Here is a 57,286-nt window from a genome sequence, read left to right on the forward strand (position 1 = left end):
TGCTCGGTGAGCGCGGCGACGAAGTCGTCGTGGATCCCCGGGCCGGCCAGCACGCGGGAGGCGGCGGTGCAGTCCTGCCCGGCGTTGAAGTAGCCGGCGGTGGCGATGGCCTCGGCCGCGGCCTCGAGGTCGGCGTCGTCGAAGACGACGACCGGCGCCTTGCCGCCGAGCTCGAGGTGGACGCGCTTGACGTCCCTGGCCGCGGCGCCGGCGACCTCCATGCCGGCCCGCACCGACCCGGTGATGGCCACCAGCTGCGGCGTCGGGTGGTCCACCAGCGCGCGGCCGGTGTCGCGGTCGCCGCAGACCACGTTCAGCACGCCGGCGGGCAGCACCTCCGCGGCCAGCTCGGCCAGCCGCAGCGTGGTCACCGGGGTGGTGTCCGACGGCTTGAGGACGACGGTGTTGCCGGCCGCCAGGGCCGGGGCGATCTTCCAGACCGCCATCATCATCGGGTAGTTCCACGGCGTGACCTGCCCGACGACGCCGATCGGCTCGCGGCGGACCCAGGACGTGTGCCCGGCCATGTACTCGGCGGCGGCCTTGCCCTCCAGGGTGCGGGCCGCGCCGGCGAAGAACCGGATCTGGTCGACCATCGGGGGGATCTCCTCCGAGGCGGTCAGGCCGATCGGCTTGCCGGTGTTGCGGCTCTCCAGGGCCACCAGCTCGTCCCCGTGCTCCTCGACCAGGTCGGCCAGGCGCAGCAGCGCCCGCTGCCGCTCCGACGGGGTGGTGTCCCGCCACGTCTCGAAGGCGTCGGCGGCCACGCGGTAGGCGCGGTCGACGTCCTCGGCACCCGACACCGGCGCGGAGGCGAACACCTCTCCGGTGGAGGGGTCCACCAGGTCCATCCGGCGGCCGTCGGTGACGTCGACGTGCTCGCCGCCGACGAAGTTGCGCAGCTCGAGCTTCTCGCTCACCGCAGGTCCCTCTCGTTCGACAGTGGTGCTGATCCGGTCGTCATCGTGCCCCGAGACCGTCGGTCGATCCAGTGCCAGGCGCCGATCCGTGCGGATTCCGCACTTCGCTCGGCGCCTGGGTCTCCGCCTCGACCTCCGCCAGCAGCTCCGACCCGGTCACGACCCTCTCCGCGAAGTGCCGGTGCATCCAGGCGAGGTGGTCGTGCCGGCTGCGCATGATGCGCAGGGTGTCCCAGTTGGGGAACACCTGCTGCAGCACGTGGGTCTGCATCAGCCGGGGGTCGACCTCGTAGACGTGCTCGAAGGTCGTCTGTGCCACCTCGCTGACCCGCTGCGCCGCCGGCGGGGTGTGCTGCTCGGCGAAGCGGTACGGCGCGGTGGCCGCCGGGCCGGTGGGCTGGTCATCGGTTCTCATCGGTCGTGTCCCTCCCGTAGGCCCGGTCCAGCAGGTACTTGCCCGGGTTCATGACGTTGTTCGGGTCCAGCGCGCGCTTGACCTCGAGCATCACGTCGAACCCCTTGCCGAGCTCCTGCGGCAGCAGGTCGACCTCGCCCTCCCGGCAGGACCCGTGGCAGGCGCTCATCGAGCCGCCGTGCGCGATGGCGACCGCGGCGATGTCCCGCTTGGCCTGCACCCACGCCGCCCACGCGGCGTCGTCCAGGCGCTGCTCCCAGATGCCGACGTCGATCTCGGTCAGGTAGTCGACCCCGGTGCTGGCCGAGGTGTAGGCGAACATGCCCCAGTCGTCGAACACGTCCGTCTTCCGGCGCAGGTCGGCCAGGATCTCGTGCCACGCCCGGCTGACCGCGGGCACGTCGGAGAAGTTGACCGCGGCGTCCTCGCAGTGCCAGGACATCGGGATGACCTGGCCGTCCTTGGTGCGGCCGTGCAGGGGGGTGGCGTACCGGTCGTGCCGGGCGGCCCAGTCGCCCTCGGAGATCTCGTCGCCGAGGTAGCGGGCGCCGTGCTCCTTCGCGATGCGGAACAGCCGCCTGCCGCCGGCCCGCACCTCGTCCTCGTAGCCGTACATGACCGCGCAGACCAGCGCCCGGACGTCGGAGGGCTGCGGGATGTACGCCTCGTCGTCGCGGCGCAGGTAGGCGACCTTGTGCTCGTCGAAGAGCACCGCGCCGGCGAAGGTGGCCACCCCCGCCCGGGCCAGCGCGCCGGTGCAGGCGTGCGCGGCGTCGTAGTCGTCGAACGCCCAGAACGGCGAGAGCTCCGCCTCCGGCTTGGGGAACAGCTTCAGCGTCGCCTTCGTCGCGATGCCGAGGGTGCCCTGGTGCCCCATGAACAGGTGCTTGAGCTGGTAGCCGCTCGAGCTCTTGCTGATCTTCTGGCCGATGCCGTCGCCGACGTGCAGGACCTCGCCGGTGGGCAGCACGTGGTCGAAGCTCAGCACCAGGTCGCGGGTGTGCCCGTAGCGCGAGCCGATCAGCGACCAGCCGCTGGTGCCGATCCGGCCGCCCACCAGCGAGCACGGGTAGGACGCCGGGTCGTCCGGGTAGAACAGCCCGTGCTGGGCCAGCCGCTCGTTGAGCTTGAGCATGCTGATGCCCGTGCCGACGGTGACGGTCCGGTTGACCAGGTCCAGCTCGTGGACCTGGTTCATCCGCTTGACGTCGACGACGATGCCGCGGCGCATGGGCACCGCGCCGTCGGTGAGGCCGGTGCCGCCGTCGCGCGGCACGACCGGGACGCGCAGGTCGTTGGCGATCTTCACGACCGCCGCCACCTGCTCGGTCGACGTCGGCAGGACGACGACGTCGGGCACGCGCTCGGACCACCGGTGCACCGGGAACGGCGCGGGCACGCGGGCGCGGTTGTAGCGGTCGGTCTTGGCCAGCAGGACCTGGTCGTCGGCGAGCACCCGGCGCAGCGCGGTCACCAGGGTGGCGAGCTCGGCGTCACCCAGTGGCTCCCGGCTGAAGGGCGCGGTCCCGATCACGGGTTCGGTCGTCGTCATGGTCAGTGCCCCCCGCACCCGCAGCCGCCGGAACCGTTGCCGCACCCGCCGCCACAGCCGCCGCCACCGCATCCGCCGCGCGAGCTCCCGTGCGCCCGCCGGGCCCGGCCCGGGACGCCGGTGCGCTCCTGCGCCAGCCGGCGGTCGCCGACGTCGCCGCGGGACCCGCCCACGGTGATGCCGAGCGACTGGGCGAACAGCTCGTGCAGGTCGACGACGTCGATGTCCTGCGCGTCGCCGGCCTCCGACAGCGGCCGCTCCGACCACGGGCAGGCGCTGACCAGGGTGTCGACGTCGAGCTCCGCGGCCCGCTCCAGCCGCATCGCGCTGATCTTCGCGGTGAGCTCGGGCTTCTCGATCGGCAGCCCGCCGCCGCCGCCCGAGCAGTAGGACCACTGGGTCACCCGGTCCACGTCCTCGAAGCGCAGCCCGGGGATGGCCCGCAGCAGCTCGCGCGGTTCCTGCCAGATGCCCTTGCGCTTGTTCAGCCGGCACGGGTCGTGGTACGTGATCGCCCGGTCCACCGGCACCGACGGGGTCAGCCGGCCCTCGCGCAGCAGCTGGGCCAGCACCTCGATGACGAGGACGACCTCGATGTCGAACTCCTCGCCGAAGTACTTCGGGTAGTCCTCGGTGAAGCTGATGTAGTCGTGCGGGTCGAGCACGAGCACCCGCCGGGTGCCGGTGGCCCGCCAGTTGTCCAGGTTGTGCCGGGCGAAGCGCTGGGCCTGCTCGGCGTAGCCCATCTCGGCGGCCGGGCCGCCGCAGCACCACTGCTCGCCCATGAGGCCGAACTCGTAGCCGGCCATCTGGAGCATCTGCGCCACCGCGCGCGGCACCGACGTCCGGTAGAAGGCGGCCTCGCAGTCGACGAACAGGACCGTCTCGCCGCCGATGGGGATGTCCAGGCCCTCGGCCCAGTCCCGCACCTTCTCCTGGCTGACCGGCGTCTCGCCGAGCACCGGCTCGTGGGTGCGCAGGTCGGTGCGCTCGTTCCAGATCTGCCAGTTCGGCTGGTGGACGCCGCTCTCGACCGCCAGGGAGCGCACCGCCTTGACGACGTCGACCGTGCGCGTGCGGAACCGGTAGAAGTCGCCGGTGAACAGGGTGTTCGGGCACCGCAGCTCGCAGGCGCCGCACTGCGTGCAGTTGACGTAGTCGGCGGCGATGTCGGCGATGTCGAGCTCGCCGCGCTCCATGGCCACGACGTTGGCGTGGAAGGCCGTCGGGGTCCACGACTCGTTGCGCTCGACCTGGGTGACCGGGCAGACCTCGCGGCAGAACTTGTGACCGGAGGAGAAGCAGTTGTACGAGGTGTTGCGCCACTGCTCGACGAACGCCGCGGTCCTCGGGTCCTGGCGGGGCGGCGGGACCGGGCCGGCGAGCGTCTCCGGGTAGTCCGCGAGCTCCGGCGGGTTCGACGGTGCGCCGGGGGTGAACGGCTGGGAGAGGGCGTCGGCTCCGGGTGGCCGCTCGGGCTGGACCTGTGTCACTGGGTGCTCCTCGTCACAGGGCGGCTGGGTCTGCGTCACGCTAACGAGCAAAACCTATGGAATCAACGGTTAAGGCTCGGGTTCGTCGGTGTAACACTTCTGCTCATGCAAGTCTCAGGAGGCGAGCGTGCAGCTGCTCAGCGGTGACGCCCGGCGCGCCGTCTTCGCGCCCCTCGACGACGGCGCGCTGCGCAGCGAGGCCGTCGTCCGCCGCGTGGGCAGCGCCATCGCCCTCGGCCTGCTGGCCGACGGCGAGCAGCTGCCCACGGAGACCGACCTCGCGACCATGCTCAAGGTCTCGACGGTGACCCTGCGCGAGGCGCTGGCCGAGCTGCGCAAGCTCGGGCTGGTCGAGACCCGGCGGGGTCGTGGCGGCGGCAGCTTCGTCGTCTCCCGGGACGACGTCCTCTCCGAGCTCGCCGACGCCCGCCTGGCCGAGCTGGGGACCACCGACCTGCGCGAGCTCGGCGACGTCCACAGCGCGGCGGCGGCGGCCGCGGCCCGGCTGGCGGCCTCCCGCGCCTCCCGGACGGAGATCGCCCGCCTGCGCGACATCGTCGACCGCCTGGCCTCGGCCGGGACGATCACCGGCCAGCGGCGCACCGACGGCCGGTACTACATCGAGCTGGCCGCCTCCGCCCAGTCGGTCCGGCTCACCATGCAGGAGATGGACCTGCACCTGGAACTCGGTCAGCTGCCGTGGCCCCCGGCGCACGCCCCGGGACTGCTCGACGTCATCGTCGCCGGGCACCGGGCGGTCGTCGACGCGATCGCGGACCGCGACGGCGCACGGGCCCGGGCGCTCACCGAGGCGCACATCGAGACGCGCACGACCTGGGCGATCGAGCTGCGGCTGCAGCGGCTCGGTGCCGGGGATCCCTCCGGCGCCGAGCGCGAGGTCTCGTGAAGGCCGGGACCGCGGCGGAGGCCGCGCGGGTCGCCGAGCGGGTGTCCGACCTGGTCGAGCGGGTGTTCGTCACCGTCGGACGGGTGCGCGAGGCGGTGCTGCGCTCGGTCGAGCGCGAGGGGGTGCCGGCCACGAGGTGGGTCCTGCGCGACGGCGTGCAGGAGCTGCTCCGGGAGTCCGGGCAGCTCGCCGTCGGGCTGGGGCTGGTGGTCGCACCCCGGCCCGAGCAGGGCCTGCGCCAGCGGCTGGAGTGGTGGCAGGTCGACCCGGACGGCGGCCGGGTGCACACCCTCGAACCGGACCTGCGGCCGACGAGCCTGGGCTTCTACGACTACACGACCACCGAGTGGTACGACGTCCCGCGGCGGACCGGGCACCGGCACGCCTTCGGCCCGCACGTCGACGTCCACGGCACCGGCCGCTACGTGCTGACGCTGACCGAGCCGGTCGTGGCCGCGAGCGGCTTCGTCGGGGTGGCCGGCGCCGACGTCCCGGTGCGCCGCTTCGAGACCCACCTGCTGCGGGCCCTCGGCCGGCTCCCCGCGCCGTTCGTCGTGGTCAACGACGAGGACCGGGTGGTCCTCTCCACGGTGCCGCGGCTGCTGGTCGGCAGCCTCCTGCCGGGGCCGGCCGCGCCGGCGGGGCGGGGGACGCCCGTGCCCGGCGTCCCCTGGCGGCTGCTGGCCGACGACGGCACCGGTCCGCTCGGGGGCTGACCCCCGCCGCGGCGGGGAACAGGAACGTTACGCGGCCGTCTTGTCCTGTGAACTCTGGCTCTATAGGTTTTCGCCCGACCTTGTGGCCTGGGGCACAACGACGACCGTCGACGGCCCCCTCCCGAGCCGAGGAGGACCCGGTGACACCACCCGGAGAACAGACCGTCGGCACCTCCGACGACGCCCAGCTCGCCGCGCTGGGCTACACCGGCCAGTTCGAACGCAGCATGGGCCTGTGGGCGAACATGGCCCTGGGTTTCACGTACCTCTCCCCGCTGGTGGGCGTGTACTCGCTGTTCGCCTACAGCCTGTCCATCGGCGGCCCGCCGGCGATCTGGTGGATCGTCATCGTCGGCGTCGGCCAGTTCCTGGTCTCGCTGGTGTTCGGTGAGGTCGTCTCGCAGTACCCGCTGGCCGGCGGCATCTACCCGTGGACCCGGCGGCTGGGGAACCGGCGCTTCGCCTGGATCGTCTCCTGGGTCTACATCTGGGCGATCATCGTCACGGTCACGTCGGTGGCCGAGTTCGGGGGCGGGTTCGTCGCCGCGCTGTTCAGCATCGACGCGACCCCGGGCGTGGCGCTGGCGACCGCGGTGGGGCTGCTGGTCCTGGCCTTCGCCGTCAACTACAGCGGCACCCGCACCCTGGCCCGCATCGCCCGCATCGGCCTGGCCGCCGAGCTGGTCGGCGTCATCGCGCTGGGCCTGTTCCTGCTGCTGTTCCGCCGCGAGCAGCCCTTCTCGATCTTCTTCGACACCCTGGGCGCCGGCGGTGGCGAGGGCTACCTCGGCACCTTCCTCGCCGCCGCGCTGTCCGGCCTGTTCCTCTTCTACGGCTTCGAGGCCTGCGGCGACGTCGCCGAGGAGGTCGCCGACCCGACCCGGCGGATCCCCCGGGCGATGATGCTGACGATCCTCGTCGGCGGCGTCTCGGGTCTGCTGTCCTACGCGGGCTACGTGCTGGCCGCCCCGGACGCGCAGCTGCAGGCGATCATGGCCGGGGAGGACGTCGACCCGATCCCGACCATCCTCGAGGCCGCGCTCGGCACCGCGGGGTCGAAGGTCTTCCTGGTCGTCACCGTCGTCGCGTTCGTCTCCTGCGTGCTCTCGCTGCAGGCGGCGGGCAGCCGGCTGCTGTACGCCTTCGCCCGCGACCGCATGCTCCCGGCCAGCGGCTGGCTGGCGCACGTGTCGGCGCGGCACGCCGTCCCGACCAACGCGCTGCTGGTGGTCTGCGTCGTCCCGGTGCTCATCTGCCTGTTCGTCTTCTGGCAGCCGGACTCCCTGGCCCGGGTCACCGCGTTCGCGGTGCTCGGCATCTACATCGCCTTCCAGGCGGTCGTCCTGGCCGCGCTGCGGCAGCGGCTGCGCGGCTGGCGGCCGGCGGGGCTGTGGAACCTCGGCTCGGCCGGGTTCGTGGTCAACGTCCTCGCGCTGGCCTACGGCGTCTTCGCCATCGTGCTGCTCGTCAAGCCCGCGCCGGGCACCGAGACGTTCCTGGACCGCTGGATCGTCGCCATCGGCCTGGCGATCGTCGCGGCCACCGGGCTGCTCTACCTGTTCCTCGCCCGCCCGGACCGGCACTCTGCCCACATCCCCGAGGGCGACGCCCGCGAGGTGGCCGCACAGCTCCACCAGATCCGGCGCGACGCCTCGACGGACGGGGCGCGCAACCAGGTGAGTGAGGAGATCCGATGAAGTTCAGCTACGCGATGCTGCCCGACTACTCCCTCGAGGAGTCGCTGAGGGCGATCGAGCTGGCCGACGAGCTCGGCTTCTACGCCGTCTACGCCGCCGACGAGACCTGGCACAAGGACCTCTGGCTGCTGTTCGCCGCCGCCGCGGCGCGGACGTCGCGGGTGCGGATGGGGCCGAGCGTGTCGTCGGTGACCCTGCGCGAGCCGTCGCTGATCGCGCAGGCCGCGGCGACGCTGGACGAGCTGAGCGGCGGCCGGGCCGAGGTCGTGCTGTCCAGCGGGAACTTCGGGCTGCTCGCGCAGTACAAGCTGGACTGGAAGGGGATGAAGCCGCTCTCGCGCACCATCGAGGGGGTGCACGTCGTCCGGACGCTGCTCGACGAGGGCACGATCACCTTCGACGGCGAGTTCTTCCGCTACGACGGGCTGTTCACGTTCGCCCGGCCGGTGCAGGAGCGGGTGCCGGTGAAGATGGGCGCGATGCGGGGCCCGCGGTCGTTCGAGGCGGCGGCGCAGTACTCCGACGGGTGCCACCAGGCGCTCAGCTACAGCCGGCAGGCCTACGAGTACGCGGCCGAGCACTTCCGGGCAGGCGCCGAGAAGGCCGGCAAGGACTGGACGACGATGGACTTCGGCGCCTGGGTCGTCCTCGCCGTCGGCCGGGACTCGGCGGCGGCCAAGGAGGCGGCCCGCAGCATGGTGGGCATCTACGCCTCCTCCATGCCGGCCGAGCAGCTCGCCCGGCACGGTGTGGACCCCGACCAGCTCACCCCCATCATCGAGGCGATCGCCGGCGGCGACCTCGCCCGGGGCATCGAGCTGACCACGCCGGAGCTGACCGACAAGCTGTCCTTCTCCGGCACGCCGGAGGAGGTGACGGCGAAGATCAAGGAGATCGAGCCGGCCGGCGTCAACCACGTCATCGCCGCGATCAACGACGCGTCGATCGTCAAGGCCTTCACCGGCCGGGAGCTGCCCGGCGTCGCCACCGTGGAGGAGCAGCTGCGGCTGCTGCACGACGAGGTGATGCCCGCATTCGCCTAGCGGAGGTCGGCCCCCTTGCAGGGCCCGCCGCGAGCGTGCGAGCGGTGGGGGGCAAGGGGGTCCTTCCTCAGCCGGTGGGCGGGTGCAGGGCCAGCCAGAGCTCGGCGCGGACGCCGGGGGAGTCCAGGTCGCGCCCGAGCAGCTCCCCGGCCCGCCGGATCCGCTTGCGCAGCGTGTGCCGGTGCACGCCCAGGCGGGCCGCGGCCGGCTCCCACTGCCCGTGCGCGGCCAGCCACACGCGCAGCGACTCGACCAGGTCGCCGGGACCGGCCCGGTCGGCGGCGACCAGCGGCGCGAGGGCGGCCTCGGCGAAGGCCCCCGTGGCCACCGGGTCCAGCAGCGCGGTCAGGCCCTGCCCGGCCAGGTCGGTGAAGGCGGTCACCGGCCGGCCCGACGCGCGGCCGTGCCCCGCCGCCTGGCGGGCCTGCCGCACGCCGTCGGCCAGCCGCGCCCACGGCACCGGTGGCGCGGTGCCCACCACGGCGCCGGGCACCCGGCCGGGGAGGTCGGCGAGCCGGCCGGCCAGCGGGCCGTCGGCCGGCACCAGGACGACGAGGGCGTCGTCGACCTCCGCGGAGAGCACCGGCTCGCGGGTGGAGGAGGCGGCGTCGGCCGCGACGTCGACGGCGGCGGCCCGCTGCTCCGCGCTGCCCAGCACGGCCAGGGCCACCACCGGCTCGACCGGCAGCCGCTCGCCGAGCGCCTCGACCACCGGCACGGCCGCGGCGGTCTGCCCGGTGAGCAGGAGCTGCAGGATCGCCGCCCGCAGCGCCGCGGTGCCGCTGTCGAGCGCCCGGGACTGCTCCAGCCGCAGCGTCAGCAGCAGCGCGGCCGCGTTCACCACGTGCCGGTCGCCCGGCGAGAAGGGCTCCGCCCGCCCCACGGCGAGCAGGCCGCGCACCCGCGTGCCCGTGCCCAGCGACTGCAGCAGCACCGTCTCCCCGGGCTGGGTGAGCGCGGCGCCGGCCGGGGGGCGGGCGGTGCGCAGCCGGTCGACGGCGCCGGTCAGGGCACCCGCGCGCGACCGGGCGCCGGCGGGAGCGGCCTCCAGGGGTGTCCCGGCGGCGTCGAGCAGCAGCGCCCACCCGCCGAGGTGCCGGGCCAGTCGGTCGACGACGGTGCCCGGGGCGCCCGGCCCGACCGCGGCGCGGGTGAGCTCCCGCTGGACGGTCGAGGTCCGGGTCACCGCCGCGTACTCCTCGGCGGCGAGCGCGCTCGAGACGGCCCGCGACAGCGCGATGAACGGCGTCTGCCGGGGCACCTCGAGCACGGCCAGCCCGTGCTCGTCGGCCGCGGCCAGCAGCTCCGGCGGCACCCGCGCGTGGGTCAGCCCGGTGCCCAGGCCCAGCCCCACGACCCCGGCGCCGGCCAGCCGGCGCACGTACCCCGCGGCCATGTCCGGGGTCAGCGCCAGCCCGGTGGTGAGCAGCAGCTCGCCGCCCTCCAGGAACGGTGTCGGGTCGGCCAGCTCGCTCACGTGCACCCAGGAGACCGCCCGGTCGACCGGCGCGGCGCGGGTGTGCAGCGTCAGCTCCAGCGACGCGGTCCCCAGCAGGGTCGCGACGGTCACCGGCACGGGCCGACCCCCTCGACGAAGTGGACACCCGGACGTCCCCGGGGTGCCGGTCCGGACGGTACCGGGAGAGACGTGCGCCACCCACCCTGGACGTGAGGGCCTCCCCGGACCGGGGGAGGCCGGCACCCGCGAGGAGACAGCGATGACCGACCTGCTCACCGACCCCGGCACCGTCGTCCAGGAGCGGCGGCTGGTCACCGAGATCCCCGGGCCCCGCTCCCGCGAGCTCGCCGCCCGCCGCTCCGCCGCGGTGACCGCGGCCGTGGGCAGCGTCCTGCCGGTCTACGTCCAGCGTGCCGCCGGTGCGGTGGTGGTCGACGTCGACGGCAACTCCTTCATCGACCTGGGCTCGGGCATCGCCGTCACCAACGTCGGCCACGCCGCGCCGGAGGTGGTGGCCGCCGTGCAGGCGCAGGTCGCGGCGTTCACCCACACCTGCTTCATGGTGGGGCCGTACGAGGGCTACGTCGCCGTCGCGGAGGAGCTCGACCGGCTCACCCCCGGCGACCACGAGAAGCGCTCGGCGCTGTTCAACTCCGGCGCCGAGGCCGTGGAGAACGCGGTCAAGGTGGCGCGGGTGGCCACCGGCCGCTCCGCGGTCGTGGTGTTCGACCACGCCTACCACGGCCGCACCAACCTCACGATGGCGCTGACGGCGAAGAACATGCCCTACAAGCACGGCTTCGGGCCCTTCGCCGGCGAGGTGTACCGGGTGCCGATGTCCTACCCGTTCCGCGACGAGCCGGGGATGACCGGCGAGCAGGCCGCCGCGCGGGCGCTCGGCCTGATCGAGTCGCAGATCGGCGCGTCCAACGTGGCCGCCGTGCTCATCGAGCCGATCCAGGGCGAGGGCGGCTTCGTCGTCCCGGCGCCGGGCTTCCTGCCGGCCCTGGCCGAGTGGTGCACGCGCTCGGGCGCGGTCTTCATCGCCGACGAGGTGCAGACCGGCTTCTGCCGCACCGGTGCCTGGTTCGCCGCCGAGCACGAGGGCGTCGTCCCCGACCTGGTCACCACCGCCAAGGGCATCGCCGGCGGGCTGCCGCTGGCCGGCCTGACCGGCCGCGCCGAGCTGATGGACGCCGTGCACACCGGCGGGCTCGGCGGCACGTACGGGGGCAACCCGGTGGCCTGCGCCGCCGCGCTGGCCAGCATCCACACCATGCGGGAGCTCGACCTGGACGCCGCCGCCCGCCGCATCGAGGCCACCATGCTGCCGCGGCTGCGCGCCCTGCAGGAGCGCACCGGCGTCATCGGCGACGTGCGCGGACGCGGCGCGATGCTCGCCGTCGAGATCGTGGCGCCCGGCACGAAGGAGCCCGACGCCGCGCTGACCACCGCGGTCTCGAAGGCCTGCCACGCCGCCGGGGTCATCACGCTGACCGCCGGCACGTTCGGCAACGTGCTGCGCTTCCTGCCTCCGCTGGTCATCGGGGAGGACCTGCTCGGCGAGGCGCTCGACGTCCTCGACGCGGCCTTCGACGAGCACGCGCCGGGCCGGTGAGCGCCTCGGCCGCCGCCGGCGCCCGCCGGCTGACCCTGCGTCCCGAGGGCCCGGCCGGCGGCGGCCGGGTGGCCGGCCTGGTCACCTGGCCGGCGGACCGCCCGCTGCTGGCCGACGTCGTCCCGGTCTTCGACCGGCTCGGCGTGCGGGTGGCCGACGCCGTGGCCGTGGCCGGTGACGGCGCCCCGGCCACCCGCGTCGAGCTGCTCCTGCCGCCGGGGACGGCGCCCGACGCCGCGCTGCCCCGGCTGGAGCAGGCGCTGGCCGCCGCCTGGGCGGAGGAGACCGAGCTCGACGGCCTCTCCCGGCTCACCGTCGGCGCCGGGCTGGCGGTGCCCGACGTCGCGGTGCTGCGCGCCGCCTGCCGCTACCTCGCCCAGGTCGGCCTGGGCCTGTCGCGCAGCTACGTCGAGGAGACGGTCCTGGCCGCTCCGGACTTCGCCCGCGCGCTGCTGGCGCACTTCGCCGCCCGGCACGACCCCGACGCCGCCGACCCGGCGGCCGCGGCGTCGGCGGCCGGGCACCTGGCCGAGCTGCTCACCCGGACCACGAGCCTGGACGCCGACCGCATCCTGCGCGGCCTGCGCGACGTCCTGGCCGCCGTCGTGCGCACCAACCGCTACCAGGTCGACGAGGCCGGGGCGCCGCGGCCGGCGCTGGCCCTCAAGATCGCCTCCGCGGGGCTCGGCCTGCTGCCCGCGCCGCGGCCGGAGGTGGAGACCTTCGTCTGCTCGCCCCGCGTGGAGGGGCTGCACCTGCGCGGCGCCCGGGTCGCGCGCGGCGGGCTGCGCTGGTCCGAGCGTCCCGAGGACTTCCGCACCGAGGTGCTCGGCCTGGTCAAGGCGCAGATGGTGAAGAACGCCGTCATCGTGCCGGCCGGCGCCAAGGGCGCGTTCGTCGTCCGGGAGGACCTGCGCGGCCTGGACCGGGCGGCGGTGCAGGAGCGGGTGGCCGCCGCCTACCGCACCTTCGTCGGTGCGCTCCTCGACGTCACCGACGACCGGGACGGCGACCGCGTCGTCCACCCGCCCCGCACGGTGGTGCACGACGGCGCGGACCCCTACCTGGTGGTCGCGGCCGACAAGGGGACGGCGACCTTCTCCGACCTGGCCAACGAGGTGGCCGAGCGCCGCGGGTTCTGGCTGGGCGACGCGTTCGCCTCCGGCGGCTCGGTCGGCTACGACCACAAGGCCATGGGCATCACCGCCCGCGGCGCCTGGGTGTCGGTGCGCCGGCACCTGCGCGAGCTCGGCGTCGACCCCGACGGTGAGCTGACGGTGGCCGGCATCGGCGACATGTCCGGCGACGTCTTCGGCAACGGGATGCTGCTGTCGGACCGGCTGCGGCTGGTCGCCGCCTTCGACCACCGGCACGTGTTCCTCGACCCCGACCCCGACCCGGCGCGGTCGGCGGCGGAGCGCCGACGGCTGGCCGCGCTGCCCGGCTCGTCGTGGGACGACTACGACCGGTCGGCGCTGTCCGAGGGCGGCGGCGTGCACCGCCGCGACGCCAAGTCCGTGCCGCTCCCGCCGCAGGTGCGCGCCCGGCTGGGCGTGGACGCCGAGGAGCTCCCGCCGGCCGAGCTGGTGCGGGCGGTGCTGCGGGCGCCGGTCGACCTGCTGTGGAACGGCGGCATCGGCACCTACGTCCGCGCCGCGGACGAGACCGACGCGCAGGTGGGCGACCGCGCCAACGACGCGGTCCGCATCACCGCCGGCGAGCTGCGCTGCCGCGTGGTGGGGGAGGGCGGCAACCTGGGCCTGACCCAGCGTGCCCGGGTCGAGGCGGCCCGGGCCGGGGTGGCGCTCAACACCGACTTCATCGACAACTCCGCCGGCGTGGACACCTCCGACCGCGAGGTCAACCTCAAGATCGCGCTGTCCGGGGTGCCGCGGGCCGAGCGGGACGCGGTGCTGCGCGCGGTCGAGGACGAGGTGGCCGCGGCGGTGCTCGCCGACAACGCGCTGCAGGCGCGGGCGCTGTCGGTGTGCGCGGCCCAGGCGCCGTTCCTGCTCGACCGGCACGCCCAGCTGATCGGCGACCTCGAGCGGCACGGGCTCGACCGCGACCTGGAGGGACTGCCCTCGGAGGCCGGCATCGAGCGGCTGCGCCAGGCGGGTGCCGGACTGACCCGGCCGGAGGCCGCGGTGCTGCTCGCGCACTCGAAGAACCTGGTGCGCGAGGAGCTGCTCGCGAGCGACCTGCCCGACGACCCGTCGGTGGCCGGCGTGCTCGCGGCCTACTTCCCGGCGGCGGTGCGCGAGCGCTGGCCCGACCGCGTCGCCGCCCACCCGCTGGCCCGCGAGATCACCGCCACCCAGCTGGCCAACGACCTGGTCAACCGGGTCGGCCCGGGCCTCCTGCTGCGGCTGGAGGAGCGGCACGGCGTCCCGACGGCGGCGGCGGCCCGCGCCGCCGTCGCCGCCACCCGGGTGCTCGGCCTGGACCCGCTGTGGGCGCTGGTGGACGGCCTCGCCGGGGAGGAGGTCCCGCTGGCCGTGGAGCGGCCGGTGCTGGCCGAGCTGCAGGCGGCCACCGAGCGGGCCGCCGACCGGCTGCTGGCCGCCCACCGGGACCCGGCGGAGCTCACCGCGGCGGTGCCGGCGCTGGCCGCCGCGGTCGCGCGGGTCCCGGCCGGGACCTGGCTGGATCGGCCGGGCGCCGCCGGCGACCGCGCCCGGGAGCTGCGCGCCGGGCTGGCCGCGGCCGGCGCGACGCCGGACCTCGCCGAGCGGGTCGCCGTCCTCGCCTGCCGGGCCGACCTCGTCGACCTGGCCGGGGTGGCGGCCGCGACCGGGGTGGACCTGGAGCGCGCGGCCGCGGCCGACGCCGCCGTCGAGCGGCTGCTGGACCTGCCGCGCGTCCACGGCTGGACCACCGAGGAGGCCGGCGACTCGCACTGGGTGGTCGCCGCCCGCGCGGCCCTGCGCGAGGAGGTGGACCGGCTGCGGTGGGCGCTGGTGGCCGCGCTGCTGCCGGACGCCGACGCCGGGGCCCTCACCGCCCGACACCGGGCACCGCTGGCCCGCTTCGCCGCCGTCCGGGACCGGGCCGGGTCCGCCCGGGACGACGTGCTGGGCCGGGCCTGCGTGGTGGTGGCCGAGCTGCGCCGGCTGGTCGACGCCGTCGGGTGAGCTCCCCCGGAGGGAGGGCGCCGGGCTCCCGGGTGGTCGTTACGATCCGGGAGCCCGGGGTCACCGGGCCCACGCGACCGAGGCGGGAGGCCGGGTGAGCATCCGTCGGGAGCTCGTGCTCGACGACGTGTCGCGGGCCATCATCGAGCAGCTCCAGGAGGACGGCCGCCGTCCCTACGCCCGCATCGCCGCGGCGGTGGGGCTGTCGGAGGCCGCCGTCCGCCAGCGGGTGCAGCGGCTGCTCGACGCCGGGGTGATGCAGATCGTCGCGGTCACCGACCCGCTGCAGGTCGGGTTCTCCCGCCAGGCGATGGTGACCGTCCGGACGCAGGGCGACCCGCGCACGGTCGGCGACTCGATCGCCGCCCTGCCGGAGGTGATCTACGTGGTGGTCACCGCGGGCCCGGCGGACCTGCTGGTGGAGGTGGTCGCCGAGGACGACGACCAGCTGCTGGGGACCGTGGCCCGGATCCGGGCCCTCGAGGGCGTCACGTCCACCGAGACCCACCTCTACCTGGGGCTGCGCAAGCAGACCTACGCCTGGGGGACCCGCCGTCCCGAGCTCCCGCCCGCCGCCGGCATCTGACCCGGCCGGCAGCGCACCGGGACGTCGGTCCCCAGGGCCCAGCGCAGCAGGCCCAGCAGGACGCCGAGCCCGGCGAGGAGCAGCAGCACCCCGGGCGCCCAGGCGCCCGCGCCGTGCACGTGCCCCGCGGGCGCGAGCAGCGGGTGGGCGAGCATGAGCGCGGCCACCCCGACGTGCCCCGCCCACGCCGCCACCGACGGCCGGCGCCACAGGTGCACGGCGCAGCCCAGGCAGGCGGCCGTCAGCGCCAGGGGGACGACGGCGCCCCAGCCGGGCGCGGGCGGGACGAGCGGCGGCAGGTGCAGCAGCGCCGACGTCGTCGCCACCCCCGCCGCGGTGGCGGCCAGCAGCTGCGGCCCGCCGGAGCGGCCCGCAGCTGCCGGTCGCCCGTCCATCAGGAGCAGTGCCCCGAGGCCGAGGGCGGCACGTCCAGGGCCGGGTTGCAGTCGAAGAAGCCGACCGGCTTCAGCTCGAAGGAGAAGACGTCGACCGGCATGACCGGCCAGTCCTCGGGCCGCGGCACGTGGTGGATGCCGAAGACGTGCCACAGCACGACGTCGGTGTCCACGAGCGGGCGGTCGGCCTCCTGCCACACCGGCAGCCCCGCGTCCCGCGAGCTCTGGTTGCAGAACTCGCCCGAGGGCCAGCGCTCCTCCTCGTCGAACCGGCTCACCCACACCGGGTGGTCGATGACCTGGGCGCGCTGCCGGAACGGCGCGCTCGGGTCGGCCAGCGACGGGATCGCCGAGTTGGGGTACAGCTTGTAGCCGGGAGCGGTGCCGAGGCGGTTCGGCCTCGTGCGGTTGACCACCTTGAAGCTGCGCTGGGTGGCGAAGTCGAGGTCCAGGCGGCCCTGCGACTCCGACTCCACCGGGCGGCTGCGGGTCACCACGGCCAGGCCGTACGGGTTGTCCTCCGTCACCGGCAGCGCCTCGCTCTCGGTGACGACGACGGTGTTCTCCGGGCCGTCGACCTCCATGTCCAGCCGCGCCACGACGAAGTGCTGGTGGACGGGCGCGTAGGTCTGCTCGTCGACGACGGTGCCGTAGGGCGGCGGGGTGCCCTGGAAGGCGCTGGTGACCATGATCCCGGTGGCGCGGACCTCGCACTGGACGGTGCCGTCCTGGTAGAAGCGCCAGTAGGTCAGGTACTCGTAGTTGGCCACCGTGGCGTGGAACGAGACGACCATCCGCCGCGACCGGCGGACCTCGGCGCCGGCCTGCTCGTCGACGTGCTTCCACAGCACGCCGTCGTCCTCCTCGTGCAGGCAGATCGCGTTCTCGATCGTGTACGGCTCGCCCCGGGTGTCGTGCAGGACGGCGTCGACGTAGGTGATGTCGCCGAGGCAGTCGCAGCCGAGCTTCAGCGAGGTGGTCATGAAGCCCAGGCCCCACTCGCCGATGTCGAAGGCGGTGCGCCGGTGGTGGTCGGGGCTCGGGTCGCGGTAGGGCACGACCATCTCGGCGAACGACATCCGGTGGGCCACCGGCCGCCCGTCGTAGGCGAGCCGGTGGACGACCAGTCCCTCGCGGTGGTTGAAGCCCAGCCTCATCGACCACTTCTGCCAGCGCAGCTCGTGCCCGTCGAGCTCGAACGAGACGCCCTCGGGCTGGGTGATCTCCAGCGGCCGCACGTCGGTGCGCTGCTGCAGGCCGGGGACGAGCGACGGCACGTACTCGCCCATGACGGCGGGCTGCGCCGGCGGCGGGCTGTCCTCGACCTGCAGCAGCTCCATCGTGTTGAGGTCGACGACGAAGTGCAGGCCCATGACCGGGTTGGCGTACGGGTTGCCGTTGGGCTCCGAGCGGCGCCACACGTCGGTCCAGCCGACCCGGCGGTCCTGCAGGCCCTGCGGGATGAGCGAGTGGCCGTAGGCCCAGGTGTCGATGAGCACCAGGTCGAGGTCGGTGATGCCGCGCTTGGCCAGGGCGGCGACGACGTCGGGGTGCTGGATGAGCACCTCGTGCGCCTCGTGCCACTCGTCGAGGGTCATGTTCGCCTGCTGCCCGGGCACCGCCTCCCAGGACAGGACGGCGTCGTCGGTGAGCGACACGACGGCCTTGTAGGGGACGCCCTCGTCCCGGCTCCAGGCGGTGACCCGGGCCTCGCGGCGGATCGGGTCGCCGGGGCGGAACGCGCGGACGACGTCCTTGGCCGGCTCGCGCAGCTCGACGGAGGCGAACCGCCAGCGCTCGTCGACGCCCTTGTCGCGGCGCAGGACCGCCGCGGCGGCGCGGAACTCCTCGGCGGTCAGCGGGTCGAGCGGGTGCGGCGTGCCGGCACCGGCCGAGCGGCCGGTGCTGCCGGGACCGCCGGCGCTGTGGCAGGACGGCGCGTGCTCGGTCATGACGGGTCCTCCGGGGCGGTGTCGGGTCGGTGGGCGAGCAGGGGGAGGGACGGGTCCCAGCGGGTGCCGTCCCGGGCGTCCCGGCGGCGCCGGGCGATCGCCGACAGCGCCTCCAGGACCACCCGGTTGGCGAGGGCGGCCGTGATGTCGGCGTGGTCGTAGGGCGGGCTGACCTCGACGACGTCGACCCCGACCACCGGCAGCTCCAGGCAGGTGCGGCGGACGGAGTCCAGCAGCTGCCGGGCGGTCAGCCCGCCGGGCTCGGGGGTCCCGGTGCCCGGGGCGTGCCCGGGGTCGCAGACGTCGATGTCCACGGAGAGGAAGACGCCGTCGCACTCGTCGGTGGCGATGCCGAACGCCTCGGTCAGGCACTCCTCGAGCCCGCGGTGGGCGATCTCGGTCATCTCGTAGGAGCGCATCCGCTGCGCGGCCATCCAGTCCAGCGTCTCCGGCGGTGGCCAGTAGCCGCGCAGGCCGACCTGCAGGAAGCGGTCGCCGCGCAGCGCGCCGGACTCGATGAGCCGGCGCATCGGCTGGCCGTGCCCCCACAGCGAGCCGAACTCGATGTCGCCGGTGTCGGCGTGCGCGTCGAAGTGGATCATCGAGACCCGGCCGTGGCCGAGGACGTTGGCCACGCCCTTGGCGTCGGCGAAGGCGATCGAGTGGTCCCCGCCCAGCACGACCGGGATCGCGCCGGCCCGGGCCACCGTCTCCACCGCCGCCTCCAGCGCCGGCAGGGCGGTCTCGATGTCACCGGAGTACATCTCGACGTCACCGGCGTCGAGGACCCGCAGGTCGCGCAGCCCGTCGGTGCGCAGCGCGAGGCTGGGCCGGGAGCCGTCGTGGGGCAGGTAGTCGGTCATCCGGATGGCCTGCGGGCCGAAGCGGGTGCCGGGACGGTGGGAGGTCCCACCGTCGAAGGGGGCGCCGAGGACCACGACGTCCGCACCGGCGAGGGACGCCGGGTCGCCGAGGTCGCAGCGGTCGACGCCGAGATAGGTGATGTCGGGCCCGTACTGGGCGCCATAGCGCGTCATCGCGGCAGAGGTCCGATCAGTCGTGCGGTCCGGGGTGGCCGCAGGGTACGGCTCCATCGTGACGACTGGATCCGTGCTGTCAAGCCGCCGGACCGACGGTTCCCGTCGCATGGACGCCTCACTCCGATGTCTTCCGTGCTCACGGGCTCCCTCGGCGCGCGGATCCGGACCGACGGGGCGCCGGCGCCCGGGCGTGCCCGCGGACGTGACCGACGGGCCGCACGACGCGGCCGGGGGCCGGAGGTGTCGGCCGACACGCGCACGAAACAGTCGTCGGGCAGGGTCTGCGCACCGGGATCCGTCGACCCGGCCGTGCCGGACCGTCGTTCCGGTGGCGCGCGGGTGTACACGACGGACTCTTCCCCCGGGCGGGACGGTCACCTGATCGTTCCGGTTGTGACCCGGTGCACACGCCGGGTCGTGCGGCGCCGCCCGGCGCGACGAGGAGGACGTGCATGAGCGTGGACGAGCGATCGGTGGGCGCGGGTGCCGACCTGAGGTCGAAGGGGCTGTCGAGGAACTCGGTGGGGCTGCTGGCCAGCGTGGTCCTCGGCATCTCGAGCATCGCGCCGGTGTACGCGCTGACCGCGACCCTCGGCCCGACGGTGACCGAGGTCGGGCTGCAGATGCCGGCGGTCTTCCTCGTCGGCTTCATCCCGATGCTGCTGGTGGCCTACGGCTACCGGGAGCTCAACCGGGTCGCGCCGGACTGCGGCACCTCGTTCACCTGGGCCACCAAGGCCTTCAACCCCTACGTCGGCTGGCTCTGCGGCTGGGGCGCGCTGCTGGCGACGGTCATCGTGCTGTCCAACCTGGCCGGGGTCGCGGTCTCCTTCTTCTACCTGCTGCTCGGTGAGATCACCGGGTCGGAGACGATCGGCGCGCTCGGTGACGACCGGCTCGTCAACGTGGTGACCTGCGTCGTCTTCGTCGCGCTGGCGACCTGGGTGACCTACCGCGGGGTGGAGGCCACCAAGCGGCTGCAGTACACGCTGGTCGGCTTCCAGATGGCGGTCCTGCTGCTGTTCGTCGTCCTCGCGCTGGTCAAGTCCGGCTCCTCGTCCGGCGGCATCCCCTTCGAGTTCTCCTGGCTCGACCCGACGGCGGTCACCTCGTTCAGCGCCTTCACCGCGGGCCTGTCCCTGTCGCTGTTCATCTACTGGGGCTGGGACACCTGCCTGACGGTCAACGAGGAGACGACCGGCTCGGCCCGGACCCCCGGCCGCGCGGCGCTGGTGACGATCGCCGTCATCGTGCTCACCTACCTGGTCGCGGCGATCGCGGTGCAGATGTACGCCGGCATCGGGACCGAGGGCACGGGGCTGGGCAACCCGGACACCGGGGACAACGTGTTCGCCGCCCTCGCCGGGCCGGTGATGGGTCCCGGCCTGGCGTTCCTGCTCTTCCTCGCGGTCGTCGCGAGCTCGGCGTCCTCGCTGCAGACCACCTTCCTCCCGCCGACGCGCACGCTGCTGGCGATGGCCACCTACGGGGCGCTGCCGCGGCGGCTGGCCGACGTGCACCCCCGCTTCCGCGGCCCGTCGACGGCCACGCTGGTCGCCGGCGTCGCGACGGCGCTGTTCTACGTCGGCATGACGCTGATCAGCGAGAACGTGCTCATCGACACGATCTACGCGCTCGGCCTGATGATCTGCTTCTACTACGGGCTGACCGCCTACGCCTGCGTCTGGTACTTCCGCCACGAGCTGCGGCGCAGCGCCAAGGACCTCCTCGTCAAGGGCGTGATGCCGCTGCTCGGCGCGCTGATGCTCACCGCGGTGTTCGTGCAGACCGCGATCGACACCCTCGACCCGGCCTACGGCAGCGGCTCGTCGGTGTTCGGTCTCGGCAGCGTGTTCGTGATCGGCATCGGCCTGCTCCTGCTCGGCGCGGTCCTCATGCTCGCCTGGCGGGCCCGGCACCCGGAGTTCTTCCGGGGCCAGACCCTGCGGCAGGACACGCCCTCGCTGGTCTTCGACGAGTAGGGGAGCGGCTCCCTCCCCGGGGGACCTCCCGGCGGCCGGCACCGGCGCCGGGAGGTCCTCGCGCGCGGGCGGCTCAGCCGCCCTCGCGCAGGCCCCAGGGCGAGCCGTAGGAGGTCAGCAGGTCGAGGAACGGGACGGCGTCGAACGCCTCCGGGCCGAGCACCCCGCTGCCCCGCCACCGCCCGGTCGCGCGCAGCTCGAGAGCCACCACGGGGTTGACCGCGGTCTGCCAGACCACCGCCTGCGACCCGTACTCCGCCATCGACCAGGCGTTGTCGACCACGTGGTACAGGTACACCTGGCGGGGCCGCCCGTCGGTGCCCGTGCCGCTCACCCACAGGCCCGCGCAGGTCCGCCCGGTCATCAGGTCGCCGAGGGAGGCCGGGTCCGGCAGGGCGGCCGCGACCAGGTCGCGGGGCGCCACCTCGACGTCGCCCACGCGCACCGGCGTGGTCGAGTCCAGGCCCACCGTGTGCAGGGCCTTGAGGACGCCGATGAACTCGCTGCCCAGGCCGTACTTGAAGGTGACCCGGCGGGCGTCGACCCACCGCGGCATGAGGAGCACCTCCTCGTGCTCCACGTTCACGCACTCCACCGGGCCGATGCCCTCGGGGAAGTCGAAGACCTCCGGCTCGCTGAACGGCTCGGTGGTGTACCAGCCCCGGTCGCGCTCCCAGACGACCGGCGGGTTGAGGCACTCCTCGATCGTGGTCCAGACGTTGAACGACGGCGCGAACGCGTGCCCCCGCACGGTCAGGTCGGCGCCGTCCCGGACGCCGAGCTCGTCGACCACGCTGAACAGGTGGTCGGCGGCGTAGCGGGCGAACACGTCGGACAGGCCCGGTTCCACGCCCATGCCGACCAGGGCCAGCCGCCCCGCCGCCTCCCACTCGGCGGCCAGCGCGAACTGCTCGTCGCCGAGCTTGACCCCCGTCTGCTCGTACGGGCGCTCGGGATGGGGACGCGACAGCGACATCGCCATGTCCAGGTAGTCGACGCCGGCCGCCAGCGCCGCCCGGAACAGCGGCATCACGAACCGGGGGTCGGTCGCGTTGAGGACGACGTCGCACCGGTGCTCGGCGATCAGCGCCCGGACGGCGGCCTCGTCGGAGGCGTCGACGCGGGCGGCGAGGAACCGCGCGTCGCCGGCCGCGGCGACGGCCTTGCCGGCCCGGGCGGGGTCGAAGTCGGCCACGACGAGGCACTCGACGAACGCGCGCCGCGCCGCGATGGCCGCCACCGCACTGCCGACGCCGCCGGCACCCACCAGCAGGACGCGCATGGCCACCTCCACGGGAGGCGGCCACCGTAGCGACGGGTTCCGCGGTCTGACCAGGTCCGGGACGGGCGAATACTTGTCCGGAGCGGCTCCAGCTGCCATAACCGTCGCATGCAGCCGGATCCACCCGAGGCCGTCGACCGTCCCCCGGACGGGGCGACCCTCCGCCCGGGCGCCATCGGGTTCCTCGACGCGCTCGTGATCGGCCTGGCCTCCACCTCGCCGGCCTACTCCCTGGCCGCGATCATCGGCGCGCTGGTGGCGCTCACCGGGGTCAACACACCCGGCGTGCTGCTGGCCTCCTTCGTGCCGATGCTGCTCATCGCGTCGGCCTTCGCCGCGCTCAACCGGGTGGACCCCGACTGCGGGACGACGTTCTCGTGGGTGACCCGGGCGATGGGGCCGTGGGCCGGCTGGATCGGCGGCTGGGCGATCACGATGACGGGTGTCCTCATCATCGGGTCGCTCGCCAACGTCGGCGTCGTCTTCACGCTGCGGACGCTGAACCTGGACTCGCTGGCCGAGAACACCGCGGTCGTCCTCGTGCTCACCGTCGCGCTGATCGTGTTGATGACGTGGATCTGCGTGCTGGGCACCGAGCTGTCGGCGCGGCTGCAGAACGCGCTGATCCTCGCCCAGACCGTCGCCCTGCTGGTGTTCGCCGCCGTCGCGATCTACCGCGGGGTGAGCGGCGACAGCCCGCTGGGCGGGCTCGACCCGGACTGGAGCTGGCTCAACCCCTTCGGCGCCGGTGGCGCGGCGCTCACCGGCGGGCTGCTGCTCGGCGTCTTCGCCTACTGGGGCTGGGAGTCGGCGGTGAACCTGACCGAGGAGACCCGCGACTCCACCTCCACGCCCGGCCGCGCCGCCATCGTCTCGACCGTCGTCCTGCTGGTCACCTACGTCGCCGTGGCGGTCGCCGTCCTGGCCTTCGCGGGCACCGACTACCTCGCCGACAACGCCGACGAGGAGGAGGCGATCTTCGCCCTGCTGTCCACCGAGGTGATGGGCGGCTGGGACTGGGTGGTCCTCCTGGCGGTGGCCACGGCCGCGATCGCATCGACGCAGACGACGATCCTCCCCGCGTCGCGGACGGGGCTGTCCATGGCCCGCCGGCACGCGCTGCCCCGCCGGTTCGGGCACATCTCGCCGCGGCACCGCACCCCCGACGTCTCCACCTGGTGGGTCGGCGTCATCGCCAGCGTCTGGTTCGTCGCCGTCAGCCTGCTCAGCGAGAACGCGCTGTTCGACTCGATCACCGCGCTCTCGCTGCTCATCGCCTTCTACTACGCGCTGACCGGCATCGCCTGCGCCGTCTACCACCGGCGGCAGCTGACGCGCAGCGTGTCGGCCTTCCTCCTCATCGGCGTCGGGCCCCTGGTGGGGGCGGGACTGCTCGTCTGGCTGCTGGTGCTGTCGATCGGCGACCTCGCCGACCCGGAGAACTCCTACACCGGCCAGGCCTGGCTGGGCGTGGGCCCGCCGCTGGTGATCGGCGTCGGGATCTTCCTCCTCGGCCTCGTCCTGATGGTCGTCTGGCGGGCCCGGGACGGCCGGTACTGGCAGGAGCGTCCCGGGATCGCCGGGGAGCGGATCGACGTCGACGAGGACCTGCGGTGAGCATCGTGCTGGGCTACGACGAGTCGCCGGGATCCCAGGCGGCGCTGGCCATGGCGATCGCGCTGGCCGCACGCTTCGAGGAGCCGCTCGTCCTCGTGTACGGCGTCGAGCCACCCGGCGGCGTGGGGGAGGAGTTCCAGGCCCACCAGCGGGCGCTGGCCGAGCTGGGCCGGACGGCGGTGTCGCACGCCGTCGCGGAGGCGGAGCGGAGCGGTGTCCCGACGGTCGTGGAGGTGCTGTCGCAGAAGCCGGCCCAGGCGCTGGTCGAGGCCGCGCACCGGCACGACGGGCGGGTCATCGTCGTCGGCACCCGGGGCGAGAGCCCGTTGCGCGGCGCCGTCCTGGGGTCGGTCTCGCACAAGCTGCTGCACCTCTCCGACCGCCCGGTGCTCTGCGTGCCGGTGGGGGACGGCGGGGGCTGAGGAGTCACCCGGCTCCGCCTCCCGGCCGTCCGCGGGGGTCGACCGGCTGGACGAGCGGTCCCTCGCCCCGGGTGAGGGCGAGCAGGAGGCTGCGCGCGATGGCCAGCTCCTCCGGAGCGGCCGGTCCCTCGAACAGGTGGGCGACCGATGCGCCGTCGCAGGCGCGCATGACCACGAGCACGCGCTGCGGGTCCAGGCCGTCCTCGACGAGCGTCTCGTTCCACCGGCGGTAGCGCTCCTGGGACCGGCGGGCCGCCTCGGGGAACGAGCCCAGGGTGGCCATGAGCGTGGCCAGCTCCACGGCGTCCGCTCCCGCCTCGAGGTCGTCGAACGTGGCGTGGACGTAGGCCCGCAGCCGCCGCCCGGGTGCACCGTCCGAGGGGTCGACGCGCTCCTCGACGGAGCGGGTGAACCGGTCGAAGAGGTCGTCGGCCAGCGCCGTGAGCAGCTCGTCCTTGCTGCGGAAGTGGTGCATCAGGCCGCCCTTCGAGACGCCCGCCTCGCGGGCGACCGCGTCCAGGCTCACGGCGGCACCGTGGACGACGACCGAGCGGCCGGCGGCGTCCAGGAGCGCCCGCCGCGTGCGAGCGGCATCGCGCACGGGACCCGGCACGTCCACCTCCTCAGCTGTCGGCCGAGCCTAGGAGGATGACTTGCAAACCGTCTGGTCGGTAGGCTCGCCTCCATGTCCGCGAGTCCGCCCGGCACGGCCCCGATCGTTCCCGTCCCCCGGGAGGCCGGGCCGGCCGGTCCGCGGGAGTGGGCGGCCCTCGCGGTGCTCGTCCTCTCGGTCGTGCTGCTCTCGGTCGACAGCACGGTGCTGACGCTCGCGGTCCCCGCGCTGACCGCGGACCTCCGGCCGACGGCCGGGGAGGTCCTGTGGATCGCCGACGTGTACGGCTTCCTGCTCGCCGGCCTGCTCGTGCTGATGGGCGGGCTCGCCGACCGCTTCGGCCGCAGGCGGGTGCTGCTCGTCGGCACCCTGGCCTTCGGCATCTCCTCGGCCGTCGCGGGGCTCGCGCCGGACCCCGGCACGCTGATCGCGGCGCGCGCCGTGCAGGGTGTCGCGGCCGCGACGCTCATGCCCTCGACGCTGTCGCTGATCCGCAACCTGTTCCCGGTCGCGCGGCAGCGCACGAGGGCGATCGCGCTGTGGAGCGCCGGCGCGTCGGGTGGCGCCGTGCTCGGCCCGCTGGTCGGGGGAGCCCTGCTGGAGCACTTCTGGTGGGGCTCGGTGTTCCTGGTCAACCTGCCGGTCGTGGCCGTGCTCCTGGTCGCCGGCTGGTTCCTCCTGCCCGAGTCGCGCGATCCCCGGCCCGGGCGGCTCGACGTGCTCGGGGCGGCCCAGTCGGTGGTGGCCGTCCTGGCCGTCGTCCTCGCGGTCAAGGAGGTCGCCGGGCACGGGCTCGCCCCTCTCGCGGGGGTCGCCGCCGTCCTGGGTGTGCTCGTGGCCGCGTCGTTCGTGCGGCGGCAGCGGCGGATCGCCTCCCCCCTGATCGACGTCCGGCTGTTCGCCCACCGCGCCTTCTCCGGGGCGCTGGCCACCCAGGTGATCGCGCTGACCGCGCTCACGGGGCTGCTCTTCTTCTTCTCGCAGTACCTGCAGCTGGTCCGGGGCTCCACCCCGCTCCAGGCCGGTCTCCAGGAGCTGCCCCTGATGCTCGCCTCGCTGGGCGTGCTCGTCGTGGTGGGTCCGCTCGTCGCCCGGGTGGGGCTCGGGCGGGCCATCGGCACCGGCCTGTGGCTCTCCGCCCTCGGCATGCTGGCCCTGGCCGGCGCCGAGGGGATGCACGGGTACGTCTGGCTCGTCCCCGCCCTGCTCGCCGTCGGGGCGGGCTTCGGGATCGCGTTCACGCTGAGCACCGATGCCGCCGTCGGGGCGGTCGAGCCGCACCGGGCCGGGACCGCCTCCGCGTTGTCCGAGACGTCGTACGAACTCGGCGCCGCTCTCGGCATCGCGGTGCTCGGGTCGCTGCAGACCGTGCTCTACCGCGCCCACCTGCCCGAGGACCTCGGGGGAGCGGTGCGCGAGTCGCTCGCGCAGGCGGACCGCGTGCTGGGGGACGGCGAGGTGCTCGGGATGGCGCGCGGGTCGTTCACCTGGGCCATGCAGGTCACGTCGATCGGGGCGGCCGTCCTCCTCGCGCTGGCCGCCGCGACGGCGTGGCGCATGATCCCCTCGACCACGGGAGGCGCTCCGGCCGGAGCCCACCCGTCGGGCACGTCCGTGGCGAGGAGCGCGACCTGCAGCGCGCCGAGGACGTCGGGACCGTCGAGGCCGACGCCGAGCACCGGGTCGACCCGGGCGAGCGGGCGCTGTGCCACTCCTGCCGAAGCGTCGTGATCAGGTCCCGATCGGGATGGGGAGCGGCTCCCGGCGGCCCGTGACGGCCGGGTGGCGCGGGGCAGCCAAGGTGCCACGCTGTGGTGTGCGTCACGTTCGACCCTTGTCCCTCGGGCGGGGCTCTGGTTCCCTCTTCCGAAGTGGGTCTCGAATGACGCAACAGTGATTGGGGGACGTCATGGTGGAACCACGCGAGCCCATCCCGCCGTCGCGCCGGCCGGACCGGTCCGGGGCCGTGGAGGCCGGTGCGGCGGAGGCCGGCGGCGGCGCAGCCCGGGAGGACCGCCCCGCCGTGCACGCCACGGACGTCACCGTGACCGGGACCCACCCGGCGATCGCCGAGCCGCCTCCCTGCGTCGCCGACCGGTACTGGGCGGTCGACCGGGTCCTGTTCGCCGTCGCCGCGGTGATGGCGCTGGGCTTCGTCGCCTGGGGGTTCGCGACCCCCACGGGCCTCGGCACCGCCAGCAGCTCGGTCCTCGGCTGGATCACCGGCAACCTCGGCTGGCTGTTCGTCCTGCTGGCCTCGGCCTTCGTCGTGTACGTGATCTGGCTGGCGGCCAGCAGGTACGGGCGCATCCCGCTCGGGCGCGACGACGAGCGGCCGCAGTTCCGCACCGTCTCGTGGATCGCCATGATGTTCAGCGCCGGCATGGGCATCGGGCTGATGTTCTTCGGGGTCGCCGAGCCGGTGTCGCACTTCGTCGCCCCGCCGCCGCTGACGACCGAGGCCGAGACCTCCGAGGCGATCCAGACGGCGATGGCGACCACGCTGTTCCACTGGACGCTGCACCCGTGGGCGATGTACGCCGTCGTGGGCCTGGCGATCGCCTACGGCACGTTCCGGCGCGGCCGCCGGCAGCTGATCAGCTCGGCCTTCATCCCCCTGCTCGGCGAGCGGCGGGCGACCGGTCCGGCCGGCCGGGTCATCGACGTCCTGGCGATCTTCGCGACGCTGTTCGGGTCGGCGGCCTCCCTCGGTCTCGGCGCCCTGCAGATCGGCAGCGGGGTCGAGATCCTCGGCTGGGCCGGGGACGTGGGCAACGGCGTCCTGGTCGCGATCATCGCGATCCTGACCGCCGCCTTCGTCGCCTCGGCCGTCTCCGGCATCGAGCGCGGGATCCAGTGGCTGTCCAACACCAACATGGTGCTGGCCCTGCTGCTCGCGGTGTTCGTCTTCGTCGTCGGCCCGACGATCTTCATCCTGAACCTGCTGCCCGACGCGGTCGGCAGCTACTTCTCCGACCTCGGCGAGATGGCCGCGCGCACCGAGGCCACCGGCGGCGACCCGATGGCCACCTGGCTGCGCGGCTGGACGGTCTTCTACTGGGCCTGGTGGATCAGCTGGACGCCGTTCGTCGGGCTGTTCATCGCGCGCATCAGCCGCGGCCGGACCATCCGGCAGTTCGTCACCGGCGTGCTCCTCGTGCCCAGCCTGGTCAGCCTGCTCTGGTTCGCGGTGTTCGGCGGGGCCGGGATCGCCGCCCAGCGCAGCGGCGTCGACGTGGCCGGCCAGGCCACCACGGAGGGCCGGCTGTTCGCCGTCCTGGAGCAGTACCCGCTGGCCACCGCCGCGACCGTGCTCGTGATGGTCCTGGTGGCGATCTTCTTCGTGTCCGGTGCGGACGCCGCCTCCATCGTCATGGGGTCGCTCTCCCAGCGGGGCACGCTGGAACCGAGCCGCTGGGTCGTCGTCTTCTGGGGCGTGGTGATGGGCTCCGTCGCGGCGATCATGCTGCTCCTGGGGGAGGGCGGCGCCGCCCTGACCGGGCTGCAGAACCTGACGATCATCGCGGCGCTGCCGTTCGCGCTGGTGATGGCGGCGATGGCGGTGAGCCTGGTCAAGGACCTCCGGCGCGACCCCGTCGTGCTGCGGGGCAGCTACGCCACCCTGGCGATCGAGCAGGCCGTGGTCGACGGCATCAAGCGCCACGGCGACGACTTCGTCCTCGTCGTGGAACCCGCCCCGAGCGCTCCGGCCGCGGCCGGGGTGCCGGCGCCGTCGTCCCCGGCCGACGCCGAGCCGGGGAGCCGGCGGCCGGTCACCGCGACGGGCAACTTCGTGGTGCCGCCCGGGGGCACGGCCGTCCCCGCCCGGGAGCCGGACCAGTCCGAGGCGGGGTCGATCGGCCGTCCGCTCGGCCCGCGCGGCTGACCGGCCCCGCCGCCCGCCCGCTCCCGGCCGCACCGCCGGGGGCGGCCGGGCGGCCGGTCCCGGGCCGGCCGGCTCGCGACGTGCTCTGGGCCGGAGGAGCCGGCCGGGACTCAGGAGGCGGTCGGCACGGCAGCGCGCAGCTGCCGGCGCCACCGGGTGAACAGGCGCGGCTGGTCCATCCCGAGGACGGCCACGGGGTGTCCCTCGCGCTCGTAGACCACCAGGAAGCAGCGGTCGGCACAGCTGCCCTCCAGCACGCGGGCGACGTCGCCCTCGCGGCGCGAGCCCGCGAACTGGATGCGGGCGCCGTACTGGTCGGACCAGAAGTACGGCACCGGCGCCGGCGCGGGCGTCCCGGTGCCCAGGAGCGTGGCGACCGCGGTGGCCGGCTGCTCGAGGGCGCTGGTCCAGTGCTCGGTCCGGACGTGCCGCTCCGCGGCGGGCGACCACGCCGCGGCGCAGTCGCCGACCGCGACCACGCCGGGGGTGTTCGTCGCACCGCGGGGGTCGGTGAGGACGCCGTCGCCGAGGGCCACGCCCGACCCCGCGAGCCACTCGGTGTTCGGGACGGCCCCGATCCCCACGACCACCACGTCGGCGGGCAGCCGCGTGCCGTCGGTGAGCTCGACGGCCTCGACCCGGCCGCTGCCGACGAGCCCGGCGACGCCGGTGCCGACCAGCAGGCGGGTCCCGTGGGCGGCGTGCAGCCCGGCGCAGACCGCGCCCATGTCGGCGCCCAGCGGGCCGGCGAGCGGGACGGGCAGGGCCTCGACGACGGTGACCTCCAGCCCCAGCCTGCGGGCCGTGGAGGCCACCTCCGCCCCGATGAAGCCGGCGCCGATCACCACGAGGCGGCCGCCGGCGGCCAGGTCCTCGCGCAGGGCGATCGCGTCGTCCAGGGAGCGCAGCACGTGCACGCCGGCGAGCCGCTCGCTGCCGGGCAGGCGCCGGGCGCGGGCACCGGTGGCGAGGACGACGCCGTCGGCACGGACCTCGCCGCCGTCGTCCAGCAGCACCGAGCGGCCGGCCCGGTCCAGGCGGACCGCCCGGGTGCCCAGCCGCCACTCGAGCCCGAGGTCCTCGTCGTCGGGCGTGCCGAGGGCGACGTCCTCCAGCGACGCCGCGCCGGCCAGGAACTCCTTGGACAGCGGCGGGCGGTCGTAGGGGGCGTGCACCTCGTCGCCGACGACCACGACCCGGCCCTCGTGGCCCTGGTCCCGCAGGGCGCGGGCCGCGGAGAGGCCGGCCAGGGAGGCCCCGACGACGGCGACCGTGGAGGTCACGCCGCCCCCTCCTCCCCGACGTCCGCGGGCTCGACGTACAGGAGGCCGTCCTCGACCACGACCCGGTGCGTGCGGACCGGCGTCCTGGCCGGCGGGCCGGACACCTCCCCGGTGCGCAGGTCGAAGCAGGAGGCGTGCAGGGGGCACTCCACGGCGCAGCCCTCCAGCCACCCGTCGGCCAGCGAGGCGTCCTGGTGGGTGCACGTGTCGTCGATCGCGTAGAACTCGCCGTCGACGTTGAAGACCGCGATGGGCTCGTCGGCCTCGACGCGGATCGCCTCGCCGGGCGGCAACGCGGTCGTGGGGCAGACCGGGATCATGGGCGCTCCAGGCTCACTGTTGCGAATGTTGCAACGACGCGCTTATAGCGCAACAGGATGGTGGTGCAGCGTCGCCCCGTCAAGAGACGGGACGACCCCCGCCGCCCGCCACCTACGCTGAGGTCATGAGCGGGCCGCAGGAGGAGAACGGGGAGCGGGGCTCGGTCGCCGTCGTCCAGTCCGTGGACCGGGCCCTGAGCGTCCTAGAGATCCTCGCGGCCCACGGGGAGGCCGGTGTCACCGAGATCGCCGCCGAGCTCGGGGTGCACAAGTCCACCGCCTTCCGGCTCGTGGCCGCGCTCGAGAGCCGGGGCTTCGTCGAGCAGCTGGCCGACCGCGGCAAGTACCGGCTGGGCTTCGGCGTCGTGCGCCTGGCCGGCGCGGCCGCCGCGCACCTGGACATCGCCCGGGAGGGGCGGCCGATCTGCCAGGCGCTGGCCGCCGACCTCGAGGAGACCGTCAACGTCGCCATCCTGGACGGCGACCGCGCCGTGAACGTCAGCCAGGCCCGCGGGCCGGCGGCGCTCAGCACGCACAACTGGGTGGGGCAGGGCACCCCGCTGCACGCGACGTCGAGCGGGAAGGTGCTCCTGGCCCACGCGCCCGACACCGTCCGCAAGGGCGTGCTCTCCCGCGAGCTGCAGCGCTTCACCGCCGCGACGGTCACCGATCCCGAGGTGCTGCGGCAGGAGCTGGACCGGGTCGTCGAGCGGGGCTGGGGTTCCACGGTCGAGGAGTACGAGGTCGGGCTCAACGCCGTCGCCGCGCCGGTCCGGGGGGCGGACGGGGACGTGGTCGCCGCCCTCAGCGTCTCCGGGCCGTCCTTCCGGATGGGCCCGGAGGACTACCCGGCGATCGCCCGGCAGGTGGTCTCCGGCGCCGACGAGCTGAGCCGGAGGCTGGGCTTCTTCCGCCAGCCCCGCTGACCCGGCGGCGTGCGCCCCGGGGATCCGTGGGCGTCCGGACTGTTGCGTCTGACGCGACGCACTGATTAATGTGCAACACACCGGTCGCCTGAACCCGCTGCGGTCGGCGACCCCGGTTCGTCGCAGGCGATGCGTCGTGCGACGTCGAGCGTGTCCTCCACACCGCACCGCCCGACGGAACCCCGAGGTGCCGTATGACCACCACCGACCGGCCCGCGAGCCTCATCCCCACGCTGCCGGGCCACTACTACACCGACCCCGCCGTCTTCGCGCTGGAGCAGTCCCGCGTCTTCGAGGACATGTGGTTCGGCGCCGTGCGCTCGAGCGACCTCCCGACGCCCGGGTCCTTCAGGAAGGTCCAGGTGGGCCGGGAGAGCGTGCTCGTGGTCCGCAGCCGGGACGGGCGCCTGCGGGCGTTCCTCAACGTCTGCCGGCACCGCGGCGCGCAGATCTGCACGGAGGAGTCGGGAACGGTCAGGCGGGCCTTCCAGTGCCCCTACCACGCCTGGACCTACGACCTCGAGGGCAAGCTGGTCGCGGCCCCCAACCTGACGAAGATGCCCGACGTCGACCGCGTCGCGTACGGCCTCGTGCCGGTGGCCCTGCGCGAGTGGCTGGGCTACGCGTGGGTGTGCCTGGCGGCGGAGCCCCCGTCCTTCGAGGACGAGGTGGTGGGTGCCGTCGCCGAGCGGCTCGGGGACGCGCGGGCGGTCGAGCGCTACGAGCTCGACTCGCTGTCGGTCGGTCGCCGCGTCACCTACGACGTCCGGGCCAACTGGAAGCTCGTCATCGAGAACTTCATGGAGTGCTATCACTGCGCGACGATCCACCCGGAGCTCACCGAGGTGCTCCCCGAGTTCGCCGACGGGTACGCCGCGCAGTTCTTCGTCGGCCACGGCGCCGAGTTCGGGGCCGACGTCCAGGGCTTCACGGTCGACGGCAGCGAGGGCTTCGACCGGCTCCCGGGCGTCGAGGAGGACCAGGACCGGCGCTACTACGCCATCACGGTCAAGCCGACCGTCTTCGTCAACCTGGTGCCCGACCACGTCGTCTTCCACCGGATGTTCCCGGTGGCGGTCGACCGCACGATCGTCGAGTGCGACTGGCTCTACTCGCGCGAGGTGGTCGAGTCGGGCCGGGACGTGAGCCGGTCGGTGGAGCTGTTCCACCGGGTGAACGAACAGGACTTCGCCGCCTGCGAGCGGACCCAGCCGGCCATGTCCTCCCGCGCCTACGCCGACGGCGGGGTGCTGGTGCCCTCCGAGCACCACATCGGGCTCTTCCACGAGTGGCTCACGCAGCGACTCTCGGCCTGAGCTCGCGCGTTCCGCCGCGGGCCGGGACGGCGACGTCGTCCCGGCCCGCCGTCGTCCCGCCGGCGCGGGGCCCCGTCGAGGGCGCGGGCCTGACGGCGAACTCGACCGGCCCGGGCTCCGGGTGTCCGTCCCCTTGACCCGGGCCCGCCGCCGCCCTACGGTGCTGCACGACTGATATACCAGTCATCGCGAGATCCCCGAACAGGGAGGACCCGGCATGGCCGTCCAGGTCGACACCGCTCCGTCCGTGGCGGCCGGCGTGCTCGACCGGCCGCTGGCGGACACCGACCCGGAGGTCGCCGCCGCGATCTCCGCCGAACTGGCCCGGCAGCAGACCACGCTGGAGATGATCGCCAGCGAGAACTGCGCCCCGGTGGCGGTCATGCAGGCCCAGGGCTCGGTGCTGACCAACAAGTACGCCGAGGGCTACCCGGGCCGGCGCTACTACGGCGGGTGCGAGCACGTCGACGTCGTCGAGCAGTTGGCGATCGACCGGCTGACGTCCCTGTTCGGCGCCGAGTACGCCAACGTCCAGCCGCACTCCGGCGCCCAGGCCAACGCCGCGGTGATGTCCGCCCTGCTGGAGCCGGGCGACACCATCCTCGGGCTGGACCTCGCCCACGGCGGCCACCTGACCCACGGCATGCGGCTCAACTTCTCCGGGAAGCTCTACGACGTCGCCGCCTACCACGTGCGCCGCGAGGACCACCGGGTCGACATGGCCGAGGTGGCGCGGCTGGCGCGGGAGCGGTGGCCCAGGCTGATCGTCGCCGGCTGGTCGGCCTACCCCCGGCAGCTGGACTTCGCCGCGTTCCGCCGGATCGCCGACGAGGTCGGCGCCTACCTGATGGTGGACATGGCGCACTTCGCCGGGCTCGTCGCCGCCGGGCTGCACCCCTCCCCGGTGCCGCACGCGCACGTGGTCACCTCGACCACCCACAAGACCCTCGGCGGCCCGCGCGGTGGGTTCGTCCTCGCCACCGCCGACCTGGCGAAGAGGTTCGACTCCGCGGTCTTCCCCGGCCAGCAGGGCGGCCCGCTGGAGCACGTGATCGCCGCCAAGGCCGTCGCCTTCAAGCTGGCCGCGCAGCCGGCGTTCCGGGAGCGCCAGGAGCGCACCCTCGCCGGCGCCCGGATCCTGGCCGAGCGGCTGCTGGCCCCCGACTCCCGCGCGGCGGGCCTCGGCGTGGTCAGCGGCGGCACCGACGTGCACCTCGTGCTCGTGGACCTGCGGGAGTCGGAGCTCGACGGCCGGCAGGCCGAGGACCGGCTGCACTCCGTCGGCATCACCGTCAACCGCAACGCCGTGCCCTTCGACCCGCGCCCGCCGATGGTCAGCTCGGGCGTGCGCATCGGCACCCCGGCGCTGGCCGCCCGCGGCTTCGACGTCGACGACTTCGCGGAGGTGGCCGACGTGGTCGCCACCGCGCTGCGGCCCTCGGTGGACGGGGAGGTGCTCGCCGGCCTCCGCGCGCGGGTGACCCGGCTGGCCGGCCGCCACCCGCTCTACCCCGACCTGACGGAGGTCCCGTGAGCCCCCGCCCCCCCGGCGCCGACCTGCCCGAGCACCCGGACTCCCTCTGGCGCGACGCGGAGCCCAAGCGCTCGTACGACGTGGTCATCGTGGGCGGCGGCGGGCACGGCCTGGCCACCGCCCACTACCTGGCGCGGAACCACGGCATCACCGACGTCGCGGTGCTGGAGAAGGGCTGGCTGGCCGGCGGCAACATGGCCCGCAACACCACGATCATCCGGTCCAACTACCTGTGGGACGAGAGCTCGGCGATCTACGAGCACTCGCTGAAGCTGTGGGAGGACCTCGAGGAGGACCTCGGCTACCCGATCCTGTTCAGCCAGCGCGGCGTGCTCAACCTCGCCCACACCCTGCAGGACGTCCGCGACAGCGTGCGCCGGGTCGAGGCCAACAAGCTCAACGGCATCGACGCGGAGTGGGTCGAGCCGGACGAGGTCCGCAAGCTCTGCCCGGTCGTCAACACGTCGGCCGACATCCGCTACCCGGTCCTGGGCGCGACGTACCAGCCGCGCGCCGGCATCGCCAAGCACGACTACGTGGCCTGGGGCTTCGCCCGCCGGGCACACCAGGCCGGCGTCGACCTCGTCCAGGACTGCGAGGTCACCGGCTTCGCCACCGACGGCGACCGGGTCACCGGGGTGCACACCACCCGCGGCACCATCGCCGCCGGCAGGGTCGTCCTCTGCGCGGCCGGTCACACCTCCGTGCTCACCGACATGCTCGGCATCCGCGTGCCGCTGCAGAGCCACCCGCTGCAGGCGCTGGTCTCCGAGCTGCTCGAGCCGGTGCACCCCACGGTCGTCATGTCGAACGCGGTGCACGTGTACGTCTCCCAGGCGCACAAGGGCGAGCTGGTCATGGGCGCCGGCATCGACTCCTACAACGGCTACGGCCAGCGCGGCGCCTTCCACGTCATCGAGCGGCAGATGGCCGCCGCCGTCGAGCTGTTCCCGGTGTTCGCGCGGGCGCACCTGCTGCGCAGCTGGGCCGGCATCGTCGACGTCAGCCCCGACGCCTCACCCGTCGTCGGCCGCGCCGGCTACGACAACCTCTACCTCAACTGCGGCTGGGGCACCGGCGGGTTCAAGGCCACCCCCGGCATCGGCTGGGCCCTGGCGCACACCGTCGCCCACGACGAGCCCCACCCCTTCGTCGCGCCGTTCGGCCTCGACCGCTTCGTCACCGGCGCGCTCGTCGACGAGCACGGCGCGGCCGCCGTCGCCCACTGAGCCGTCGCCCACCGATCCAGGGAGTCCCCGTGCAACTCATCGCGTGCCCGTGGTGCGGCCCCCGCGAGGAGGTCGAGTTCACCTACGGCGGGCAGGCCCACGTCCCGTACCCGGACGACCCCGCCGCGCTCTCGGACGAGCAGTGGGCGCACTACGTCTTCTTCCGCGACAACACCAGGGGCCGCTTCGCCGAGCGCTGGTCCCACAGCGCCGGCTGCCGCCGCTGGTTCACCGCGATCCGCGACACCGCCACCTACCGCTTCGAGCGCGTCCCCCGCCCCGACGACCCGAGGCCGGTGACCCCGTGACCAGCCCGTTCCGCACCGCCGAGGGCGGCCGCATCGACCGCGGCACCACCGTCGAGTTCACCTTCGACGGGCAGACCCTCCCCGGCCACCCCGGCGACACCCTGGCCTCCGCACTGCTCGCCAACGGCCGGCACCGGGTCGCCACCAGCGTCAAGCTCGGCCGGCCCCGGGGCATCGCCGCGGCCTGGGCCGAGGACCCGGGCGGGCTGGTGCAGATCGAGGAGCCCTTCCCCGAGCCGATGCTGCTGGCCACCACCGTCGAGCTCTCCGAGGGACTGGCCGCCTCCGGCCTGCCGGGACGGGGCCGCCTGGCCGACGTCCCCGACTCCGCCCGCTACGACGCGGTCCACCACCACGTCGACGTGCTGGTCGTCGGCGCCGGACCCGCGGGGCTGGCCGCCGCGCTCACCGCCGCCCGGGCCGGGGCCCGCGTCGCGCTGGTGGACGAGCAGTCCGAGGCCGGCGGCTCGCTGCTGTCGGGCACCGACCGGCTCGACGACGCCCCGGCGCCGGAGTGGGTGGCGGAGGCGGTCGCGGAGCTGGCCGCGCACCCGGAGGTGCTGCACCTGCAGCGCACCACCGCGTTCGGCAGCTACGACGACGGCTTCGTCCTGGCGCTCGAGCGGCGGACCGACCACCTCGGGACGGCCGCGCCCCGCCACCTGTCCCGCCAGCGGGTGTGGCGGTTCCGGGCCGGCACGGTGGTCGTCGCGACCGGGGCGCACGAGCGCCCGGTCGTCTTCGCGGACAACGACCGCCCCGGGACCATGCTCGCCGGCGCCGCCCGCACCTTCCTGCACCGCTACGGCGTGCTGCCCGGCCGGGAGGCCGTCGTCTTCACGACCGACGACAGCGCCTACGACGCGGCCCTCGACCTCTCCCGCGCCGGGGTGCGGGTGCAGGCGGTGGTCGACGCCCGGCCGGCGGGCTCGCCGCGCCGGTCCGAGGAGTGCGAACGGGCCGGGATCCGGGTCCTGCCCGGCGCCGTCGTGACCGGCACGCAGGGCGTCGAGCGGGTGACGCACGCCCTCGTCGCCCCGTACGCCGACGGCGAGGTCGGCGTGAGCAGCGCGATCCCCTGCGACCTGCTGCTGGTCAGCGGGGGCTGGAACCCGGCGGTGCACCTGTTCAGCCAGGCCCGCGGCCGGCTCCGCTACGACGAGACCCTCGGCGCCTTCCTCCCCGGGGAGGAGCTCGACGGGCTGGCAGTCGCCGGCTCCGCCGCCGGCGTGACCGACCTGGCCGGTTGCCTGGCCGACGGGCAGCGGGTGGCCCGCGCGGCCCTGACCTCGCTGGGGATCGCGCCGACGGGGGAGGACCGGCTGCCCACCGCCCCGGAGCCCGTCCCGCCGGCCGCGCCGCTGGTGCTGTGGCGGGTGCCGGACACCTCCGGCGCCGACGGCAGCACGCAGTTCGTCGACCTGCAGCGCGACGCCACGGTCGCCGACGTCGTCCGCGCGGTCGGCGCCGGCCTGCGCTCCATCGAGCACGTCAAGCGCTACACGACCATCGGCACCGCGCACGACCAGGGCAAGACCTCCGGCGTCCTCACCTCCGGGATCGTCGCCGAGCTGCTCGGGGTCCCGGTGCAGGACACCGGCACGACCACGTTCCGGCCGCCCTACACCCCCGTGGCCTTCGCCGCGCTGGCCGGCCGCGACCGCGGCCGGCTGTTCGACCCCGAGCGGGTCACCGCCCTGCACGGGTGGCACGTCGCGGCCGGGGCGGTCTTCGAGGACATCGGGCAGTGGAAGCGGCCCCGCTACTACCCGCGCCCCGGGGAGGACATGGCGGCCGCCGTCCTCCGCGAGTGCGCCGCCGCCCGCACCGGCGTCGGCATCCTCGACGGCTCCACCCTCGGCAAGATCGACGTCCAGGGCCCCGACGCCGCCGTCCTGCTGGACCGGCTCTACACGAACCTGATGAGCAGCCTGAAGGTCGGCTCGGTCCGGTACGGCGTCATGTGCGGCGTCGACGGCATGGTCGTCGACGACGGCACGGTGCTGCGCCTCGCGGAGGACCGCTTCCTGGTCCTCACCACCACCGGCGGCGCGGCGAAGGTCCTCGACTGGATGGAGGAGTGGCTGCAGACCGAGTGGCCGGACCTGCGGGTCCACTGCACCTCGGTCACCGAGCAGTGGGCCACCCTCCCCGTCGTCGGCCCCCGCTCCCGCGACGTCATCGGCGCCGTCTTCCCCGAGGTGGACGTCTCCGCCGAGGCGTTCCCGTTCATGACCTGGCGGGACACCGGCCTCGAGGGCGTGCCGGTCCGGCTGGCCCGGATCAGCTTCTCCGGCGAGCTCGCCTACGAGGTCTACGTCAACCCCTGGTACGCGGTCGCGGTGTGGGAGCGGCTGCTCGAGGCCGGCCGCCCGCACGGCATCACCCCCTACGGCACGGAGACCATGCACGTCCTCCGCGCGGAGAAGGGCTACCCGATCATCGGGCAGGACACCGACGGCACCGTCACCCCGCACGACCTCGGCATGGCGTGGGCGGTGTCGAAGAAGAAGCCGGACTTCGTCGGCAAGCGCTCGTTCGCCCGGCAGGCCAACCAGGACCCGCTGCGCAAGCAGCTGGTCGGGCTGCTGCCGGTGGACCGGGAGACCGTGCTGCCGGAGGGCTCGCAGATCGTCGAGTTCGCCGCCGACGGCGAGCTGCCGCCCCCGCCGGTCCCGATGCTGGGCCACGTCACCTCCAGCTACCGCAGCGCCGAGCTCGCCCGCCCCTTCGCCCTCGCCCTGCTGAAGGGCGGCCGGGACCGCATCGGCGACACCGTCCACGTCCCCGTCGACGGCACCCTCGTCCCGGTCGAGGTCACCGGCTCGGTGCTGGTCGACCCGGAAGGAGCTCGCCGCGATGGCTGAGCTGACCCGCACCCACCCCCTCGAGGCGTGGACCGGCGCCTTCCAGCGGCTGCCCGAGACGATCGGCATCACCGCCGAGCCGTTCGTCGCGACGGTCGACGTCCGGCTCGGCGCGGCGGACGCCGCGGCGACGGCGGCACTCGGCGTCGCGCTGCCGACGACCCCGAACACCTGGGTCCCGGCCGGCGCCGGGCGGGCCGTCTGGCTCGGCCCCGACGAGTGGCTGCTCACCAGCACCACCGAGGCCCCCGAGGAGCTGGAGGCCCGGGTCCGCGCCGCCGTCCTGCCGCTGGGCGGCTCCGCGACCGACGTCTCCGCCCAGCGGATCGGCCTGCGGCTCACCGGCGCGCGGGTGCGCGACGTCCTCGCCAGGGGCTGCTCGATCGACCTGCACCCGCGGGTGTTCGGCCGGGGGAGCAGCGCCCAGAGCACGCTGGGCCGGGCGGGCGTCGTCCTGCTCGGCCTGTCCGACACCGGCGACGACGTCGTCGTCCTCGTCCGGTCGTCCTTCGCCGGCTACCTGGCCGACTGGCTGCTCGACGCGGCCCTCGAGTACACCCACTGACCCCGCCGCACCGGCAGTCAGGAGCTGAGCAATGTCCGCCACCCCTCGTGTCGTGATCATCGGAGCGGGGATCGTCGGGGCCAACCTGGCCGACGAGCTGACCGCCCGGGGCTGGGACCGCGTGACCGTGGTCGACCAGGGCCCCCTCCCGCTGACCGGCGGGTCCACCTCGCACGCCCCCGGGCTGGTCTTCCAGACCAACGCCTCGAAGACGATGACCGCCTTCGCGAGCTACACGGTCGAGAAGCTCCTGGGCCTCGACGTCGACGGCGCCTGGTGCTTCAACCAGGTCGGCGGCCTCGAGGTGGCCACCACCCCGGAGCGGCTGGCCGACCTGCACCGCAAGCAGGGCTGGGCCACCTCCTGGGGCGTCGGGGCGCGGGTGGTCGACGTCGACGAGTGCGTGCGGCTGCACCCGCTGGTCGACCCCGCCCGCATCCTCGGCGGGCTGCACGTCCCCACCGACGGCCTGGCCAAGGCGTCCCGGGCGGTCGTCGCCCTGGCCCGCCGCGCCGAGGCGCGGGGCGCCCGTTTCCGGGGCTCGACGCGGGTGACCGGCATCGAGCAGGCCGGCGGCCGGGTGACCGGGGTCCGGACCCCGGACGGCGTCATCCCCGCCGACGTGGTCGTCTCCTGCGCCGGCTTCTGGGGCCAGGAGCTCGGCGCGATGGTCGGGATGGCCGTCCCGCTGCTGCCGCTGGCCCACCAGTTCGTGTGGACCGGTCAGGTGCCCGACCTCGTCGGCCGCAACGACGAGCTCACCGAGGCGAGCCTGCCGATCCTGCGCCACCAGGACCAGGACCTCTACTTCCGGGAGCGCGCCGACCGTCTCGGGATCGGGTCCTACGCCCACCGGCCGATGCCCGTCGACCTGCGCGAGCTGCCCCAGGACGACGGCGTCCGCGAGTCCGCGATGCCCTCGATGCTGCCCTTCACCGAGGAGGACTTCGCCCCGGCCTGGGAGCAGAGCCGGCTGCTGCTGCCCTCGCTGCGCTCGGCGAAGGTCGACACCGGCTTCAACGGCGTCTTCTCGTTCACCCCCGACGGCGCCCCGCTGGTCGGGGAGTCGCGGGACGTCGCCGGCTTCTGGATCGCCGAGGCGGTCTGGGTGACGCACTCGGCCGGGGTGGCCCGCTCGGTCGCCCAGCTGCTCGTCGACGGGCGCAGCGAGGTCGACCTGCACGGCTGCGACGTGCACCGCTTCGAGGACGTGCAGCTGGCGCCGGAGTACGTCAGCGAGACCTCGCAGCAGAACTTCGTCGAGGTCTACGACGTGGTCCACCCGCTGCAGCCCCGGCTCTCGCCGCGCGACCTGCGGGTCAGCCCCTTCCACGCCCGGCAGCAGGAGCTCGGCGCGGTCTTCCTCGAGGCCGCCGGCTGGGAGCGGCCGCACTGGTACGAGGCCAACGCAGGCCTGGTGGGCGAGCTGCCCGCGGAGTGGGTGCCGCCGGAGCGCGACGCGTGGGCGGGGCGGTTCTGGTCCCCGATCGCGGCGGCCGAGGCGTGGCGGACCCGCACCGCCGTCGCGGTGTACGACATGACACCGCTGAAGCGGCTCGAGGTCAGCGGCCCCGGCGCCCTCGCCCTGCTGCAGCGGCTGACGACCGGCGAGATGGACAAGTCCGTCGGGTCGGTGACCTACACGCTCGCCCTCGACGGGGCCGGCGGCATCCGCAGCGACCTCACCGTGGCCCGGCTCGGGGAGCAGCTGTTCCAGGTCGGCGCCAACGGCCCCCTCGACCTCGACCACCTCCTGCGCGAGGCGCCGGACGACGGCAGCGTGCAGGTCCGCGACGTCACCGGCGGCACGTGCTGCGTCGGCCTGTGGGGCCCGCGGGCCCGCGACCTGGTCCAGCGGGTCAGCACCGACGACTTCTCCCGGGACGGGCTGAAGTACTTCCGCGCGAAGCGGGCCCGCATCGGGGGAGTGCCGGTGACGGCGATGCGCCTGTCCTACGTCGGCGAGCTCGGCTGGGAGCTCTACGCGAGCGCCGACACCGGCCGGCGGCTGTGGGACGTGCTGTGGCACGCCGGCCAGGACCTCGGGGTGGTCGCGGCGGGCCGCGCGGCCTTCAACAGCCTGCGGCTGGAGAAGGGCTACCGCGCCTGGGGCCACGACATGACCACCGAGCACGACCCGTACGAGGCCGGTCTCGGGTTCGCCGTCCGCCGGCAGAAGCAGGCCGACTTCGTCGGGCGGGCGGCGCTCGCCGGCAGGAGCGAGGACACCGTGACCCGTCGGCTGTCCTGCCTGACCGTCGACGACGGCCGCAGCGTCGTCCTCGGACACGAGCCGGTCCTCGTCGACGGCGCTCCGGCCGGTCACGTGACCAGCGCGGCGTTCGGGCACACCGTCGGCAGGCCGATCGCCTACGCCTGGCTGCCGGCCTCGGCGACCGTCGGCACGAGGGTCGAGATCGAGTACTTCGGCCGCCGCGTCCCGGCGACCGTCGCCGCCGAGCCGCTCGTCGATCCGGAGATGACCCGCATCCGCGGCTGAGGGGAGACCCCCGTCCCCGCCCTCCGAGCGGCGGGGGCGGGGCGTCGGCTCAGATGACGGCGCGGATCGTCCGCTCGAAGCCGAGGACGTGCTCGCGGGCGAGGTCGTCGGCCCGGTCGGCGTCCCCGGCGGCGATCGCCCGGAGCAGCTCCACGTGTTCCCGGACGTGCACGTCCACCGTGGGGAGCCGGTCGAGGAACAGGCAGAAGATCCGGGTCGCCAGGTTGTCGTAGCGGATCAGGACGTCCTCGAGGTGGGGGTTGCCCGCGGCCCGGTAGATGGTCCGGTGCACGGCGAGGTCCCACCGCATGAGCTCGGCCCGGTCGACCTCGGCGACGTCCAGCTGCTCGATGTGCGCGGCCAGCTCCTCGAGGCCGGCCGCGCCGGTCCGGGGGGCGCGCTCGGCGGCCCGGCGGGCGGCCAGCGGCTCGAGCTGCGCCCGGATCTCGGAGATGTGCGCCAGGTCGGAGATGTCCATGCCGGTCGCGAACGTGCCCCGCCGCGGGTAGGACACCACGAGCCGGTCGCCCTCCAGCCGCTTGAGCGCCTCGCGGACCGGGGTCCGGCCCACGCCGAGCGCCCCGGCCAGCTCGTCGTCGTCGATCGGGTCGCCCGGGCGGATGTCCAGCATGATCAGCCGGTCCCGGATCGCCACGTAGGCCCGGTCCGCCAGGGAGGTGGCGGCCGAGGGGTCCGACTCCAGCGGTGCCGCGGTCACGCGCAGATCGTAGAGGCGGACGGCCATCGGGTCTTGCCCCGCCAGAGGGATCGACATACCGTTAGCTTACTACTGATATACCAATCCCCTACCTACTCCTGTGACAGCTCTCGTCGCGGTGGGGGAGAGGGAGGCACGGGTGACCATCAGCGCCTTCGACCTCTTCAGGGTGGGGATCGGCCCGTCCAGTTCGCACACCGTCGGGCCCATGCGAGCCGCCTGCGCCTTCGCCGCCCGCCTGGCCGGGGAGGGGCTGCTCGGGCGGGTGGCCGGCGTCCGGTGCGAGCTGTTCGGCTCGCTCGGCGCCACCGGGCACGGCCACGGCACCGTCCCGGCCGTCGTCCTCGGCCTGGAGGGCGAGCAGCCCGACCTCGTCGACCCGCGCGCGGCCGGGCCGCGGGTCGAGGCCGTCCGCCGCGAGGGCCGGCTGCTGCTGGCCGGCACGCGGCCCGTCGCCTTCTCGGTGGACGGCGACGTGGTGCTGCACCGGCGCCGGCGGCTGGACTTCCACAGCAACGGCATGCGCTTCGTGGCCGTCGACGCCGCGGGCGCCCCGCTCTGCCGCCGCGAGTACTACTCGGTGGGCGGCGGCTTCGTCCTCGACGAGGACGAGGCGCGCGCCCCGGTGGCCGCCGAGGACGGCCCGCCGGTGCCCTTCCCCTTCCGCACCGGCGAGGAGCTGCTGGCGCACACCCGGGAGACCGGGCTGCGGATCAGCGACGTGGTGCTGGCCAACGAGCTGACCCGGCGGAGCGAGGCGGAGGTCCGCGCCGGGCTGCTGCACGTCTGGGCGGTGATGCAGGAGTGCGTGGAGCGCGGCACCCGGACCACGGGCGTCCTGCCGGGGGGCCTCGCGGTCCGCCGGCGCGCGGCCGCGCTGCGCGCCCGGTTGGAGACGGGCGCGGACGAGACCGACCCGCTGCGCGCGATGGAGTGGGTGACCCTCTACGCCCTGGCGGTCAACGAGGAGAACGCCGCCGGCGGGCGGGTGGTCACCGCGCCGACCAACGGCGCCGCCGGCATCGTCCCGGCCGTCCTGCACTACTACCGCGACTTCGTCGGCTCCTGCTCCGAGGACGGGGTGGTGCGCTTCCTGCTCACCGCCGCGGCGATCGGGCTGCTGTTCAAGGAGAACGCCTCGATCTCCGGCGCGGAGGTGGGCTGCCAGGGCGAGGTCGGCTCGGCCTGCTCGATGGCCGCCGCGGCCCTGGCCGAGGTCCTCGGCGGGACGCCGGAGCAGGTGGAGAACGCCGCCGAGATCGGCATCGAGCACAACCTCGGCCTCACCTGCGACCCGGTGGGCGGGCTGGTGCAGATCCCGTGCATCGAGCGCAACGCCGTCGGCTCGATCAAGGCGATCACCGCGGCCCGCATGGCCGTGCGCGGGGACGGCCGGCACCACGTCCCGCTCGACACGGCCATCAAGACGATGCGCGAGACCGGCGCCGACATGAAGGACGCCTACAAGGAGACCGCCCGTGGCGGGCTGGCCCTCAACCTGGTCGAGTGCTGAGGAGGCACCCGTGTCCCACCCGTTCACCCTCACGCTCAGCTGCCAGGAGCGCCCCGGCATCGTGCACGCGGTCAGCTCGTTCCTGTTCGAGCACGGCTGCGACATCGTCGAGCACCAGCAGTTCGACGACGCGGTCCGCGGCCAGCTGTTCCTGCGGACGGCGTTCGTCTGCGCGCAGGACACCGACGCCGACCGCCTGTCGGAGGGGTTCCGCGCGGTGGCCGACGAGTTCGGCATGGCCTACCAGGTCACCGGCGGCCAGCCGCAGCGCGTGCTCGTCATGGTCTCCAGGCTCGGCCACTGCCTCAACGACCTGGTCTTCCGGTGGCGGGCCGGCAGCCTCGGCGCCGACCTGGTCGCCGTGGTCTCCAACCACGAGGACCTGCGCCCGATGGCCGAGGCGGCCGGCCTGCCGTTCTCCCACGTACCGGTGACGCCGGCGACCAGGCGCGAGGCCGAGGCGCGGCTGCTCGAGCTGGTCGACGAGCACCGGGCCGACCTGGTCGTGCTCGCCCGGTACATGCAGGTCCTCTCCGACGAGACGTGCGCCGCCCTGCACGGCCGGATGATCAACATCCACCACTCGTTCCTGCCGGGCTTCAAGGGCGCCAAGCCCTACCACCAGGCCTTCGACCGCGGCGTGAAGCTCGTCGGCGCGACGGCCCACTACGTCACGCCCGACCTGGACGAGGGGCCGATCATCGAGCAGGAGGTCATCCGCATCGACCACACCTTCGACCCGCGCGCCCTCGCCACGGTCGGCCAGGACGCCGAGGCCCTGGCCCTGTCCCGGGCGGTGCGCTGGCACAGCGAGCGGCGGGTGCTGCTCAACGGCAACAGCACGGTCGTCTTCCGCTGATCCCGGCCGACCGCAGGCGCAGCATCGTGCCGGGCCCCCGGCTCCGAACGGGCCGCTCGACGCGCTGACCTGCCCTCTCGTGGCAACGGGCAGACCGGCGCGGGACGCCGGGTCAGGCGTTCTCGTCGGCCGGCTTCCGGGCCCGGGACGGCTGGACCCGCATCGGCTCGCCCGGCGTCTTCGGGAGCGAACCACGAAAGCGCTGTTCGGAGCGGTGGAACCGCAGGTCGGCGTCGAGCGTCAGTGGGTGGGTCATCGGGCGAGTTCTCGCTTCCGGACCGACACGGAGTATCGGTCAGCCGTAGACGTCGGCGCCGTGCGAGATGCGCACGAGCCTGACGAGGACCTTGTCGTCCTGGATCGAGTAGACGACGCGGTACTGGCCTCGTCGCGCGGACCAGTAGCCCTCGAGTTCGAAGCGGAGCGGCTTCCCGACGCGGTACGGGTGCGCAGCCAGCGGCCCGTAGAGGAAGTCGACGACCGCGACGGCCACCGGCTCGGGGAGGTCGCGCTCGATGGCCCGCTTGGCCGCTGCCGAGAGGACGACGGTGTACCGAGGAGGGCCGGTCACCGCCGGCGGGCCGCGAGTGCGGCCCGCACCTCGGCCTCGCCGGAGACCTCACCGGCGGCCATCGCTTCCTCGGCCTGCCTGATGTCCGAGCGGGCTCGGGGATCGGAGAGGATCTCCAGGGTCTCCATCAGGGACTCGTAGTCCTCGACGTGCACTGCTCGGAAGGATCGTCAGTGCGTGATGGCGGACTGCTCGTAGAGGCAGAGAAGACGTTGCATAAGTAGGTCTCGGGCTCTGGCCGCCCGTGTCGCGTCTGCTCAGGATGACGACTGCGCCATCACTCGGCCTGCATGGGTCGGGACCGGTCGGCGACGGGAGGAGCGTCGCCCCTACGGCTTCCGTCGCCACGGCGCCGGCCGCGTCGTTGGCGGCGTCGTGGTGTCCTCGTACGACGAGAACGTCTGCACGAGGACGAACGCCGGCACGAGCGCGACGAGGATGCGTACCGGGGCCAACAGGTCGGTCAGCGGGATGCCCTCGGCTCAGGCCCCTGCCACCGGTGGTGCGGTGGGGTCGGCCGCCTCGGTCGTGACTTCCCGGAGCACGTAGTCCTCGATGGTCTCCAGGTCGTGGGTGGAGCGTTTCACGATCGTGAGCAGGTCGCTCATCTTGCTGACCTCCTCGATCTGCTCCTTGATGAACCACTGCATGAACTGGTCGGAGGCGAAGTCGTTCTCCCGCCGCGCGATCCCGATCAGCGCGCCGATCTGCTCGGTGACCCGCTTCTCCTGCTCCAGCGCCAGGGCGACCGGCGCGACGACGTCGGGGAACTCGTTGACCGGGGCCGCGACGGCGGGGATGCGCACCGGCGCGTCGGAGTCGAGCAGGTAGCGGACCATCATCATGGCGTGCTGCCGCTCCTCGAGCGCCTGGTCGAAGAAGAGCTGCGCCGTCCGGGGCATGGTCAGCTGGTCGAAGTACACCGCGCAGGAGACGTACTGCTGGTGCGCGGCGAACTCGTTGCCGATCTGCGTGTTCAGCAGCTCGACGAAGGCGGGGGCGGCCATCGGGACTCCCGGACGTGTGCGGTGGCGGTCACCGGACGTTAACCGGTGACCCGCCGGTGCCCGTGGATCACCCGCGAAGGGAAGGCTAGCCTCACCGGGTGGCCAAGTCGGCGGGCATGCCCAAGAAGAAGTGTTGCCAGGACAGGCCGCGCTGCAAGCGGTGTCCCCTCCGCGCCCTCGCCGAGGGGACGCTCCCGCCGGGCTACACGGTCAAGAAGCGCCGCCTGGTCAAGCTGGACAAGGCCGACAAGGTGCTCGCCAAGAGCAGTCGGAAGGCTGCCTGATCCCTCCCTCCCCACCGCGCCGCCGGGCGGCGGTCAACCGGCCTTGCGTGGTCACGGGCCCGTGTCAGCGCTGATGCGGGCCGCGGCCGCCGGGATCCAGTCGTGACTGGCATCGAGTCCCTCGGCGGTAGCTGCGGCGCGCAGGGTCGCTGCCGCCGTCTCGGGTGGCTGGCCCATCGCTCGATCTCTTGCCAGTTCGTACACGGCGAGCGCCTTCAGGCGCTGCTCGAGCGGTAGGCCCGCCAGCAGGCTTCTCCAGTCGTCCTCCACCCGTGAGGTCGTGCCCTCTGACACGCGGACCATGCCGGTCGTTCGGTCAGGACCACTCGCGAGGAGGGGAGCCGATGGTCCCGTCCTCGGGAGCGCTGACGGCCTTCACCATCGACCGGGTCAGCAGGCCGGCGGCGACGGCCGCGGCAGCCGCGATCGCGGACCGGAGCAGACGGTCTCTGAGATCCACGGCGACCTCCGGAGGGAGAGGTGTGCGACGGAGCGACGGGGCAGTACGCGAGCAGCACCGGAGGACGGGGGGTGCCTGTCGAGTGAGCGCTGCGCTTCGCTTGCGTCGAGCGCCGGATCACTCGTGTGCACTGGCAGGCCGCCTGGCGCGGCTGGGCTGCACCCGCATCGGCTCGCCCGGCATCTTCGGGGAGCAAAACCCGAAAGCGCTGTTGAGAGCGGTGAAACCGCAGGTGGCGCATGAGCGAGAGGGGGTGGGTTGTCAGGCGAGTTCGCGCGCCCGAGATCGCGCAGCGATCCCACCGTCCGCGCACCGCGAGCCCCCTGCACGGTAGTCGCGCCGGCTGTCGCCCAGCGCCTCAGCAGGCCGCCGTCGGCCAACGGGGGAGGAGTGATGAGGACGGGTTCCTCCACCGCGGCTGGTCCTCGTCGGACCGGGTCGACCCGGCGCTCGAAAGGGTCCATCAGAGCTCGTCGTGCGGGCTGCGTCCGCGCACCGGGATCAGCGGTCCTGCCCACGACTCATGCGCCGCCAGCCGCGCCATCAGTGAGCGGTCGGCCGTCATGGGGATGAGGCGGCGGGCGCATCTCCAGTGGATCTGCGGCGAGGCAGCTCCTGCCCGCACCCGTCCGATGCGAGGGGTCCCGGAGCTCCTGTCCTTCTGCAGTCGGCCTCCGCGCCCCGTTCCTCTCACTGACGTCGCCACTGCAGGACGACTGAATGCCACGAGCGGCGCCGAGGGCCGGGCATCCGGAGACGGGAACCGCAGCGCGCCGCTCCGGACCGGCGGCCGATCCCAGGAGTCCGGTCGCCGTTCGGGAACGGCAGGGCTCGGCCATGCTGTTCGCCGCGGTGACCCGCAGGCATCCCGGTGCAGGACGGAGCCGGCTGATGCCGGCCATCGGTGGAGAACGCGCCGGACGCGAAGCGCTCACCGGTTGCGCTGCACCTGCAGGCCGCCCGGCGGGCGAGCCGGGGCGCTCGTCAACACGTAACGCCGGGCCGAGCGACGGGGACTCCGGAGGAGACCGAGGAGGCGACCGATGACCGAGTCCTCAGCCCGCCCGCCCGCCAGCTCCTCGCCCTCGATGGCAGAGCGGGTCCGGCAGGCCGGCCCGCCGGAACTGGTGGCCGACGTCGTCGTGATCGGCGGCGGGCCGGCCGGTGAGGTGGCCGTCGGGCGGCTGGCCGACCGTGGCCTTGACACGATCCTGGTCGAGCGTGAGCTGATCGGCGGCGAGTGCTCCTACTGGGGCTGCATCCCCAGCAAGACCCTGGTGCGGCCGGGCGACGTGCTGGCCGCCACCCGCCGGGTTCCCGGCGCGGCCACCGCGATCAACGGATCGGTCGACGTCGGCGCCGCCCTGGCACGGCGGGACTACATGACCTCCTCGTGGAACGACGCCGGGCAGGAGCGCTGGCTGGCCGACCACGGGGTGCACCTGGTCCGAGGGCCGGGCCGCTTGGTGGGAGAGCGGCAGGTCGCCGTCGGCGGCGGTCCGGTGATCCGGGCGCGCCGCGCGGTGGTGCTGGCCACCGGCAGCAGCGCGGTGGTGCCCCCCGTGCCCGGGCTGGTCGACGTCCGACCGTGGGACAACCGGTCCGCGACGGCGGCCAAGGAGCTGCCTGCCCGACTGCTGGTCCTCGGCGGCGGAGCGGTGGGCCTGGAGCTGGGCCAGGCGTTCCGCCGGCTCGGCTCGGCCGAGGTCACGGTCGTCGAGGGCCTTCCCCGGCTGCTCCCGCGTGAGGAGCCGTTCGCCGGCGAGCAGGTGCTCGAAGCCTTCCTGCGGGAGGGCATCGGCGTGCGGTTGGGCACCCTCCTCACCTCGGTGCGCCGCGACGGCACCGACGGTCCGGTGCAGGTCACCCTTGCCGACGGTGAGGAGATCCTCGCCGACGAGATCCTGGTGGCGACCGGACGCCGGCCGCGGACGGCCGACCTCGGGCTGGAGACCATCGGGCTGACCCCGGGAGGGCCCGTGCGGGTCGACGACCGCCTGCGCGCGGTCGGGGTGCCGGGGGAGTGGCTGTACGCCGTCGGTGACTGCACCGGCCTGGCGCCGTTCACGCACATGGGCAAGTACCAGGCCCGGATCGCCGCGGACGTGATCACCGGGCGGGACACGCGGGACCGCGCCAGCCGCGACGCCGTGCCTCGGGTGACCTTCACCGACCCGCAGGTCTGCGCGGTCGGGCTGACCGCTGCCGAGGCGAGAGAGCGAGGCCTCCCGGTGCGGGTGGTCGACGTCGCTACCGGGGAGGTCCCGGGGGCCTACGTCCTCGGTGAGGACACCGCAGGAACCACCCGCCTCGTCATCGACGAGGAACGTGGAGTCCTCGTCGGCGTGACCATCACCGGCAGCGGGGTGCAGGAGATGTTGCACGCGGCCACCGTGGCGGTCGGGGCGCGGGTGCCGCTGCAGGAGCTGTGGCATGCCGTACCCGCGTTCCCCACCGTGGCGGAGGTGTGGCTGCACGCCCTGGAGGCGGTCGGCCTCTGATCCGGTCTCGCGAACCTCTTCGACTCTGCCCAGGGATCTCTCCCGGAGGGCCACCGTGCCTGACGTCTCCTTCACCAACCTGCTAATCACCGCCGCCGTGGCCGCGGCCGTTCCGCTCGCACTCGGCTGGGCCCCCCGGTTCCGGGTGCCCTCCGTCGTCCTGGAGATCGTCGTCGGCATCCTGCTCGGCCCCTCGGTGCTGGGCTGGGTGCACGTCGACCTCCCCGTGCGCATCCTGGCCCTTTTCGGACTGGCGTTCCTGCTGCTCCTGGCCGGCCTCGAGATCGACGTGCGGGGGCTGCGCGGCCGCCTGCTGGGGCTGGCCGCGGCCGGCTACGCGGTCAGCGCGGCCCTGGCCTTCCTCGCCGGTGTCGGTTTCCGCGGCCTCGGGTGGACGTCGTCCCCGCTGTTCCTGGCCATCGCGCTGACCGCCACGTCGCTCGGGTTGGTGGTGCCGGTGCTCAAGGACGCGGGCCGGGTGGCCGACCCGGTGGGGCAGACGACGATCGCCGCAGCATCGGTCGCCGACTTCACCGCGATCGTGCTGCTCACCCTGCTGTTCTCCACCTCCGGCGGCGGCGCCGGCACCACCGCGGTCTTCCTCGGCGCGTTCGGTGTCCTGGTCGCCGTGTTGGCCCTGGCCCTCGGCCGGGTGGGGATGTCGATGCGGCTGGGCGAGGTGCTGGTGCGGCTGCAGGACACCACGGCCGAGATCCGGGTGCGGTTGGTGGTCCTGCTGCTCATCGCGTTCGTGGCGCTGGCCGAGCGGCTGGGGCTGGAGACGATCCTCGGCGCCTTCCTCGCCGGGGCCCTCGTCGGGCTGGTGGACCGTGACTCGGTCACACACCCGCGGTTCCGGGCCAAGCTCGACGCGATCGGCTATGGCTTCCTCATCCCGGTGTTCTTCGTCAGCAGCGGCGTTCAGCTGGATCTGCGCGGCCTGATCGAGCACCCGAGTGCGCTGGTCCGTGTTCCTGTCTTCCTCGCAGCCCTGCTGGTGGTGCGCGGCCTGCCCGCCGTGCTGTTCGTGCGGTCGCTCGGCAGGCGAGGTGCCACGGCGGCAGGCCTGCTGCAGGCCACGTCGCTGCCCTTCCTGGTGACCGTGGCGCAGATCGGCACGGTGACCGGCCGGCTCTCCGGGACGAACGCGGCGGCGCTGGTCTGCGCCGGGCTGCTGTCGGTGCTGATCTTCCCCACGACCGCGCTGGGGCTGCTCGGCCGGCCACGCCCGGCATCGATCCCCGAGCAGCGTGGTGCGCCGCTCGCGGAGACGGCTCCGGCAGAGACGGTCAGCGCGGACTGAGTACGGCTTCCCGGGCTCGCTGAGCTCCAGCACGGAATCGGCACGTGTGGCGTTGCACGGGGTGCCACGAGCAGACCTACGGCGACCTGCAGGCTGGCCGGACCTGGCCGGTGCCCTCGGACGCCGTACCGGGTCGCCGTGGCGCTCACCGGCCGTTCTGCGGCTGGTCGGCCGGGGGGAGCGGCCCCCCGTGGAGCAGCGGCGGTGGTGACGCGCTGGGACGCCGCACGCGCCGGGCAGCATCGCGCGGCGGTCCACGCCCGGCGCCTCCGGGCGGCGCAGGGTGCGCGGCAGGGTGGCCGGGCGGTGCGGCGTCGGCGAGCGGGTGGACCGGGCGGCGCCGCGGGCGGGCCGCCGTGACCGCCGCACGACCGCACGCGGCCGCCGGCTCGTTGCCGCTGGGCACGGCGTCCCGGCGGTTCCTCCGTCAGGACGTCTTCGAGCCGGCCACCCGCCGCGCCCACGGCCGCAACCGTGCCTCGGTGACCGACGAGCTCGACGCCGGCGCGCTGGTCGCCTGGATCACCACCCGGGTGGCTGGAGACGCTGCTGGACACTGCTGGGCCGCGGCCGCCGCCACCTACAACAGCCACCGGTCGGCGCTGCCGAGGTTCTTCGGCCGGTGCCCCAAGCGGGGCTGGGCCGACGGCAAGCCGGTGCCAGCTCTGCCGCGTGCGCGTCAGATCGTGCGTCGCGGTGACGGTCATGCACCTGGGTTCGCGCCACCGGAGGCATTCGTTGCACCGTCCCGAAGGGCTCTACCGCGGCCACGGGTGCGGCTGGCACGCTGTCCTCTCGACCGGTGGGTGGGACGCGGCGTTCCTTCAGCGGGCCATGACCAGGGGATGGTCGATCGTGCAAGCTCGTCGGGGCCCGGAGGCGAGCCCGTTGCTCCACGAGGAGATTCCGGCTCCTCGCGGCGGCGGGGCACTGCGCGCGGTGCCCGACGCGGACGCTCCCCCCGAGCCGCTCATCGCCACGAAGTTCTTCGTCCCGTCCCTCGGTGATCGTTCGATCGACCGGCCCCGGCTGCTGCACGGCCTGGAACGGGCGTGCGACGTCCGGCTCACGCTCGTCGTGGCGCCGGCGGGTTGGGGCAAGAGCACGCTGCTCGCCCAGTGGCTACGGGATGTGCAGATCCCGGTCGGGTGGCTGTCCTTGGATGCCGACGACGCGGATGTGACCCGGTTCTGGCGGTATCTCGTCCAGGCGGTGCGGCAGGCAGAAGGGCACGCCGGCGCTGCGGCGATGCGGCGGCTGGATGCGGCCGGCGTCGACATCGAGCGTGACGTCCTGCCGGTGCTGGTCAACGAACTGACCGACGCCGGCCGGGACGTGCTGGTCGTCCTCGACGACTACCACCTGATCGCAGACGAGTCGGTGCACCATTCCCTTGCGGCGCTCCTCGACCACGCGCCGTCGTCCCTGCACGTGGTGATCAGCTCACGGACGGACCCGCCGTTGCCGGTGAGCCGGCTGCGGGTGGCCGGCCAGCTGGTCGACGTCCGCGCCCAGCAGCTGGGATTCACCTCCGAGGAGGCCGCTCGGCTGCTCGCCCGGGCGGCCGCCGGCGAGGTGTCGCCGAAGGACGTGGAGAGGCTCGTCGTGCGGACCGAGGGGTGGGCCGCCGGGCTGCAGCTCGCGGCCCTGCGCCTCGCCGACCGCCCGGACCGGCACGCCCGCACCGCCTTCATCGACCGGTTCACCGGCGCGGACCGGCACATCGTCGACTATCTCGGTGAAGAGGTGCTGGCCGCCCTGCCGCAGCCCGTGCACGACTTCCTGCTGCGCACCTCGATCCTGCCGCGGCTGTGCGCGCCGCTGGCCGATGCGGTGACCGGAGCCGGGAACGCGGCCGGGATGCTCGCCGTGATCCGACGAACGAATTTGTTCCTCACCGCGCTGGACGACGAAGGACGGTGGTTCCGGTACCACCAGCTGTTCCGTGATCTGCTCCTGTTCGAGCTGGAGCGCTCCGGCCTCGCTCCGCGGGCGGTGCTACACCGGCGGGCGAGCGAGTGGTTCCGCACGCATGGTGACCTCCGGGAAGCCATCGCGCACGCACTCGCCACAGGTGACCCCGACCTGGCGGGGGAGCTGATCGCCGAGGGCTGGCGGCGGGAGTTCAACCTGGGCCACCTGCACTCGGTCCAGGCCTGGCTGAACGGTCTGCCGCTCTCACGGGTGGCCGGCGACGCCCGGCTGACGGTGGCCCAGGTCTGGTTGCATCTGGACCGGGGCCGGCTCGATGAGGCCGGCGCCGCTCTCGCGGCGGCCGCCCGCGGGGCCGCCGGCGACGGCCACGTGCAGGTGCTGCGGGCCCTGCACACCTTCAAGGCCGGCAACGTGCCGCTGGCCGCGGAGCGGCTGGCCGTGGTCCAGGGCCGACTGACCGATCCGTTCCTGGTCACGGTCCAGGACCTGCTCTCCGGGGTCTGCGCCCTGTGGCTGGGCGGGACACCGCACGCGGGCGACCGGCTCCGCCGGGCCGCCGCCGGCGCCGAGCACACGGACAACCGACTGGCACGCATCTACGCCCTCGGCGCCCAGGCCCTCCTCGCCGTCCTCACCGGCGACCTGCCGGCGGCCGAGGACCTGCTGCGGGAGGCCGACGCGCTCGTCGCGGACGGGCTCATCGACACCCACTTCGTCGCGATGTTCCCGAGCCTTGCCGCCGCGCGGCTGGCCGCCGGGCACGGCCGCTGGCACGACGCGGCGAAGCGCGCCGCGGCCGCCGCCGAGCTGAGCAATCGTGGTGCCGGGCGCGTCGAGCGCGCCGCGGCGCTGATCACCGCGGCGGAGACGACCCGCCGCGCCGGGCGAGACGGCGGGCCGGGCGGCGAGCGCCTGCTGGCCGAGGCCGCCGCGGTGCTGGGGGCCTGCCAGGACCCGGGCCCGATCGTCCGGGACTGGTTCGACCGGGAGCAGCGCGCCCAGCGAGCGAGCCGCCCGCCCCGGGGCGAGGCCGCCGAGCAGCTCACCAGGCGGGAGCGGGCGATCCTCGCTCTGCTCCCCACCCGGCTGTCGCAACGCGAGCTGGCGAGCTCGCTGTTCGTCAGCCCGAACACGATGAAGACCCACCTGCGGGCGATCTACCGCAAGCTCGGCGTGGATTCCCGCGACGAGGCGGTGCTGCGTGCACGGTCACTGGGTCTGCTCTGAGCTTCCGTCGCCGACCGCGGCCAGGCCGCCGCGCACCCGGGCGAGCAGGTCGGGGACGGCCACGGTCGTGACCACCGCCGCGGCCAGCCACGCCAGCACCGCCCAGGGGAACCAGCGGAACGGTGCCGGCGGGACCGGCCACACGTTGCGGTACAGCACGTAGCCGGCCATCCCGGCCCCGGCCAGCGGCACCAGCATCTCCCATCGGGACCCCGTGACGCCCAGCCGGTGCACGGCGGCGAGGTTGGTCAGCACGTACATCGCCAGCAGGCTCAGCACGCCGAGCGTGGCCAGGTAGAAGAAGACGTCCAGCGGTGCGGTGCCCGCCAGACGGAAGGCGGTGAGCAGCAGCAGCGCGACGACCATCTCCACCGCCAACGCCGCGGTCGGCACGCCTGCGGATCGCGACACCGCGGCCAGCCGCCGCGGGAGCAGACCGTCGCGGGCGAAGGCGAACACCATCCGAGCACCGACGGTCACCTCGCCGAGCCCGGCGGCGACCGCGCTGAGCACCGCACCGGCATCCAGGGCCGCAGCCAGCGGGCGGCCGACGAAGTGCAGGGCGAGATCACCCAACGGCGCCTGCGATGCGCTGAAGTCGCGCACCCCCGCGGCGTCCAGTCCGAACCCCAGCGACTGGGTGACCATGCAGGCCACGTAGAACAGCGCACCGAAGACGACCGACACCCAGATGGCCCGCGGGATCTGCTGCCGCGGGAGCACGGATTCCTCACCGAGGGAGCCGGCCGACTCGAAACCGGCGAAGGCGAGGAACCCGGAGGTGGCGGCGAGCGCAAGCGGACCGGTTCCCGTTCCGGGGGGCAGGGAGAAGACCCGCCCCGACCGGCCACCCCGGCCGGCGACCGGCGTCGTGCCGATGCCCAGCCGGACGACGACGACGGTCATCAGTGCCAGGATGAGCAGGACCGACGCCAGCTCGAGGGCCAGCAGGGACCGCGTGGTCGGGCGGATGCCGAGAGCGGCGAGGAGCCCGATCACCACCCATCCGACCACCGCCAACGGGTACCAGTCGACCTCGGCGGCACGACCGGTGGAGAGCAGGAAGGCCCGCGCGAAGACGGCCACCCCGACGATGGACACGGTCGGGAAGACCAGATAGGTGCCCAGCAGCGCCCAGCCGGTGACGAATCCCCAGCGCGGCGACAGCGCCCGCCCGACGAAGGCGTACACCGACCCCGCCGAGCGGAACTCCCGGGAGAGCCGGACGAAGCCGTAGGCCACCAGGCCCACGCCCAGGCCGGCGAAGACGAAGGCCAGCGGTGCCGCTCGACCCAGTTGCTGCGCGGCCGCCACACCGGTGACCGACATCGCCAGCGTGGGCGCCATCACCCCCACCGACATGGCCGCCGTCTCGGGAACCGAAGCTGGCGCTTCAGGGTCCGTGGGACGCCGCCCGCCCCCGCGGCGCTCATCCGGCCAGCCATCCGCCGTCGGCGGCCAGGACCGTGCCGGTGACGTAGGACGCCCGTGGAGAACAGAGCCAGACCGCGGCCGCGGCGATCTCGTCCGGTTCGGCGATCCGGGACAGCGGAACGCTGCGCAGCAGCTCGTCGGACACAGCGGAGGTCATCGCCGTCCTGGTCACCCCCGGTGCCACGGCGTTCACCCGGATGCCGGCGTCGGCCACCTCGAGTGCGGCCGCCCGGGTCAGGCCGTTCACCCCGTGTTTGGCGGCGATGTAGGCGCTGTTGTCGCGCATCGCCGCGCCACCGAGCATCGAGGAGGTGTTGACGATCGCGCCGCCGGCCTGCCTGCGCATCTGCGCGATCTCGGCGCGCATGCAATGCCACACGCCCACCAGGTCCACCTGCAACACGCGCAGGAACTCCTCGGGCGGGTACTCGTCCAGTGGCACGAAGGGCCCGGCCACGCCCGCGTTGTTGTGCGCGGCGTCCAGCTTTCCGTAGCGATGAACGGTGCGTTGCACGGCCAGGGCCACGGCATCGAGGTCGGTGACATCGGCGACGATCGCCTCGGCCTGGGCACCCGCCTGTCGGACGAGGCCCACCGTGCGGACCAGCTGCTCCTCATCGACGTCGACCAGGGCGAGCGAGGCACCGGCCCGGGCGAACGCCATGGCGCTGGCCCGGCCGATCCCGGACGCCGCCCCGGTGACCAGCACCGCCTTGTCCCGGAGGTCGGCCATCTGCGCTCCTGAGCCGGACGGAAGGGCTGGGGCTGCGCCACAGGATGCGGCGAGGCTCACGTGTCGTGGTAGGCCTCGAGTGCTGCTCGCACCGCCGCACGACCACGGTGCAGCAGCACGCGCTGGTTTCCGGGGGAGAGGTGCAGCGCAGCGCAGGTCTCCTCACTGGACATGCCCTGCACGTCGCGCATCTCGACGACCAGGCGCTGCCGCTCCGGCAACCGGTCGAGGGCCTGGGCGACCACCTGGCTGATCTCCCGGTCCAGCATGTTGTCCTCGGGTTGATGCCAGGGCCGCGGCGCCCCGGCCGAGGTCCAGTGGCCGGGGGAAGCGCCGTGCGGTCCCTGGAACCGGGTGGGGTCCACCGTCGCGCCGGAGGGCTCGGTGTCGGTCAGGGCGGAGGACGGCAGCACGCGGGCGTCCCGGGTCCGGCGGGACCGGGCCCGGTTGAGCAGGATGGCGAACACCCAGCTTCGCACCGACGCGCGTCCCTCGAAGCGTGCCAGCCCGGTCAGGACGCCCAGCCACGTCTCCTGGACCACGTCCTCGGCGGCCTGCCGGTCGTGGACGTGACGCTGCGCGACACGGAGCATGACGGGGGACCACTCGTCCACGATCGCGGCGAACGCGGTGGTGTCCCCGGCGCGCAGACGGGCGAGCAGGTCCGGATGAGGTGACGGGGGACTGGCTGGCGGCAGGGTGTCGACGGGTACCGCCTGGACGTCGAGCGAAGGCATCTTCCCTCCCCGGGACGGCTGTTCGCCAGCCTCGCGCGGCCGATGGCTGCGGTGCCTCGCTCCGCCGTGGATCTCACCCGGGTGAGATCGACGGGGGAGTACACGACTGCGGCGACCGCTAGAGCGACCCTGGCGTCATGGGCGAGCGGTTCTACCGGATCACCGTCAGGGGTGTGCTCTCCGATCGCTTCGCCGCGGCGTTCGAGCCGTTGACCCTCACCGCGGCCGACGGGCTCACCGTCCTGTCCGGTGTCTGCGTCGACTCGGCCGTTCTGTACGCGATCTTCGACCGGATGCGCGATCTCGGCCTGGAGCTGCTCGACGTCGAGTCGTCCGAGCCGGTGCGCCGCTGATGCCGAGGCTCAGGAGTGGAGCTGATCGAAGGCCGCCAGCAACCGGGCCCGTGCGCGCGCCGAGAGCGCGTCGA

At 74.1% G+C, this 57,286-nt stretch carries 50 protein-coding genes (2 of these 50 running past the window's edge); 27 read left to right on the top strand and 23 right to left on the bottom strand.

Going from position 1 to position 57,286, the window contains the following annotated elements; genetic code table 11:
• The 4 genes in view from ACI79B_RS09465 to ACI79B_RS09480 are tightly spaced (at most 40 nt apart) and all read right to left on the bottom strand, a layout consistent with a single transcriptional unit that may run on beyond the window.
• A protein-coding gene (locus ACI79B_RS09465; RefSeq protein WP_456928629.1) for a gamma-aminobutyraldehyde dehydrogenase crosses the window boundary here: on the bottom strand, positions 1-920 show its 5' portion. The gene continues 526 nt to the left of window position 1, outside the view; the window shows 920 of its 1,446 coding nt (coding positions 1-920); its start codon is at positions 918-920; its stop codon lies beyond the left edge, outside the window.
• Positions 921-960: 40 nt separating this feature from the next.
• The gene (locus ACI79B_RS09470) at positions 961-1,335 is read right to left on the bottom strand and encodes a hypothetical protein (RefSeq protein WP_456928628.1); all 375 of its coding nucleotides are present in this window, start codon (positions 1,333-1,335) and stop codon (positions 961-963) included.
• Positions 1,322-2,887 carry an FAD-binding oxidoreductase gene (locus ACI79B_RS09475; RefSeq protein WP_456928627.1) on the bottom strand — a complete coding sequence of 522 codons (1,566 nt, stop codon included), beginning with the start codon at positions 2,885-2,887 and terminating at the stop codon, positions 1,322-1,324. The genes ACI79B_RS09470 and ACI79B_RS09475 overlap by 14 nt, the downstream gene beginning before the upstream one ends.
• A 2-nt stretch (positions 2,888-2,889) precedes the next feature.
• Positions 2,890-4,380 (bottom strand): (Fe-S)-binding protein, encoded by a 1,491-nt coding sequence (locus ACI79B_RS09480; protein ID WP_456928626.1) that lies wholly within the window; start codon positions 4,378-4,380, stop codon positions 2,890-2,892.
• 127 nt (positions 4,381-4,507) lie between these two features.
• Here ACI79B_RS09480 and ACI79B_RS09485 point away from each other — a divergent pair, with 127 nt between their 5' ends.
• From ACI79B_RS09485 to ACI79B_RS09500, 4 genes are all read left to right on the top strand, one after another.
• Positions 4,508-5,287, top strand: coding sequence for a FadR/GntR family transcriptional regulator (locus ACI79B_RS09485; protein ID WP_456928625.1), 780 nt, complete (start codon positions 4,508-4,510; stop codon positions 5,285-5,287).
• On the top strand, positions 5,284-6,003 hold the full coding sequence (locus ACI79B_RS09490; protein WP_456928624.1) for a PDC sensor domain-containing protein: 720 nt from the start codon (positions 5,284-5,286) through the stop codon (positions 6,001-6,003). Before ACI79B_RS09485 ends, ACI79B_RS09490 begins: the two co-directional genes overlap by 4 nt.
• Positions 6,004-6,143: 140 nt before the next feature.
• Complete coding sequence (locus ACI79B_RS09495) at positions 6,144-7,700, top strand: APC family permease (protein WP_456928623.1); 1,557 nt, start codon at positions 6,144-6,146, stop codon at positions 7,698-7,700.
• Entirely contained in the window at positions 7,697-8,743 is a 1,047-nt protein-coding gene (locus tag ACI79B_RS09500; protein WP_456928622.1) for an LLM class flavin-dependent oxidoreductase, read from the top strand. The genes ACI79B_RS09495 and ACI79B_RS09500 overlap by 4 nt, the downstream gene beginning before the upstream one ends.
• A gap of 67 nt (positions 8,744-8,810) precedes the next feature.
• Here the strand turns inward: ACI79B_RS09500 and ACI79B_RS09505 are convergent, their stop codons facing one another.
• Complete coding sequence (locus ACI79B_RS09505; protein ID WP_456928621.1) at positions 8,811-10,313, bottom strand: PucR family transcriptional regulator ligand-binding domain-containing protein; 1,503 nt, start codon at positions 10,311-10,313, stop codon at positions 8,811-8,813.
• Between the two features lie 148 nt (positions 10,314-10,461).
• Between ACI79B_RS09505 and gabT the strand changes: the two genes are divergently transcribed.
• The 3 genes from gabT to ACI79B_RS09520 all read left to right on the top strand — a co-directional run bounded on the left by gabT (position 10,462) and on the right by ACI79B_RS09520 (position 15,540).
• On the top strand, positions 10,462-11,820 hold the full coding sequence (gene gabT / locus ACI79B_RS09510; protein ID WP_456928620.1) for a 4-aminobutyrate--2-oxoglutarate transaminase: 1,359 nt from the start codon (positions 10,462-10,464) through the stop codon (positions 11,818-11,820).
• Positions 11,817-14,954 carry an NAD-glutamate dehydrogenase domain-containing protein gene (locus tag ACI79B_RS09515; protein ID WP_456928619.1) on the top strand — a complete coding sequence of 1,046 codons (3,138 nt, stop codon included), beginning with the start codon at positions 11,817-11,819 and terminating at the stop codon, positions 14,952-14,954. The genes gabT and ACI79B_RS09515 overlap by 4 nt, the downstream gene beginning before the upstream one ends.
• A gap of 94 nt (positions 14,955-15,048) precedes the next feature.
• Entirely contained in the window at positions 15,049-15,540 is a 492-nt protein-coding gene (locus tag ACI79B_RS09520) for an Lrp/AsnC family transcriptional regulator (protein WP_456928618.1), read from the top strand.
• Here ACI79B_RS09520 and ACI79B_RS09525 read toward each other — a convergent pair.
• Genes ACI79B_RS09525 through speB form a run of 3 tightly spaced genes read right to left on the bottom strand, consistent with a single transcriptional unit; the run spans position 15,489 to position 18,924 of the window.
• Positions 15,489-15,935 (bottom strand): hypothetical protein, encoded by a 447-nt coding sequence (locus ACI79B_RS09525; RefSeq protein ID WP_456928617.1) that lies wholly within the window; start codon positions 15,933-15,935, stop codon positions 15,489-15,491. The genes ACI79B_RS09520 and ACI79B_RS09525 overlap by 52 nt on opposite strands.
• Positions 15,935-17,887 (bottom strand): primary-amine oxidase, encoded by a 1,953-nt coding sequence (locus ACI79B_RS09530; protein ID WP_456928616.1) that lies wholly within the window; start codon positions 17,885-17,887, stop codon positions 15,935-15,937. Before ACI79B_RS09530 ends, ACI79B_RS09525 begins: the two co-directional genes overlap by 1 nt.
• Entirely contained in the window at positions 17,884-18,924 is a 1,041-nt protein-coding gene (speB, locus tag ACI79B_RS09535) for an agmatinase (protein WP_456928615.1), read from the bottom strand. The genes ACI79B_RS09530 and speB overlap by 4 nt, the downstream gene beginning before the upstream one ends.
• A gap of 455 nt (positions 18,925-19,379) precedes the next feature.
• Between speB and ACI79B_RS09540 the strand changes: the two genes are divergently transcribed.
• A complete protein-coding gene (locus tag ACI79B_RS09540; RefSeq protein WP_456928614.1) occupies positions 19,380-20,909 on the top strand; it encodes an APC family permease in 1,530 nt (509 codons plus the stop codon).
• A 73-nt stretch (positions 20,910-20,982) separates the two neighbouring features.
• On the opposite strand, the gene ACI79B_RS09545 is transcribed toward ACI79B_RS09540, so the two are convergent.
• Positions 20,983-22,191, bottom strand: a complete 1,209-nt coding sequence (locus ACI79B_RS09545; RefSeq protein WP_456928613.1) for a saccharopine dehydrogenase family protein — start codon at positions 22,189-22,191, stop codon at positions 20,983-20,985.
• Positions 22,192-22,299: 108 nt separating this feature from the next.
• Between ACI79B_RS09545 and ACI79B_RS09550 the strand changes: the two genes are divergently transcribed.
• Positions 22,300-23,808 carry an APC family permease gene (locus ACI79B_RS09550; protein ID WP_456928612.1) on the top strand — a complete coding sequence of 503 codons (1,509 nt, stop codon included), beginning with the start codon at positions 22,300-22,302 and terminating at the stop codon, positions 23,806-23,808.
• Entirely contained in the window at positions 23,805-24,230 is a 426-nt protein-coding gene (locus tag ACI79B_RS09555; protein ID WP_456928611.1) for a universal stress protein, read from the top strand. The genes ACI79B_RS09550 and ACI79B_RS09555 overlap by 4 nt, the downstream gene beginning before the upstream one ends.
• Before the next feature lie 4 nt (positions 24,231-24,234).
• Here the strand turns inward: ACI79B_RS09555 and ACI79B_RS09560 are convergent, their stop codons facing one another.
• On the bottom strand, positions 24,235-24,843 hold the full coding sequence (locus ACI79B_RS09560; protein WP_456928610.1) for a TetR/AcrR family transcriptional regulator: 609 nt from the start codon (positions 24,841-24,843) through the stop codon (positions 24,235-24,237).
• A 72-nt stretch (positions 24,844-24,915) separates the two neighbouring features.
• Between ACI79B_RS09560 and ACI79B_RS09565 the strand changes: the two genes are divergently transcribed.
• Together ACI79B_RS09565 and ACI79B_RS09570 are read left to right on the top strand one after the other, a co-directional pair.
• Positions 24,916-26,574, top strand: coding sequence for an MFS transporter (locus ACI79B_RS09565; RefSeq protein WP_456928609.1), 1,659 nt, complete (start codon positions 24,916-24,918; stop codon positions 26,572-26,574).
• A 292-nt stretch (positions 26,575-26,866) separates the two neighbouring features.
• A complete protein-coding gene (locus ACI79B_RS09570; protein ID WP_456928608.1) occupies positions 26,867-28,729 on the top strand; it encodes a BCCT family transporter in 1,863 nt (620 codons plus the stop codon).
• A 110-nt stretch (positions 28,730-28,839) separates the two neighbouring features.
• Here ACI79B_RS09570 and ACI79B_RS09575 read toward each other — a convergent pair whose 3' ends face one another.
• Both ACI79B_RS09575 and ACI79B_RS09580 read right to left on the bottom strand, forming a co-directional pair.
• Positions 28,840-30,012, bottom strand: a complete 1,173-nt coding sequence (locus ACI79B_RS09575) for an NAD(P)/FAD-dependent oxidoreductase (RefSeq protein WP_456928607.1) — start codon at positions 30,010-30,012, stop codon at positions 28,840-28,842.
• The gene (locus tag ACI79B_RS09580; protein ID WP_456928606.1) at positions 30,009-30,332 is read right to left on the bottom strand and encodes a bifunctional 3-phenylpropionate/cinnamic acid dioxygenase ferredoxin subunit; all 324 of its coding nucleotides are present in this window, start codon (positions 30,330-30,332) and stop codon (positions 30,009-30,011) included. The genes ACI79B_RS09575 and ACI79B_RS09580 overlap by 4 nt, the downstream gene beginning before the upstream one ends.
• A gap of 125 nt (positions 30,333-30,457) precedes the next feature.
• On the opposite strand from ACI79B_RS09580, the gene ACI79B_RS09585 reads away from it, so the two are divergent.
• The 8 genes from ACI79B_RS09585 to ACI79B_RS09620 all read left to right on the top strand — a co-directional run bounded on the left by ACI79B_RS09585 (position 30,458) and on the right by ACI79B_RS09620 (position 41,577).
• Positions 30,458-31,258 carry an IclR family transcriptional regulator gene (locus ACI79B_RS09585; RefSeq protein WP_456928605.1) on the top strand — a complete coding sequence of 267 codons (801 nt, stop codon included), beginning with the start codon at positions 30,458-30,460 and terminating at the stop codon, positions 31,256-31,258.
• 194 nt (positions 31,259-31,452) lie between these two features.
• Positions 31,453-32,574, top strand: coding sequence for an aromatic ring-hydroxylating oxygenase subunit alpha (locus ACI79B_RS09590; RefSeq protein WP_456928604.1), 1,122 nt, complete (start codon positions 31,453-31,455; stop codon positions 32,572-32,574).
• A 217-nt stretch (positions 32,575-32,791) separates the two neighbouring features.
• Positions 32,792-34,108: a serine hydroxymethyltransferase gene (locus ACI79B_RS09595; protein ID WP_456928603.1), complete on the top strand. Its 1,317-nt coding sequence runs from the start codon at positions 32,792-32,794 to the stop codon at positions 34,106-34,108.
• A complete protein-coding gene (locus tag ACI79B_RS09600; RefSeq protein WP_456928602.1) occupies positions 34,105-35,337 on the top strand; it encodes a sarcosine oxidase subunit beta family protein in 1,233 nt (410 codons plus the stop codon). Before ACI79B_RS09595 ends, ACI79B_RS09600 begins: the two co-directional genes overlap by 4 nt.
• Positions 35,338-35,366: 29 nt before the next feature.
• Complete coding sequence (locus tag ACI79B_RS09605) at positions 35,367-35,645, top strand: sarcosine oxidase subunit delta (protein ID WP_456928601.1); 279 nt, start codon at positions 35,367-35,369, stop codon at positions 35,643-35,645.
• Positions 35,642-38,512: a 2Fe-2S iron-sulfur cluster-binding protein gene (locus tag ACI79B_RS09610; RefSeq protein WP_456928600.1), complete on the top strand. Its 2,871-nt coding sequence runs from the start codon at positions 35,642-35,644 to the stop codon at positions 38,510-38,512. The genes ACI79B_RS09605 and ACI79B_RS09610 overlap by 4 nt, the downstream gene beginning before the upstream one ends.
• Complete coding sequence (locus ACI79B_RS09615) at positions 38,505-39,077, top strand: sarcosine oxidase subunit gamma (protein ID WP_456928599.1); 573 nt, start codon at positions 38,505-38,507, stop codon at positions 39,075-39,077. The genes ACI79B_RS09610 and ACI79B_RS09615 overlap by 8 nt, the downstream gene beginning before the upstream one ends.
• 52 nt (positions 39,078-39,129) lie before the next feature.
• Positions 39,130-41,577: a GcvT family protein gene (locus ACI79B_RS09620; protein ID WP_456928598.1), complete on the top strand. Its 2,448-nt coding sequence runs from the start codon at positions 39,130-39,132 to the stop codon at positions 41,575-41,577.
• A gap of 49 nt (positions 41,578-41,626) precedes the next feature.
• Here the strand turns inward: ACI79B_RS09620 and ACI79B_RS09625 are convergent, their stop codons facing one another.
• Positions 41,627-42,295 (bottom strand): GntR family transcriptional regulator, encoded by a 669-nt coding sequence (locus ACI79B_RS09625; RefSeq protein ID WP_456928597.1) that lies wholly within the window; start codon positions 42,293-42,295, stop codon positions 41,627-41,629.
• A 139-nt stretch (positions 42,296-42,434) separates the two neighbouring features.
• Here ACI79B_RS09625 and ACI79B_RS09630 point away from each other — a divergent pair, with 139 nt between their 5' ends.
• Both ACI79B_RS09630 and purU read left to right on the top strand, forming a co-directional pair.
• Positions 42,435-43,808 (top strand): L-serine ammonia-lyase, encoded by a 1,374-nt coding sequence (locus tag ACI79B_RS09630; RefSeq protein WP_456928596.1) that lies wholly within the window; start codon positions 42,435-42,437, stop codon positions 43,806-43,808.
• A gap of 10 nt (positions 43,809-43,818) precedes the next feature.
• Positions 43,819-44,667 carry a formyltetrahydrofolate deformylase gene (gene purU / locus ACI79B_RS09635; protein ID WP_456928595.1) on the top strand — a complete coding sequence of 283 codons (849 nt, stop codon included), beginning with the start codon at positions 43,819-43,821 and terminating at the stop codon, positions 44,665-44,667.
• Positions 44,668-44,779: 112 nt separating this feature from the next.
• Here the strand turns inward: purU and ACI79B_RS09640 are convergent, their stop codons facing one another.
• The 4 genes from ACI79B_RS09640 to ACI79B_RS09655 form a co-directional block, all read right to left on the bottom strand.
• On the bottom strand, positions 44,780-44,923 hold the full coding sequence (locus ACI79B_RS09640; protein ID WP_456928594.1) for a hypothetical protein: 144 nt from the start codon (positions 44,921-44,923) through the stop codon (positions 44,780-44,782).
• A 39-nt stretch (positions 44,924-44,962) separates the two neighbouring features.
• Positions 44,963-45,238 (bottom strand): type II toxin-antitoxin system RelE family toxin, encoded by a 276-nt coding sequence (locus ACI79B_RS09645; RefSeq protein ID WP_456928593.1) that lies wholly within the window; start codon positions 45,236-45,238, stop codon positions 44,963-44,965.
• Complete coding sequence (locus ACI79B_RS09650; RefSeq protein WP_456928592.1) at positions 45,235-45,393, bottom strand: hypothetical protein; 159 nt, start codon at positions 45,391-45,393, stop codon at positions 45,235-45,237. The genes ACI79B_RS09645 and ACI79B_RS09650 overlap by 4 nt, the downstream gene beginning before the upstream one ends.
• Positions 45,394-45,720: 327 nt before the next feature.
• Positions 45,721-46,245 carry a ferritin gene (locus ACI79B_RS09655; protein ID WP_387993581.1) on the bottom strand — a complete coding sequence of 175 codons (525 nt, stop codon included), beginning with the start codon at positions 46,243-46,245 and terminating at the stop codon, positions 45,721-45,723.
• Positions 46,246-46,361: 116 nt separating this feature from the next.
• Between ACI79B_RS09655 and ACI79B_RS09660 the strand changes: the two genes are divergently transcribed.
• Positions 46,362-46,529: a hypothetical protein gene (locus ACI79B_RS09660; protein WP_387993578.1), complete on the top strand. Its 168-nt coding sequence runs from the start codon at positions 46,362-46,364 to the stop codon at positions 46,527-46,529.
• 51 nt (positions 46,530-46,580) lie between these two features.
• Here ACI79B_RS09660 and ACI79B_RS09665 read toward each other — a convergent pair whose 3' ends face one another.
• On the bottom strand, positions 46,581-46,799 hold the full coding sequence (locus tag ACI79B_RS09665) for a hypothetical protein (protein ID WP_387993576.1): 219 nt from the start codon (positions 46,797-46,799) through the stop codon (positions 46,581-46,583).
• 46 nt (positions 46,800-46,845) lie between these two features.
• Positions 46,846-46,989, bottom strand: coding sequence for a hypothetical protein (locus ACI79B_RS09670; RefSeq protein WP_456928591.1), 144 nt, complete (start codon positions 46,987-46,989; stop codon positions 46,846-46,848).
• A gap of 1,043 nt (positions 46,990-48,032) precedes the next feature.
• Between ACI79B_RS09670 and ACI79B_RS09675 the strand changes: the two genes are divergently transcribed.
• The 3 genes from ACI79B_RS09675 to ACI79B_RS09685 all read left to right on the top strand — a co-directional run bounded on the left by ACI79B_RS09675 (position 48,033) and on the right by ACI79B_RS09685 (position 53,955).
• Positions 48,033-49,490, top strand: coding sequence for a dihydrolipoyl dehydrogenase family protein (locus tag ACI79B_RS09675; RefSeq protein ID WP_456928590.1), 1,458 nt, complete (start codon positions 48,033-48,035; stop codon positions 49,488-49,490).
• A 55-nt stretch (positions 49,491-49,545) separates the two neighbouring features.
• Complete coding sequence (locus ACI79B_RS09680; RefSeq protein WP_456928589.1) at positions 49,546-50,793, top strand: cation:proton antiporter; 1,248 nt, start codon at positions 49,546-49,548, stop codon at positions 50,791-50,793.
• 939 nt (positions 50,794-51,732) lie between these two features.
• Entirely contained in the window at positions 51,733-53,955 is a 2,223-nt protein-coding gene (locus ACI79B_RS09685) for a LuxR C-terminal-related transcriptional regulator (RefSeq protein WP_456928588.1), read from the top strand.
• Here the strand turns inward: ACI79B_RS09685 and ACI79B_RS09690 are convergent.
• From ACI79B_RS09690 to ACI79B_RS09700, 3 genes are all read right to left on the bottom strand, one after another.
• Positions 53,938-55,317 carry an APC family permease gene (locus ACI79B_RS09690; protein WP_456928587.1) on the bottom strand — a complete coding sequence of 460 codons (1,380 nt, stop codon included), beginning with the start codon at positions 55,315-55,317 and terminating at the stop codon, positions 53,938-53,940. The two genes, ACI79B_RS09685 and ACI79B_RS09690, sit on opposite strands and share 18 nt — an antisense overlap.
• Before the next feature lie 67 nt (positions 55,318-55,384).
• Positions 55,385-56,122 carry an SDR family NAD(P)-dependent oxidoreductase gene (locus ACI79B_RS09695; protein ID WP_456928586.1) on the bottom strand — a complete coding sequence of 246 codons (738 nt, stop codon included), beginning with the start codon at positions 56,120-56,122 and terminating at the stop codon, positions 55,385-55,387.
• 56 nt (positions 56,123-56,178) lie between these two features.
• The gene (locus ACI79B_RS09700) at positions 56,179-56,859 is read right to left on the bottom strand and encodes an RNA polymerase sigma factor (RefSeq protein ID WP_456928585.1); all 681 of its coding nucleotides are present in this window, start codon (positions 56,857-56,859) and stop codon (positions 56,179-56,181) included.
• 137 nt (positions 56,860-56,996) lie between these two features.
• Here ACI79B_RS09700 and ACI79B_RS09705 point away from each other — a divergent pair, with 137 nt between their 5' ends.
• Positions 56,997-57,212 carry a hypothetical protein gene (locus ACI79B_RS09705; protein WP_456928584.1) on the top strand — a complete coding sequence of 72 codons (216 nt, stop codon included), beginning with the start codon at positions 56,997-56,999 and terminating at the stop codon, positions 57,210-57,212.
• A 9-nt stretch (positions 57,213-57,221) separates the two neighbouring features.
• Here ACI79B_RS09705 and ACI79B_RS09710 read toward each other — a convergent pair whose 3' ends face one another.
• Positions 57,222-57,286: the end of an anti-sigma factor family protein gene (locus tag ACI79B_RS09710; RefSeq protein WP_456928583.1), read on the bottom strand. The gene runs 211 nt beyond the window's last position; 65 of the gene's 276 nt are visible here — the last part of the coding sequence; its start codon lies off the right edge, out of view; its stop codon occupies positions 57,222-57,224.

This window comes from Geodermatophilus sp. SYSU D00879, from assembly GCF_054050375.1.

Excerpts from the sequence above, each read along its gene's own strand:
- ACI79B_RS09470 (WP_456928628.1), bottom strand. The coding sequence starts at position 1,335 with ATGAGAACCGATGACCAGCCCACCGGCCCGGCGGCCACCGCGCCGTAC.
- ACI79B_RS09475 (WP_456928627.1), bottom strand. The coding sequence starts at position 2,887 with ATGACGACGACCGAACCCGTGATCGGGACCGCGCCCTTCAGCCGGGAG.
- ACI79B_RS09500 (WP_456928622.1), top strand. The coding sequence starts at position 7,697 with ATGAAGTTCAGCTACGCGATGCTGCCCGACTACTCCCTCGAGGAGTCG.
- gabT (WP_456928620.1), top strand. The coding sequence starts at position 10,462 with ATGACCGACCTGCTCACCGACCCCGGCACCGTCGTCCAGGAGCGGCGG.
- ACI79B_RS09525 (WP_456928617.1), bottom strand. The coding sequence starts at position 15,935 with ATGGACGGGCGACCGGCAGCTGCGGGCCGCTCCGGCGGGCCGCAGCTG.
- ACI79B_RS09530 (WP_456928616.1), bottom strand. The coding sequence starts at position 17,887 with ATGACCGAGCACGCGCCGTCCTGCCACAGCGCCGGCGGTCCCGGCAGC.
- speB (WP_456928615.1), bottom strand. The coding sequence starts at position 18,924 with ATGACGCGCTATGGCGCCCAGTACGGGCCCGACATCACCTATCTCGGC.
- ACI79B_RS09540 (WP_456928614.1), top strand. The coding sequence starts at position 19,380 with ATGAGCGTGGACGAGCGATCGGTGGGCGCGGGTGCCGACCTGAGGTCG.
- ACI79B_RS09545 (WP_456928613.1), bottom strand. The coding sequence starts at position 22,191 with ATGCGCGTCCTGCTGGTGGGTGCCGGCGGCGTCGGCAGTGCGGTGGCG.
- ACI79B_RS09550 (WP_456928612.1), top strand. The coding sequence starts at position 22,300 with ATGCAGCCGGATCCACCCGAGGCCGTCGACCGTCCCCCGGACGGGGCG.
- ACI79B_RS09565 (WP_456928609.1), top strand. The coding sequence starts at position 24,916 with ATGTCCGCGAGTCCGCCCGGCACGGCCCCGATCGTTCCCGTCCCCCGG.
- ACI79B_RS09580 (WP_456928606.1), bottom strand. The coding sequence starts at position 30,332 with ATGATCCCGGTCTGCCCCACGACCGCGTTGCCGCCCGGCGAGGCGATC.
- ACI79B_RS09585 (WP_456928605.1), top strand. The coding sequence starts at position 30,458 with ATGAGCGGGCCGCAGGAGGAGAACGGGGAGCGGGGCTCGGTCGCCGTC.
- ACI79B_RS09590 (WP_456928604.1), top strand. The coding sequence starts at position 31,453 with ATGACCACCACCGACCGGCCCGCGAGCCTCATCCCCACGCTGCCGGGC.
- ACI79B_RS09595 (WP_456928603.1), top strand. The coding sequence starts at position 32,792 with ATGGCCGTCCAGGTCGACACCGCTCCGTCCGTGGCGGCCGGCGTGCTC.
- ACI79B_RS09615 (WP_456928599.1), top strand. The coding sequence starts at position 38,505 with ATGGCTGAGCTGACCCGCACCCACCCCCTCGAGGCGTGGACCGGCGCC.
- ACI79B_RS09640 (WP_456928594.1), bottom strand. The coding sequence starts at position 44,923 with ATGACCCACCCACTGACGCTCGACGCCGACCTGCGGTTCCACCGCTCC.
- ACI79B_RS09655 (WP_387993581.1), bottom strand. The coding sequence starts at position 46,245 with ATGGCCGCCCCCGCCTTCGTCGAGCTGCTGAACACGCAGATCGGCAAC.
- ACI79B_RS09660 (WP_387993578.1), top strand. The coding sequence starts at position 46,362 with ATGCCCAAGAAGAAGTGTTGCCAGGACAGGCCGCGCTGCAAGCGGTGT.
- ACI79B_RS09675 (WP_456928590.1), top strand. The coding sequence starts at position 48,033 with ATGACCGAGTCCTCAGCCCGCCCGCCCGCCAGCTCCTCGCCCTCGATG.
- ACI79B_RS09690 (WP_456928587.1), bottom strand. The coding sequence starts at position 55,317 with ATGTCGGTGGGGGTGATGGCGCCCACGCTGGCGATGTCGGTCACCGGT.
- ACI79B_RS09695 (WP_456928586.1), bottom strand. The coding sequence starts at position 56,122 with ATGGCCGACCTCCGGGACAAGGCGGTGCTGGTCACCGGGGCGGCGTCC.
- ACI79B_RS09700 (WP_456928585.1), bottom strand. The coding sequence starts at position 56,859 with ATGCCTTCGCTCGACGTCCAGGCGGTACCCGTCGACACCCTGCCGCCA.
- ACI79B_RS09705 (WP_456928584.1), top strand. The coding sequence starts at position 56,997 with ATGGGCGAGCGGTTCTACCGGATCACCGTCAGGGGTGTGCTCTCCGAT.